Origin of the sequence: Clostridium sp. M62/1, assembly GCF_020736365.1 — a bacterium.
Taxonomy (GTDB): Bacteria; Bacillota; Clostridia; order Lachnospirales; family Lachnospiraceae; genus Otoolea; species Otoolea saccharolyticum_A.
The window spans coordinates 2,938,368-2,996,038 of record NZ_CP085988.1 but is presented as its reverse complement, the minus strand read 5'-3'; the positions used below and the strand labels follow the sequence as shown (position 1 = coordinate 2,996,038).

The following is a 57,671-nucleotide window of genomic DNA, read 5'->3' as shown; positions in this document are numbered from 1 at the left end:
ACAGCAGCTCCCTTGCATGGAGATTCCTCGCCTGCCTGGCAGAAGAAAATACAGTGTTTGCGTAAAATGTTAAAAATATTCTGTATAATAAAACAAATATAAAAAATTATATTAAATAATTTTAAATTCTAACCATTTAATTCTAAAATAAGGTTGAAATATCATCCAAAAAGTGATAATATAAACGTAACTTCCGAGAGTGTTCACTCTCGATTAGTTCCGGCCAGATCTGGCCTAAAATTCAGAGTATCGAAACAGATGTTTTCCAACAGAGACATGGAAGAGCGTAAAAAAATTCCGGCAAAATTCTGCCGGGAGGGAGTGCAGTCAGCTTTGAATCTGCCTGCAGGCGCTGAGAAGCTGTGCTGGAAAACGGAAAATGGAGCAGAGAAGAGAGAGGAGGAAGAGAAGGCGGACATGAAATGTTTAAAGCTGCTCTCTGCTTTGGGAGCAGCGGTGAAAAATGAAACAGGAGACGTGAGAGAAAAAGCGGCCAGGGCAGTAGGGTGCATTGGGCTGACAGTGGTTCTGGGATTCATATGGAGCCCTCCATCAGCCGCAGAGGCGTCCCAGGCCCCCAGGGAGACGGCTTTGCTGACAGCAGACCTGAAGACAGGTGAAATCAGTACAGCCAGTCCGCAGAATGCGCTTTTTCAGGAGGAACGGAACATGGGGCCGATGGAGGAAGGTGATGAGTTTTCGGAGTTTCTGAAAAAGGCGAGGCAGTGCGAAAGTCTTATTACAGGAGAGAAGGCAGAGTCTGTGCCGGACACCCGGTTTATCGTTTCCGGACAGGAGGAGAATGACAGCCGGGTTATCAGCATTGCAGCCCAGATCGACGAGGGGAAGGAGGCTGCCTTCTATGTATTCGGGAGAAATTTTTCGCCGAATGGAACAGCCCTGGCAGAATGGTTTGGAGAGGGCACGGTGTACTCGAACTGTGAGGAAGCAGAGCTGAGGATAGGCAAAGATGTGTGGCATATTGCCAGAATGAGCGTCTTGCGCGGGACGGACCGGGAAGATTCGGGAGGGGATAACTGGGAGCTGAGATGGAAAACAGAGGCGTCCTGTCTGTCCAGGGGAACTGCGCTGTACGTGGGACGGAGGACAGGGCAGGAGAGAAAAATTTATACCGCTCCTCTGGGCCACAGAGATGAAAATGGAGATTCTGTCTGCGACCGATGCAGGACAAGAGCCTTTTATCAGGAAGCAGGCTCAAAAATCAGGGTCAGCCTGGGAGGAAGGGAGCTGACCTTTACCTGTATTGATGAGGATTACAGGGAATATGTTCCGGAACTTAGAGATGGAGGAATGCTCTATCTGTCAGACCAGGCACTGGAGGCTGAATGGTTTGGAGGATATGGGGAAACGGAGTACAGAGACAGCCAGGTACGGAAGTATTTCAGGGACGGGATTCAGAATGGCATTTCCCTTCAGGGAAGTCTTGTGGGGATTGAGATACCGGAAAATGGAGAGACGGATTACGCTATGAGTCTGTCCAGAGAGGAATACCTGAAATACCGGGAGCGTATTTCAGGAGAAGCCTTTTTGCTGCGTGACAGCGGGGAGGGAAAAGTGTGGGGAGCTGGATTGGACGGTTCTCTAAAGCTTGTGGATCCCGATGGCAGTGATTATGGAATACGGCCCGCGATTGTGCTCAAAAAGCCGGATGCGGGGAGAACGGAAAGAATTCACTGGGAGACAGGAGACCTGCAGGAGTGTGAACTGCAGGGCGGGAAATATCTGTTCAGCTGCGTTGACCGAAATTATACAGGAGGACAGACGGGTGAGGCCGGAGCCCTGTTCTTATGCACAGCTGTAATTCCTGCCAATTATGGCTCAGATTACGTTCTGGAGGAACAGGCAGACGGAAGCCACGCATATGTATTCCAGCCGGGGCCGCTTGTAAATTTTGGGGACAGCAGTGATTACAAATATTCCAGAGTAAGAAAGTGGCTGGATGAGGCCGGACAGGAGCTCTATCTGGCAAAGACGGTTCAGGTGGGAAACGACACGGCGTATATGGGAGAAACACCGGAGGGCGAATTTGGAGATTTCCGGTCAAACAGTATTGCGCCCTATTCCATTGGAGATCAGAAGCTCTCGGGGAAGCTCTTCCTGCTCTCTGTAGACGAGGCGCTGAAATACAGGGATTTTCTGTGGAAATTTCAGGGAGAGAGCAGGGACAATCCGGAAAGTCAGATCTCGGCCTTTTCTAAGGGATACTGGCTCAGAAGCCCTATGGGGGATGGAAAAAATCCTGACACGGGCTTCGTCTATGGGGTGGATTTGGAACGGGGGAATATTCACCCTCAGAGGGTGAAGCCGGAGGGAGGAACCGGAGACGAGGAGCTGGATGTGACGGCGGCGTTCGGGGTGAGGCCTGCATTTGTCATGCCGCAGGATTAAAGGAAAGAAAGGGACAAAAGAGCAGGCAGCAGGAAGGACACAGAACAGGGAGAAGAGGAGGAATGAGAGATTGAGAAAACGATGGTTTGCAAAGAGAGGACTTGCCTGGATGCTTACGGCTGCCATGGCAGCAGGAATGGCAGTACCGGCACAGGCAGATGAAAACAGGAAAGAGGCTTCTGCGCTTATGCTGAACAGGGAGGAGGCTGGAGGAGGAGAAGTATTTTTGACAGCTTCGCCTTCTGATGCAGCGGATGAACAGATGAAGCAGAAACCACTGCCTGAGAGGGGGGAGGCGGAAACTGGCAAAAACCAGGAAGAGCGTGAGGATGCGTCGCCATCAGACGCGGAAAAAGATACAGAGAAAGAAGAGGAAACAGGGAAAGAGGGTGAGGAAGAGAGTGATCTGAAAGAGGAGGAAACTGACGGGCCAGAAACTATGCCCGAGATCGGAAGCCTGGACTTTGATAAATGGTTTGAGGAAAACTGTGAGGAAGAGGCACTCTGGCAGCAGATACTGGATATTCTAAAGAACAGTAAAGGGGAGGAGCAGGAGAGACAGAGGGAACAGCTTCTCCTATGGATCTCTGAGCATGAAGAGATGTTTCTTAAGGCCTGCAGCGAATTTTTCGGACAGGAATTTTCTCCTTCTCTGCTCAGCCTTGCCACAGGGGATCTCTGGGACGAGTGGATAGGGGCTGACATGGACTGGGAAGGCCTGGGGACAAAAGAAAATCCATTTATGATAAGGGATCTTTCCGGGCTTATGGGGCTGTCCGAGGCAGTGGCCCGGGGAAACAGTTTTTCCGGCGTTTATTTTGAACTGCAGGAGGATATTCATATCGAAAATTTAGAGCTGAACGGAGGAAGCTGGAATCCCATCGGATGGTTCAGGAGCCGTACAGAGCTGGGAGGAAAGCCGGGAACTGCCTTTATGGGAAACTTTGACGGGGCGGGACATACGATAACCGGGCTGAAATTTGCAAAGCCTGGTCAGGAATATTCCTATCTTGGGCTGTTCGGACGGATAGAGGACGCCCAGATCCGCAATCTGAATCTGGAAGCTGAGGAGATCTCCGGAGGCGATAATGTAGCAGTGCTTACAGGCTGCGCTGAGGGTCAGTCGGTGATCTGCAATGTTTCCGTGTCGGGCTCCGTCTATGCCGGCGGGGACGCCGGAGGAATAGCAGGTGAAGTAACGGGCAAAACGAAAAGGGCAGTGCTTGAAAACTGCAGAGCGGACAATGTGATCATCAATTCTGAAGGGAGGAACAGCTTTGTCGGAGGAATTGCCGGCAATGTCCAGAAGGCAGTGATAGCGGATTCAGAGGCCGTCACCCTTGACGGAGACAGCAGCCGGATTCAGGGAAAGGGATATGTGGGAGGAATCGCCGGAAGGCAGAACGATACGGATATCTACAATGTCTGTACAGCGGGAACCATAGGCGGAAGCGGGTCCAGGGCAGCAGGAGGCATGACAGGACTCTATGAATCAGGAAATCTGATCGGCGCCAGATTCGAGGGCGACATAGGGAGAACGGGAAACGGTGCTGCCTCCCATGAGGGAACCTTTATCGGAACCAGGGATCCAAAAAACGGTTTCCGGTATGGCACGGGACGCCAGGACAATGTGGCATTTCTCTTTGCCGGAACTCCGGCTCAGGCAAAGCATGTGATTGGCTCCTCCATTGCAGATGACAATTCCTGGACAATGGATGCCCATATCGGATACTTTACAGACTATCAGAGGAGGTACTGTCTGGTAGCCGGAACCAGGGAGGAGGACGGAAAGGATCGCTTCTTTTACGAGGAGCTGGAGGATGCGGTTCAGCATATTATCACACAGAAGCTGGGGGAGAGCCTGGATGAATTCTGGAAGGACAGAGCCTTTAACCTGGATCACTATGCACCGGGAAACAGCGGAGAGCCGGTGAGGGGCTATCTCGTCTCCATTCCCAGAATAGATGCCCGAAATGCCAATGGAACGTATGACAGTGATGTGGCAGTTATGACGGCCATCTCCTCCACGAACAACAGCTATTACAGGCAGATAGACAAGGAGCACCCGTCCGCCGTGGCGCCCGGATGTACGGTGACCGTTGCCACAGCAGCCAAAAACCAGGCCGGGAACAGGTACCAGATGGTATACGATGAGAATGAGCCGGGAAAGGTTAAGCCCCCTACCTACACAGACGAAAACGGGAAGAGACAGCCTATGACCTACATAAACGGCGGCTCCTACTCCTTTGAGATGCCAGAAGCCAATACGGAGCTGAATGCAGAGTACGTTAAGGTGACGACACAGCTGGCCATGACGCCGAAGGAGACAGAGATCTCCATCAGACAGATCCGTTCCGGCGACAGGAAGAATCCGGATATTACGACAGAGGTAAGAAACCAGGAGGGCACGCTGATAGCAAAATACATAAACGGCAGTGATATTTCTCAGGTGCAGGTAATTCCTGTGTCAGTCCATGCAGAGCACAATGGACAGGGCTCTTCGGCTGATCGGACGGTGCTGTGGTCGATTGACAACACGGATCTGGTTAAGTTTGCTGACGGGTGGGAAGGCGGATACACCGAAGAGGACGCCAGAGTGCTTCCGAATATGGACTCTGACTTTATTGAAACCATTCTGGCCAGAGAGACGAAGGCCCAGGCAGACAGCGGCTACCGGGAGCCGATCAGAAATACCATATACACAGACTCAGCCGTTGTGACGGCGTCCACAAACCCGGCAACGAGCGCTGACAACCAGGCAGTGACGGGAACCTGCCGGATAAAGGTTTCTTTCCAGATTTCCGATCAGACTACACTTCGGGTGGAAGGGCTGACGCTGAACCAGACCAGCCTGACCCTCGATATAACCAGAAGGCTGACGGGAGATCGAAAAAATCCCACGGAAACCTATGTGGCTGATTCGCCGTATGTTCTGGATGCTAGTCTGAACCCACCGCAGCCGTTTTACCAAAATGTGACATGGAAGACCAGAGAAGGAGAAAAAATACTTTCTCTTACCCCTCAGGGGCAGAATGGGCAGAGCTGTGAGGTGACGGCAGTTTTCGATTCAGAGGGAAAGAACCACCCGGCCTGGATTCAGAACATTGTCAATGAAGACAATGGAAGGAAGGCTGCAGACGGAGGATATCTGAAGCTGTCTGGAAGCGGAGCCGTGACAGAAACGGTCACGGCAATCTCAGAGGATCAGACTCATGGGGTGGTAACTGACGACTGTCAGGTGACAGTCCGGTTCAAAACAGATGATCAGACAGTAATTCACCCGGAGGGAATCAGTCTCGACCGGACACAGCTGGATTATCCCCTCTCCTATGCGTTTGAAGGGGATATCCGTTCCGGAATACGCGAAAAGTCGGGATTCGGGGTAAGAGATACGCTGAGAGCTTCTGTACTTCCTGAGCTTGCGGCAGGCGGGAAGCATGAGCCGTATAACAAAACCGTCCTGTGGACTTCCAGCGATCCGGAAGCGGTATCTGTGAAAGACGGAACACTGACTGTCAATGAGGATGCCGGTTGGATCAAGGAAGCGCTGGAGAAGGCTCCATACCGGGCAGAAAAAACAGTGACAGTCACGGCAGAGACAGAGGACGAAAAAAAGGCTGCAGTCTGCCAGGTAGCGCTCCATTTTCAGGCAGAGGCCGTAGAAGCAGATCGGGAGAAGGAAGATTTTGAGATTATTCTGACCAGGAAAGGACGCCGGTCCAATCCTGTGCTGACCTGGAGCGGGACGGAGGGAAAACAGGTTGCAGCCGCAGTCTACACGGCACAGGGACAGAAAAAGCCCGTATGGACCAGCAGTGATCCTTCAATTCTGACTGTGACAGAGGGAGGGATGGCAGTTCCTGCCGCTGTAAATGAAGATGGTTCAGTGAGTGCAGAATGGATCAGGGAAGCTCTGAAAAAATACCCGCCGGCAGCGGAGACAAGCGCGGAGATTATCGCCTCAAGCCCGGATGGGACAATGGCCGATCGGATCGGCGTAAAGCTGACATTCCGCGTAGATGATCAGACGTATTCCTCAGGCAGTTCCTCATCTGGAGGAAGTTCCTCCTCCGGTAAAGGAGGCTCATCGTCCGGAGGCGGTTCATCATCCGGACCCTCTGGTTTGGGAGATATTTCGGGTCTTCCGGCAGACTCTGCATCCGGGCCGGCTGCTGCGGCGGAAGGTATTTCGGGAAGCTGGGAGTATACGGAAGACGGATACTGGACATTTGCATCAGGAAACCGCAGCTTCAGAAACGAGTGGGCCTATATCTATAATCCCTATGCGGCTCCGGGGCAGAGCACAGTGGATTGGTTTCGGTTTGATGAGGCAGGACATATGATGACGGGCTGGTTTAAAGATACAGATGGGGGCGTCTACTACCTCTGGCCCTATTCAGATGGAAGCAGAGGCCGCATGGTGACCGGCTGGCAGTGGATCGATCGGGATGGAGACAGAAGAGAGGAATGTTATTTCTTCCATACCGAGTCCGATGGCACGAAAGGGCGGATGGCAGAAGGGACAGTGACGCCGGATGGATACGAGGTAAATCAGGACGGCGCATGGACAGCAGGCGGGATCATTCAGACAAGAGAAAAGAAGGCGGAGCCGGCAGGTGAAGAAAGGGAAAGATAGGGACAAGATAAGATAAAACAAGAAAAAATAAGAAAAAGATAAGAAGGTGGAGAAGGAAAAGGGGGAAGGATTTCAGATGGGAAAGAGATAGAGGAGGAGCCAGGAGAAACTTGAAAACGGAACAGACAGAGCCAGAACAGCACAGGCGGCAAAAGAGAGAAGGGAGAGCGGATACGTGAGCTGGACCGTCAGCCGGCGTAATGAAGAGAGCGCCGGCTGCGGTTTTCTGGTACAAAGAAGGAGGGGTGTAGTGGGAACGTTTCATTTGGATTTTTTCAGAGGAAAAAATAAAAAAACAATATCACTGCTTTTGTCGGCTGTACTGGCGCTTATGGTTTTCTTGCCATATTTGCCGCCTTTGCAGTTGGAAGCAGCAGAAAATGATAATCTGGTAACTCTGACGACCGCCCATGGCGATTTCGGAGGGGATCATAGGCTCTACTGCATCGATAAGGGCGGGCTTGCGATCTGGGGCATAGCAGATGACGGAGATCAATACCAAAAGCATTCTGTGAGCAGCATGAGAATTTCACTGTCAGAGAAAGAGCAGGAGTATATATTCTGGGGAATTCTGACGCTTCAGGCATCGCTGGGGATTCCTGAAGCCGCTTCTGCCGTTAAAAATATAAATGCAGAGGCCTTGAAACAGGGGAAAGAGGGGATCAGCAATTTAATTACGGAAGAGGATTTAAAAGCCCTCATCTATCGTTCTGACGTCCGGGCAAAGTACCCCTGGCTGGATACTGCGGCGGCAAATACAGAGGACTATCTGAAAATGGCAGGCCTGATTGGAGGCGGAAGAGGAACAACCCAGAGCGGAAAAAAGATTCCCGATGTGATTGCAGGCAGCACTTCCGAGTCATCTGCTTACCAGATCAGCCGTTCTGATTTTACCATCCATTTCGATGAGAGCGGGGCAGATGCAGATTTTATTGCGTCAGTTCCCATTCAGTTTTCCAGTGACAGTGGCGCAACCTTTACAGATGTACCTCCGGATGGATGGACCTACAGTAAGACAGATACAGGCATTACCTTTTATAATCCAAATCCCAGGCCGCCAAAGGTGCTGATCAAGTTTGCAGTAAGCGGAACAGATTATGCCGCAACTGGTGGGGGATATGCATCAGAGAGGGAGTTATTCGAACACTGCCTCCAGCTCTGGGAGTGTGTCAGATGTTCTGGAACCCATACAGGCGGCACGCCGGCAGTCAGCCCGACGGAGATCCACCAGCGCATGGTCTGGCTGGATTTGGATATGCCTCAAACGGAGTTTTACGCGGTTTTGGGAAGTGATCCGGTTCCCTCCCAGGGAGGGGCAGATCTGACATTTAACGTGTTCCGTCACGCCGAGGATTTTACATCCACCTATAATGTCCAGATGTATAAATACGATCATGAAACCGGGAAGCCTTTGGAGGGAGCCCGCTTTGTTCTGTATGAACGCTTTGACGATCTGGGCAAGATTGACAGGGAAAAGGATGGTCCGGTGCATATCTATGAGGGAGGGGAGCCATATGCCAGCTTCCACATGGATGATCCGGTGATCTGGGATGGATTCCGGCAGATTGGAACCATTGTAACCGGGGAGGACGGTTATGCGGCAAAGACAGTCACCCACGGCTATCACTATGACAAGACCTTCTGCGACGGACACCCGGCTCCTTCATTTGCGGCGGTGCCGGAGCCGGAGGAAGATGAGGAATCAGGGGAAACACTTAATTCAGAGGCCATTGCTGCAGCGAAGGCCGCCAACCAGGCTGCGGCGAAAAAGTGGCTTGACACCGTGGCCGACTGTGAGGAAAAGGCAGGAGGCGATTTCGAGGGAGTTCATTTCCACTGGCTTACAGAGGAAGTCAGCCGGGAGGAAATCGAGAATATTGCAGGTTCCGGAGGAGAGGAGGGAACCACACCGGACGGCGGCTCTTCAGAGGAGCCGTCTGCGGATACGGCCTATGAGAAATCCGGCTGCTATCAGGACATGCTGGATACCTATGAGAAGTTTATTTCTCTGAAATACAGCTATGCACTGACTGAGTTCCAGGCAAAGGACGGCTATATTCGCCATGACATTCACTCAGATGATCTGCCCATTGAGATTATTACAACGGACGCTTCGGAAAATGGAGCCAATGCGTCTTTTTCCGGGGAATACAGCGATCATGAAGCGCTGGAGTCTGAGTCTGCCCGCGGCAGTGCTGCCCTGCCGGAAAAAGCGGTGAAGGGGCAGCAGAAAGGGCAGTCAGTAAATACAGGCGGGGAAGAGACTGGCGGGGAAACCGAAGAGCAGCCCGTTTTATTCCAGAAAATCAAAGAAATCAGCCAGGAGATCCTTTCCTATTTCTTTTCAGAGGAAGACGAGCAGGAGGAGACAGAAGAAATGGAAGAGGAGGAAGAAACAAAAGAACAGACGCCTGAAAAGGAAAAATCAGAAGCAGAAGCAGAAGGACAGCTGTCTGAAGAGGCAGAAGAGGAAAAGGGAGAACAGGAGAACGGCTATTCTGAACAGGAGAAACAGGAGGATTCGGCAGAGCCGGAAACAGAGGAAGAGAAGTCAGAGGAGCCTGAAAAGGAAACAGAGGAAAATTCCAAAGCGGAGATTTCCTCCCGCCCTCCGCTTCTCGTTCAGGCAGGTTTCCGTCTGGCGACACCGTCCGGGGCAGATTGCACAGACCGGTCAGAATCGGAAGACGGGGATAAAAAAGAGATAAGACAGAAAAAGCGTACATACCCGGCAACCACATCGAATGCAGTTTTCCGGTGGAGCAGGCACAACTCTGCCTTCCGGTCTCCTCTTGACAGAGAAGAGGGGGAAACAGGAAGGGAGGGCGTCAGCCTCTTCCCGTCTGCCTATGAGGAGGCTCTGACCTCAGACAGCATAGGTTCCCAGGCGGAGCCGGGGCCGGATGACAACTACAGTCACTGCAGCGATAAGGACGGAGAGGGCAATGCCTGGCGGATTTACGACCACCGGACGGAGGCAGAATTTCACATCAACAAAAAAGACCTGGATCTGGCCGCCGGAGAGTCTGAGGCTTTTGACGCCTATGGCGAGACCCAGGGAGACACCACACTGGAAGGAGCCATATACGGTCTGTTTGCAGCAGAGGATATCGTTCATCCGGACGGAAAGACGGGAACCGTCTACAGGGCTAATAACCTGGTGGCTGTGGCAGCCACGGATCGAAATGGCGATGCCTCTTTTCTGGTCAATACGGAGGCACCGGGCCGCACTTACGATTATGAAACAGGAAGGATCGCGGAGACTTCGGACGGATGGGCCAATGAGGCACCGGAAAACCTGTACGTGGCCGATATATCCTGCGATGACTACAGAGAAGATGGAGTCTATGAGCGCGTATACCGGGACAATGAGACAAAAAACGGGAATTGCTGGATCGGCCGTCCCCTTCTTCTGGGAGACTACTATATTAAAGAGCTGTCCCGTTCTGAGGGCTATGAGCTGTCTGTGGGAAATAAGAGCCATAATCTGACGAACCGGGGGCAGGATCTGAGAGCAGAGGCGCCGGAGGGAGGGAAAGGCTGGGCGGTGATTTCTGAGCCAATGTATGCAGAGGAGCAGACCTCCGGGGACGGGGAAGGAGCCGGGCCAAACGAGCTGTATTTCTCTGCCCGCTCCAGAGATACAGAAAATCAGAGGTATGACCTGCTCCTGTCTAATCTCCCGGAAGGGGTTCAGATATACAGGAAAGAGATTGGCACAAAGCAGGTGGAGGTTACGGTGGGAACCGGAGACTATGAGAAGATACTCTTAACGAATCCAGATGGAACCCCCAGGTACCTGACTGCTGAGCACGATTACCAGTATCTGAAATATAATGAGGACGGAAGCCTTATGACAAGGGAGGTTCCAATGAACGTCGAAGCCCATGACATCCGCCAGGTTTCTGTGCGGAGGCTGGAGGAAGGGGCGGCAGACGAAGCCATCCGTCAGGCAGAGGAGGGCATGACAGAGGAAGAGATCCAGGCAGAGTTGGCAAAACCTTTTAAAACAGCCGCTCTTCCGTTCGTTAAGGGGAAGGTGGAAAAGGCTCTCAGAAGGAACGGGAAGTCCACACCCCGGAGCCGGCTTAAAGGAGGCAGGTACGGCTACTCCAGTATCCGGGAGGGTGTGTTTGACAGGGGTGTCAGAGAGGGAGAGACTGACAGCTTCGGTCTGTCCGGCGTGGAGCCGGGAAACCCTGCGGCCTATACAGTTTACGGTTCGCCGGTACAGACGCTTCTGATAGAAAAGACGAAGGAGGACGGAACTGCTCTGACTGTGGGGGATGCCATTCTCTCGGTGCTAGACTATTACGACAGCCATCCGTACTACAGCTACGGAGGAATTGACGCTGTGGAGGAGGACAGGGAACACTACCGGTTTACCGTCTATGCCAGTGTGGACGGAAATCCGGATCACTTTATGGTGCTGGGAAGCGACGCCGTAACAGACAGTATCATCTGCCGCGCTGTGGATTATCTGCCGGCAGACACTTCCAGGCCGCCCCGCCGGATCTATGCAGTCTATTCCAACAATCCGGATTATGGGGCCTTTGGAACTTATGAGGATTACTCAGAGCAGGCTGCAGGTTCTTCCGTTCTGGCATCGGCTACCCTGGTGACAGATGCGGTCGCTGACGCAGAGGGGAATCTTAGGTCAAGGACGAGGCAGGAAAATGTCTATTATAAGACCGGGGAGCTGGTGAGGGATCCTAATGGAAACCTGATCCAGGCCTGCGAGTACCGGGAGATTATGAAAACAGAAATCCAGGAAGCAGAAGAGGTGAAATGGCAGAAGATTCCGTCTGAGCGCCGTGAGGATGGAACGTATATCATTCCGGTGGAGGCGGCCTATACCGACGCCTTTGGAGTGTCCCATACCAATGACGGAATAGATCAGACCATCTCCTTCAAGGCAGTACTGAAGGAAACACAGGTGATTCTCTCAGAGGAGGATGCAAAGAAGCTAAACCATGAGCTGATGGGCGGTTTTTCGGCGGGTTCTCCTATGGGCAGCGCCAGCTACTATATCCATGCAAAGAAGGCCAGAGCCAAGGCATATCTGGACTGCCGAAACCAGAAACTGACAGGGGAGGATGCATATACGATTCCAGTCTCCCTGACATATCCTGGGCAGAAGCAGATATATGCGGACGGAGGGACAAGAAGTCTCCCGGCCCAGGTCTATGAACGCCCCATCCGCCAGCGCATCAAAGTGGTGAAGGATATCCACACCAATCGGGACGGAAGCTATGGGAACAATACCTATGACTATCCAGAAACTGCCAGGGAGAAAAATTTCCGCTTCAAGGCATATCTGAAGAGTAACCTGGAGCGGCTTTACCGGGCAGAGGACGGAACGGTTGTGTGGATGGATCGGAATGGAAATGAGATTTCCTATGAGGAACTGCTTGACTTTGCATACCCGGAAACTCTGCTTCAGGAATCAGAAAACAGGCGGCGGGAAAATGGGAAAAACGGGCAGAACCCTATAAAAATCAACGTGCCGAAGCTGTTTACAAAGGCTCTTCACGACACCGCCTCCACCCTGACCAGCATCAGCGGAAACAATATTCTCTCCTCCTATCAGGATCCGGAAACGGCAGATCAAAACGCGGCCCGGAGAATTCCCTTTGATACTTCTATTGCCCCGGGAGGCATCGGTGTTCTGGTCAATGCTTCCCTTTACAGCTACCGGGGCCAAAATATCAACACCGGGAAAACTCCTCAGATCCGCAGAGAAGCCAACAAAGGGTATACCCGGCTTCTGGAGACAGAGGAACGGCAGGAAAAGAGCGGGAAGGAGCCGGTGACCATCCAGGTCTACAACTATGACAAGTTCTTTGACGCTGTCCGGGTGGCCAATACGGACAAATGGGATGAGAAGCATCAGACCTACACCTCATGGAAGCCTCTTGGAAATGCAGCAAAACGGACAGAGTATGCAGAAAATAACGCCAGAGCCTCTGACATGGTGCGTCAGTTTGCCATTACCTGGTATCTGGACGATGAAGCGGCAAAGCTGTTAAAGGACAACGGGGAAGAGGAGGATGAAGCAAAGAAGGAAGAAGCAGAAAACCTTTCTTCAGAAATGCTCTATGACGAAGCCCTGAACGCAGCCCTTTCTAAAGCATACGACTACCTTAAACCCTTCTTCCTGTATGATCTGGATGAGCTGTACGCTGTTTGCTGGGACGGAGAGGAAGGCGGAGGGGAGGACAAAGATCCCACAACAGTATGCGCAGACAGGGAGGCAGAGGGGAATGGAGCAGAATACTGCTATGGCCTGTCCGCCTATCTTCCCTACGGGACTTATGTGATCGCGGAGCAGCAGCCGACGAAAGAACTGGCAAATAAACACTACCAGATGGATGGGCCAAAGGAGATCCAGGTCCCCAGTGTCTATGAGCCGGGAACCAGCCATGAACCGGCGGCTGAACTAAGCCATGCATACCGGTATGATGCGGATCAGTCTCTGGACGCTCAGGCTGCTGAAGAAAATTATCTGATCCGGTTTGGGGAGGAGTGGGATAAGAACGCTTCCGACCAGAGGGAGTATGTAATCCACGCCCACAGCCACGATGGGGATTTCGAGGTGTATAAGTATGGTTTGGAGCCGGATAAGCTGACAGGAGCGATTTCCTATGGCGGAGAAAGTTATGAGTATAAAGGCTTTTCCATCACCCAGGAGGAATACGATCCCCTGAAGGACTACTATCATCCGGTTCATAAAGCAGGAGGGAGAAATCTGACAAAAGAGGAGGGGGCCAATGAAAACAGCCACTATTTTGCAGACGACGGAAATAAAGGTCAGACGGCAGAGAATGGAAAACCGTATGAAGATGATGCAATAGAAGCCCGATACAGCTACGGCTCCATCTCAGAGCAGGCCGGAAAAGCTGGCAGCATCCGGTTTGAGCATGAGGCCGGGAGCACGGAAGAAAACGGGGCAGGGGCTGTCTACCGTAGCGCCCGGGCCATGCAGGGTGTGCAGACAGCCTACGACGGTCTGTATGCTCCCATGCTGGTTCCCTACTCTGTGCTGGAGCCGGAACCGGAAGGAGCCTATGACCCTGTTTCCTTCAAAGGATATGCTGACGGGAAATTCCGGAATACTTTCTACTCTGCCAGACTGAGGATTGATAAACTGGACAGTGAAACCCATGAAAATCTGCTTCACGACGGGGCTCTGTTTATGATTTACAAAGCGTCCCGGGATAAAAAAACAGGGGAGGTGAAGTTTTACGAGGAGGATACGGTTCTGACGGGAAGCGAGGAGTTTCTAAAAGCTATGGGAGCTTCCGGCATCCAGCCGCTTCACAGAAAAAAGACAGACAAACCCTCATCAGACAGTGAGGAGGCCGGACCGGGAACTCTGTATTCCGGCACTGTAAAGGCCGGAACCCCTGTCTGCAAAGAGCAGGACCAGATTGTCCTGTCTGATTCTCAGGGAAATTTGGTGGGACAGTTTAAGGCCTTTTCTACTGTGAGCGATGTGTCCATGAAACAGGAGGATACGAACCAGGCGCCAGACGAATACCGTCTTCAGACTGTCGGTTATCTCACCACTCCGCAGCCTCTGGGAGCCGGAACCTACGTACTGGCGGAGGTGCCGCCCAGAGGATATGTGCGCACGGCGCCTGTTGCCATAGAGATATACTCCGACAAGGTCACGTACTATAAGGAGGGGAAACAGGAGCAGCGTGTCCGCGCTGCCATCTATGAGGAAAGGACGGAGGGAGGAAGCGGAAATGGAAACACTCCCCGGAACCTGGCGGATATTGCTCACGTTTATGTGGAGAACATTCCCATTAAGCTTCAGGTGGAGAAGCTGAAGCCCAGGGGAACCGTTACATTCCGGATTGGGGAGCGGATCGAGGGAGGCCTGACAGAAATAGGAGGAAACCCGGCGCTCCAATACGCCTATGATGACAATGGAATATATTTGGGCTATGCCTATCCCAAGGGGACCCTGGAACGCCTGGCAGCCCTCAGGGAAGCCGGCGAGCAGGTGGAGATTGTCTACGACGGCAGCCATTTCGCAGGCTATGGCTATGTGACGAAAAGACGCGAAACAGATGACGATGAAAACCCCTATGTGGCCGGGGCAAGGCTGACCTTATTTGATGCCATAGAACTGATTCCTTCCGGAGACAGTGAGGATCTGGCTTTTGAGGGACTTTCCGTTGAGCGGAATCTGTCAAACAGCGTAATAAACATGACGGTTAAGCAGGGCTTTGCCGGAGAAAAGACGGAACTTGTAAGGGAGGAAGATGAGAACGGAGAACCGATTCTGACCGACTATGTTACGGGGCTCGATGAAGAGGGAAACCCTGTTGCGGAAAAAGGCTATGTCTGGAAGGAAGGGACCGTGGAGCGGCCGGATACAGAGATTCTGTACTACCCTCTAGACGGCCTGTCCTTAACCTGGACAGAGCAGCTCCATGGAAGGAGGGTGCTGTATGGATGGGATAAAAACCATCAGAAAGTATCCGTATCTCAGCTCCAGGCAGACCAGACAAGCCAGGGAAAAGCGAATAATGAGCTTTCCCTCTATGCCTTTAAAGGCGGACAGCCTTATCTGGAGCTTGTGGGAGGAGATCTGACGAAGCTCTCCTATGATACCGTCAGCAAGATCCTGAAGGGAGATTTCGCGTCCCTTCAATTTGTGACCGCCAACCGTGAATGGAAGATGGGAGAGGGAACTGCAGTGTACCACCTGGATCGGGACGGAAACCGTGATGCAAGGGTAGATCCCTACACAGGGATGGCCTATGTGCTGGAGCCCAAATTCAGCGATGAGGGAGTGCATGTGGCAGACCGTGTGCTGGTATGGCCGGTGGAGACAGCCAGGGATGCAGACGGAGCCGTGACAGCCAGAGATAAAATTGCCACCTCACGGATTGCCACTGTCGGGGAAAACCAGGACGGCTATGGGGAGGAGGAAGTGCTGGAGCCTAACAATCAGACGGATCAGAAACTTTCCGATTCAGAAAAGCCGTCTTATTCCCACCAGGAGTCCGGATATATCAGCGGAACCTGGCAGTCAGAGAAAGGGGAGGAGAGCCACAGAGAAGAGACCGTCAGACAAAATCAATTCGGCCAGAACATGAATCAGGAGGTCCTGGCAGACATTAATAACGGTACTTTTTTAAATTATATGAGTCCTGTCTACGATGAGCATGGTCTGGTGCTGTACTATCAGAGAAGCAATGAAACCTACGATAAGGGGAGTGAGCTGTATGATCGGAACGGGGATTTTGTCAGATATAAAAACTCTGATAACCTGGAGGAGTACAACGACGGGGCCTACGCGCTGGATGATCATGAGGTTTTGTACGATGGGGATGCCGGGAAAGAGCATCAGACACAGGATCGCCTGTATCATAGGCGCGGCGAGAACTATATTCTGGAGAACACCTGGCTTACCTCTGACAAAACGCCGAACGATCCATTTTCCACAGAGGAACTGGCCGGGCAGGCAGATGTAATTAAGCGTCTGCCGGCAGGAACCTATATTTTAGAGGAGATTTCTGCTCCGGAGGGGGAGGGCTATACGAAATCCTTCCCCCAGGGGGTTACTGTGGAGGAAGATGCCAGGATGAAAAACATTCAGGTGTATGATGACACGACGAAAGGATACTTTGAAAAGATAGACGGTGTGGAGAGCGGAAGAGAGACGGCTGCCAACTATACCAACCGCCAGCTCCCCGGCGCAGGGATTGCCCTCTATCCGGCCAGATATGTGGCTGATCCGGCATCCCCTGAGGGCTACCGGCTGGAGAAAACCTCCGACACCCCCTACCGTCTGGAAACAACAAACAGCCGGGCCGGAGCAGAGGAGTATCAGGAGATGGCCTGGACAACTGAAGAAACACCGTTTTACGTGGAGGGTCTTCCTGCCGGCTGGTATATTTTGGAGGAGCTGACTGCTCCGCCAGGTTTTTTAAAGGCAGCTCCCATGAATATCCAGGTGGACAGCACCGGGGAAATTCAGAACTTCCGGCTGTACAACGACCACACAAAGGTGGCTTTCAGAAAGTATACGAAGCAGGAGGGGGAAAAACCAATCCTTCCAGGTGCAGAGTTTACTTTGTATGAGGCAAAAACAGATGAAGAGGGACAGGTCATATATGATGAAAACGGACTTCCCCGGTACAAAGAGGAACGCCCGGTGGAGTCCTGGATTTCTGACGATGCCGCCGACTATACGGAAAGCATTGATTTGAGAAATTACCCGAATCTGGGTGATATGAAGGGGAAAACCGGATTCACCCTGGACTTTGAAGCGATGTACGAGGAATACGGTATTCACGGTACGGGCTTTACCTGGTATGCAGAGCGGACGGCTGTGCGGGATTCCCGGGATTCAAAGGTGTGGAGGCTTCAGGATGGGAGCCGCGTGCTGATTGGAACTGACGGGGAGACGGGAGAGGAGACTGTCACCTTCCCGCCGCAGATGAAAAAGGAGGACCGGGAGGGCTTTAAGGCCGCTTATGCCGCCATGCTGGGGAAGAAGCGAACTTTAAAGTGGGCTGTTCCCCGCACCGCAGCGGTAACGGATGCAGCCGTCTGGGATGCGTCCTTAGCAGGAGGGGCATCCGCAGAATATCCGGATGTGGCGAAGGTGACGCTGACGGTTCAGGAAACCGGAAAAACTGTGCTGGCTGATGTCCGGTACAACGGAAGCGGTTTTGAGTATTCTTACAAGTTTGACTATCATCAGCTTCCTCAGATAAACAGCTATACGAATGCCTGGCTGACAGGGGACGGAAGCCGCCGGATAGATTATCTTCCGGCGGGTGCCGCCTATGTACTGGTGGAAACGAAGGCTCCGGAGGGCTTTGCAGCTATGGATCCCCTCCTGGTTACGGTGGGGGAAGAAAAGGAACTGCAGCTTCATGAGATCTTAAATGAGAGAAAGGCTTTGGCTCTCTCAAAAGCTTCCTCCGCCACCGGAAAGGAACTGCCGGGAGCAGAGCTTGCCCTCTACCGGGCCGACGAAGCAGGAGAATTAAGCCAGACAGAGGAATACCTGGTGGCCTCCTGGATCACTGGAACCGACGGCGTATACACAGAAACGGACAGAATTAACGGACGGATTTTGGAGGGTTTTGAGGAGGGAGATTTAAAGCCTCATTTCCTCTATGACCTGCCGGATGGAACCTATTATCTTTCAGAAATAAAAGCGCCGGATTATTACCGGACGGCAGAGCCGCTGAAATTTGAGTATACAGGGACACAGAACGAAGCCGTGCAGATTGAGCGGATGATCGATGAGCCCTTTACCGGCGAACTGCTTATCCATAAGACAGATGAAAAGGGAGGCTCCCTGTCCGGAGTGGTGTTTGAACTTTCCGCCTGTGAGAAAAACGGAACTTTGGTTGCAGGATTTCCGAAGAAAATTTCCGATATCAACGGAACCGTCCATGTGGAAGGACTGCCGACAGGCAGGATAAACCCTGAGGACGGAAGCGTGGAGCCATACACCTATCGGCTGAAGGAGCTGGTTCCTCCAGAAGGCTTTGCTGTAAACCCGCAGATTCACTCCTTCCAGTTTGACGAAACAGAAGGCGAACCTGCGGAAACGATCATTCATGAGATGGAGGTGGAGAATGAGGCTACCAGGATCTATCTGGAGAAAAAGGAGCTTTCTGACCTTGGGGATGCAGGGACTGACGGGGCCTTTGTGGAAGGGGCCAGGATGGCCGTCTACCGGGTATCAGAGCTGGATGAAGAAGGCGGCTATACCTGGGCGGAGGAAGATTTGGCCGAAGAGTGGACGACTGCTAAAACGGAGGGACGGCATCTGCTGGAAGGCCTGACGGCGGGACGGGCATATGTGCTGGTGGAGCGGGAGGCGCCGGAGGGCTATACCCTGATGAGACCGGTATTCTTTACGGTGAAAAGGGACGGCCGGGGCATTGACTCCATCTCCAATAACCTTTCTGCCATTTCTGTACACTACAGAGAAGAAAACGGGGATCCCTCCTGTGCAGACAGCAATTCCATTGACAGCATTACTTTTAAGGGAAGAACCATTGTAAAAGCAGAAACGGCGATTCTGAATGAGAAGGGGGAGGAGCTTCTGCGCTTTGTGGAAACCGGGGAGGAACATGTCTTTCACAGGGAGGACGGCCTTCGGGAAAATGGCCTGTACACCTTCGAGGAGCACACGATTTACTCTGATGGAAGCGATGTGATCACGAAGAGAAGCACCCGGCGTGTTCATTTTGATAAGGACGGCGTGTTCAGGTATGCCGGGCGGGCTGCCGCCGGACTTGCGCTTTTGCTGACAGACAATGAGGGAGCGGCCATCACGGAGTTCCAACCAGAGGAAGGAGCCCTGGAAACTACGGTGACAAATAGAGTGAATCCGGAAAATCCGAAGGCAGTCATCAGAAGCCGGACAGGTCAGGAAGGAGAACCTCTTGAGAGAGGACAGGCAGTCATCAGCACTATTCACTGGTATAACCCGAAACATACACCGCAGGATCTTACGATCCGGGTGACGGTGAAGGAGGGGATGGAGGTGATCGATCCCTTCGACGGAACCCTGGAAAGGGATCGGGAAGCAGAAAAAGAGGAGACTGTTGTGTGGACGGTTTCACAGGCAGCGCCTCTCAGCCAGGGAAGTGTCTCCTTCGCCTCGGAGCTGACAAAGGAGGCGGAGGCGGCCGCCCTGTCTGTCACCGTTGAAAACTCAAATAAAGAAAGCTTCTCCTCAGAAAAGAGAGTTCCCGTCAGACAGGAAAACCGTCTGACTGTCTACAGTGAACTGACTGGCTCCGGAAAGGAGCAGCATAAGGGAGAAACTTCCCGTTTTACTATCAGACTCTGGAATCGAAACGGGGATGAACTGGCCGGAACTTATGCCTACACCGGAAGCTGTGACGGAACCATGAGAAGCGGCGATACCATAGAGCTTTCGGAAAATGAATTTATCACCATCGATCCAGTGCTCACCGGCTGCACCTATGAGGTAAGCAGGGAGGAAAACGGGATGGAGTCAGAAGCTCACCAGCTCAAAGGCCGGATTTCAGAGGAGGGAGCGGCCGCCTGGTTTACCAGGGAGGTGGAAGATCCCACAGAGAGGGCAGTTTTTGTCAGGGGAAATACCTATTATCTCACAGAAACCACATTCTTTTCCGATAATACAGAAGAAATAAGCGGCCGCCTGTCCTTTACCATTGATGCTCACGCCGGGATTTCCATTATTGGAGGCTACGATAAAGAAACGAAAACTATCGTAGAAAAGGCAGATCTGCTGACAGGAGAGCCGGTAGTGGGAGCCAGGCTGCAGCTTTACGAGCTGCCGGAGCTTCCAGACGGGGAGGAGACACTGACTGCGGAATGGACAACCGGGGAGGAAACATTTTCAGTGAGCGGACTGAAGCCGGGAAGAAGCTACCGCCTTAAAGAGGCTGCAGCGCCGGACGGCTACGGCTATGCCTCCGACATAACTTTTACAGTCAATGAAGACGGGGCGGCCGAAGAGATCAGAATGGAGGATCGGCCCACTCACCTGATTGTCTCCAAACAGGACATCACAAACGGAGAGGAACTGCCGGGAGCGCATCTGCAGCTCCTGGATTCGGAGGGAAAGGTGACGGATGAATGGGTTTCCGGGGAAACGCCCCATGAGATCAGAGGAAAGCTCCGGGCAGACGAAACTTATACTCTGCGGGAGACTATCCCTGCAGACGGCTTTGTCATTGCCGATGATATTGCTTTTACCGTAAACCATGACGGCAGCATCAATTATGTGGAAATGAAGGATGATACGACAAAGGTAAGAATCTATAAAAACAGGTATGTGGAGACAGAAGAGGACAAAAGGCCAGGAACCCCATCCAATGCTTTCATGGAAACCCCATCTGATACGGTACATGCAGAGGAAGCTGGGGCAGTTGCCGTGAAAGGAGCTGTTCTTCAGATTTTAAATGAGGATAAAACACCTGCCCTGTACCAGGGAAAGGAGATGATTTTTACCACCGGAGAAACCTTTACCCTGCTTGAAAAGCAGCTGACAGCAGGAAATACCTACTGGCTTCATGAAATAAAACCGGCTCCCGGATACGGATTTTCCGAGGATGTGAAATTCACTGTCAGCACTGACGGCCGGACTGATGTGGTGGTGATGGAAGATCGACAGACAAAGGCTGTTCTGTCTAAAAAGGCGATCACCGGAGAGGAGGAGCTTTCCGGCTGTAAGATGCAGCTGGTGGATGAAAAAGGAATTATTATTGACCAGTGGATCTCCCGGGAAACATCCCATGAGATCACGGGAATCCTGGAGGCGGGTCATACCTACCGCCTTATCGAGATAAAGCCTGCCCCCGGTTATGCCTACGCAGAGGAAGCTGTCTTTACCGTCAACCGCGACGGAACAGTCAACCAGGTGGAAATGCGCGACGATGTGACAAAGGTGGAGATTCTGAAACTGGATGCCGGAACCGGAAAGCCCCTTGCAGGAGCCAGATTTGAGATCCTTGACCAGAACGGGAAGGTCCGGGAAGCGTGGACTTCCACCGGGGAACCCCATCGGATTTATGGAAAACTGACAGCAGGGGAACACTATATCCTTCGTGAGATATCAGCTCCGGCCGGTTACCGGTCAATGGAGGATACAGAGTTTACGGTCAACGACTATGCAGATGTTCTCACCATCGTGGTGGAGAATATGAAAAAAGGCGGAGGAGGGGAAACAGACTATACGGTCCGTCTGAAAAAAGTGGACGAGGACGGGAAGCCCCTGCCTGGAGCAGGATTTACCGTGAAGGATCAGAATGGCCGCCTGCTGACCTTAGAAGAGGAACAGGGAGGAACGGTATTTAAGTTAACTTTAAAGACGCCTCAGACCATTACCGTGGAGGAAGCCCATGCGCCGGACGGATATGAAAAACTGGACGGAAGCTATCAGATACGGATTCCCAGATCCGGGGATGCAGAGATCTTAAACGGAGATTTGGCTTTTTACCAGGATACTGAAAACAGCTATGTATTCTTTGTGGTGAACAAGAAGGCTCCAGAGGTGCCGGAAACCACGAAACAGCCGGAACTGAAAGGAAAAATAACAGCAGAATATGATGAGTCTCTGTATGGAGAAGGAAGCATAAAGAAACAAAAAGACAGGCTGGAAATCCCATTCACCAAGACGGGGGACACATTTCCGGTAGAGCTGGCAGCAGGGATATTTGTTGTCTCTGCAGCAGGGCTTCTGGGACTGTGGATGGCCGGACGCAGAAAGAAGAAAAAAGGAGGCGGTAAGAAATAAAAGGTAGAGAAAAACATGGCAGGCAAAACCCTGGCACAGAGGCTGAAGGAGAAAAATTCAGTTTCGAAGAAGAGAGAATCCGTACAAAGAATGGCTGTCTGAAGTCTGTGAGGGAAGGAGGGAAAAAAGTCAAAAGGTTCATGTATGCCGGGATAGTGCTCCTTCTTGCAGTTTCAGTGTCTGCCGTCACCGGAGATGCTGCCGGAAGAGATTCCGGCAGCCTGCAGGCCGGTCTGCCATTTGCCAGGGAGCGGCAGACCAGTCAGGAAGGTTTTTCTGAATATCTCTCCAGAGAAGTTATTTATACGGCAGAGGACAGCCAAAAAGAGTTTCCTTTTCCGGAAACGATTGAGGAGGATGGATCGGTATACTTTCTTGACGCTGTTCATTACGAAACGATTTCCGTGAAGAAAAATCCCAGGCAGTCTGAGAACCTGAGAATTGTGATGTCAGATTGCTTCGAAGATACAGGAGAAAACCATATCCCGGAACGGGAGATTACGGAAAACGGAAAAACGTATTATCTGAAGTCCTGGAAAACAGTGACAGCAGAAGGCGCTGCAGAGAAAAGATATGGTGAAGAATCTGAACCGGGGGAAAAATCAGTTCAGGCGATCTATTCAGACCGTCCCCCTGGGGAGAAAGAAAAACAGGGGAGATTAAAGGGGGAACCATTCAGTTCTGACAGTGAAGGACAGGGGGATAGTACATATACAATCAAGGCTGCAGCCAGATATATTTCAAATACAGAACCGCTGAAGAGGAAATCTGCAGGGGCAAGAGTGTGGGAATGGCTGAAAAGGAGAGAAGCTGTGCTCATATCTGCCGGGGCAGGAATGATAATTATGCCGGTCATGCTGATTCTGGTCAGAAAATGCTTCAGGCGGAAATGAATGTATTTAAAGCCTGCATACCCCTGCTTTCCGGGATGCCGAAAAAAGAGAAAAAGGAGGAATCATAAAGCGTGTGAAATTTACATTAATTAAAAAATCTACCGGAAGGACCATGGGCACAGTTATTCGCTGGGGAATGGGGGCTGCGGCAATTATCCTGTTTTTGAGTCTGCTGCTCAGCGGTTCCCTGCTCTGGTATAAATACCATGATGACTGTGCAGGAAAAAAAGAATATCAGCTTATCTGCAAAATAGCAGAGACACAGACGGCGGGGGATTTCTCCCGCCTCTGCTTTCTGCCAGAGACTTCCAATCTTCCGGTTTCGGCTTTTACCTGTCCGGAAAGCAGAAAACTTCTGTTTCTTCCGAGAATCGACGAACCGTCCCTTCGCGCACTGAACCGGGACTATGCTGCATGGCTGTACATTCCGGATACGGCAGTTAATTATCCGGTTGTATATCCGAAATCGAACAGCGATTACCTGGGAAAGACCTTTAAAAAAGAAAGCCATTCCTGTGGATGTCTGTTTTTTGAATCTTCATTTCTCCCGTTTTCCCAACCCAATACGGTGATTTACGGCCACAATATGAGGTCCGGGGAGATGTTTGGAAAACTGAAGGAGTACCTCAATGACGAATATCTGGAACAGCACAGAAAGATCTATATCTGCCGCAGCAGTATCTGGAGAGAATACAGAATCAGGGAGGTCTTCCTGACAAAAAATTCCGATATGTCCCCCTATCAGCCAGACATCGGAGCCGGGGAGACTCGTGGGGAGAACGGCACTGTTTTTCCGGTACATTCCCATATACTGACACTCTCCACCTGTCATGGAAAAAACCAGAAATTGATCCTGCAGGCAGAGCTGACTGAAGTGCTCCCTCCCCTGCTATACGGAAAAAGACGGAATCCATGCTGTGAAAGAGGGGGATTTATGGTATAATGACTGCAAAGCAGTCATTATACCTGCGCATACCGGTTTCAGCATTCACTGCTGAAAGCCGGGCGCTAAGTTCCGCCGGAGGCTGCCGTATCCGAAGGATAGGGTATAATGAAAAAACCCTGACGATGTCTGATGAAACGCATCAAAAAAGTCGGGATGTATTTGGAAGGAGGAAAAGAGATGAAGCAGTATATGAAGACCTTTTTTCTGGGAATCTGTCTGGCAGCCGTTCTTCTTACAGGATGTGCACCAGAGAAGACAGGAGAAAAGGCAGGAGTCGACTACTCCCTTGAAGAAAACTGGGCATACTGTGAGAATGGAGAAGATGAGAGGGAAGCTGACGTCTTTTTTATCTGTCCCACCGTGTTCGGAGGAACAGATGAAGAGAAAAACATGGCCATGGACGATGAGGAGACAAAAGCAAATTTTCTCGGGGCCACCAATATGGAAAAGGGAATATATGACGGAGAATGCCGCTTTTTTGCCCCCTATTACCGCCAGATCGGCCTGAATGTCTATGAGCTGCCGGCAGCAGACAGGGAGGAATACCTGGAACTGGCCTATGAGGATGTACAGGACGCGTTTGAGTATTACTGTGAGGAATGGAACGATGGAAGACCGATTGTGCTGGCCGGTTTCTCCCAGGGAGCAGACATGTGCCTGAGACTGATGAAAGACTGCTTTGACGACGAAGCGCTTCAGGATCAGCTGGTAGCCTGCTATGCCATAGGCTGGAGTATTACGGAGGAGGAGCTGGAGGAAAATCCTCATATGAAAGCAGCGCAGGGAGAGGCGGACACAGGAGTGATCATCTCTTTCAACAGTGAGGCGGAGAGCATCACAGATTCTCTGATGATTCCTTCAGGGACAAAGGCTGTATCCATCAATCCCCTTAACTGGAAAACAGATGGAACAAAGGCAGATAAGAACCAGAATCTGGGAGCCTGCTTTACAGATTATGACGGAAACATTGTCAACGAGATACCGGAACTGACAGGAGCCTACATAGACAGTACCCGGGGCGCGCTGAAGGTAACGGATGTGACCCCGGAGGAGTACCCGGCGTCCTTATATATATTTGAGGACGGAATTTATCATCTGTATGACTATCAGTTCTTTTACCGGAACCTGCAGGAGAACGTAAAGACCAGGGTGGAGAGCTATATGAAGGCAGCGCAGGAAAGCTGATACAGAAGGAAAATTTTTGCAGAGAGTTTTTTATGCAGAATTCAGGACGTCAAAATTTTTTCTTCGCCAGTTGACATGTCATTTTAAAATTGATATACTAAATTACTAACATAATCACGTTATTAATTAAACTTATTAATAAAACGAATACGAAAGTGAGGAAAAATTAATGGGTACAATTATTGGCGACGGCATTACATTTGACGATGTCCTTCTGGTGCCGGCCTATTCGGAAGTGATTCCGAACCAGGTTGATTTAAGCACTTACCTGACCAAAAAGATTAAGCTCAATATTCCGCTGATGAGTGCCGGAATGGATACTGTTACAGAGCACAGGATGGCGATTGCCATGGCCAGACAGGGCGGTATCGGCATCATTCACAAAAACATGTCCATTAAGGAGCAGGCAGAAGAGGTAGACAAGGTAAAACGCTCGGAAAATGGCGTCATCACAGATCCATTCTATTTATCCCCAGAGCATACATTAAAGGATGCGGATGAGCTGATGGGCAAGTTCCGCATTTCCGGTGTCCCGATCACAGAAGGCAGGAAATTAGTGGGAATTATCACAAACCGCGACCTGAAGTTTGAGGAGGACTATTCCAAGAAGATTAAGGAATGCATGACATCCGAGAATCTTGTGACAGCCAAGGAAGGCATTACCATGCTGGAGGCGAAGAAAATCCTTGCCAAGGCCAGAGTTGAAAAGCTTCCTATCGTGGACGACGATTTCAACCTGAAGGGACTTATCACAATCAAGGACATTGAAAAGCAGATTAAATATCCGCTTTCCGCAAAGGATGAACAGGGAAGACTCTTATGCGGAGCCGCTGTGGGAATTACGGCCAACGTGCTGGAGCGTGTGGAAGCTCTGGTCAATGCAAAGGTTGACGTGATTGTGCTGGATTCCGCTCACGGACACTCTGCAAACGTAATCCGCTGTGTGAAAATGATTAAGGAGGCATATCCTGAAGTTCAGGTAGTCGCCGGAAACGTAGCGACGGGAGAGGCTACAAGAGCTTTAATCGAAGCAGGCGTTGACGCTGTCAAGGTTGGAATCGGACCGGGTTCCATCTGTACTACCCGTGTGGTTGCAGGAATCGGCGTTCCGCAGATTTCCGCGATTATGGACTGCTATGCAGTGGCCAAGGAGTACGGTATTCCGATTATCGCAGACGGCGGTATCAAGTATTCTGGAGATATTACAAAGGCAATCGCGGCCGGCGGAAGCGTGTGCATGATGGGTTCCCTGTTTGCAGGCTGTGATGAGAGCCCGGGAACTTTTGAATTATACCAGGGAAGAAAATATAAGGTTTACCGCGGTATGGGATCCATCGCTGCCATGGAAAACGGAAGCAAGGATCGCTATTTCCAGACAGACGCGAAGAAGCTGGTTCCGGAAGGCGTTGAGGGCCGGGTTGCTTACAAGGGTCTGGTTGAGGATACGGTATTCCAGCTTCTCGGAGGACTGCGTGCCGGTATGGGATACTGCGGCGCTGCAGATATTCCAACTCTCCAGGAGACAGGAAAGTTTGTGAAGATTTCGGCTGCATCTCTGAAAGAGAGCCATCCCCACGACATTCATATTACAAAAGAGGCCCCGAACTACAGCATTGAGTAGTGATCAGACTGTAGGAAAACAGAATACGGCAGCGCGTGGAGACATGACATGCAGCTGCATAGAGGAGATGAAAACAGGTGGTACCTTTTTTGGTATCACCTGTTTTTTAGAGGGTAAAAGGGGAAGGATAAGAATAGCTGTATGAGTTTGGAAGGAGAGAGAAAATGATGGAGAAAAACAGTGTAAGGGGGATGCTGAGGGATGTCAGTCTTCTGCTGATTGGCTCTCTCATTTACGGTATCGGAATCTATATGTTTGTTGTGCCGGCGAATATTGCGCCGGGCGGAGCCTCCGGCATCGCACTTATGGTCAATTTTGTGACAGGGCTTCCGGTAGGAACACTGACGCTTGTACTGAATGTGCCGCTGTTAATTTTGGCATGGTTTTATCTGAGCAAAAAATTTGCAGTGTCTACGGCAATCACCACAGCTGTCTGTTCCTTCGTGCTGGATTTTGTAGTTCCGCTTTTTATACCGGTCTACGCCGGAGATAGGCTTTTGTGCAGCCTTTACGGAGGCGTACTGGTGGGTGCCGGAATGGCTCTTATTTTCATAGCGGGGAGCACTACAGGAGGAACGGATATTCTGGGATATATACTTCAGAAAAAGAGGCCTCATATGTCCATTGGCCGCGCCCTGATGATTGTTGACGGGATTATTCTGGCCGCCTCCATCTTTGTGTTTGGAAATATTGAGGCCGCTTTGTTCGGTCTCATTTCCCTTTATGTACAGACAAAGGTAATTGACGCGATTATCTATGGCGGGGAAGTGGGCAGCATGGCTACCATTGTCACTTCTAATCCTGATGAAATCACAGAAAAGGTTATCTCCGAGCTGGACAGGACGGCAACCCTTCTGCCCGCCAAGGGGGCATACAGCAGAAAGGATACCAATGTGCTTCTCTGCACAGTCAGAAAATCACAGTTTAGCCGTCTGAAGAAGATCGTCTACGATGCAGATCCTAATGCGTTTGTTATGGTGACAGACACATCTGAGGTATTTGGCCTTGGATTCAAGGACTTTACAGAGTAAGAACGCAGAGTTCCTGCAGTGCCGGCATTCTGAGAGACGTCTGCTGTGAGGATTGTGAATGGCACCGGGCATAACTGTAGAATAACAGACAGGCGGAGGCAGGCAGTTCTGACGTTTCATTATCAGTGAATGAGGCGGAGGAATGTCTGCTTTTTTGCGCTGTGGGGAAGACCTGTTGCGTTAAAGGATATAAAAGTCGGCCCTGTAGGGCAAAAAAATGTTCCGCTGTGGTTGCGCACCTCTCATATGGGAACTGCTGCTCCGAAGCCGTGTTCGGCGGCTGGGCAGAGTCAGGATTAGAATCATTAAAAAAACTTATGCTTAAATAAAAAAAGATAAAATTGTTAAATAATTATACCTGCGCCGAGCCGCTGGCGCCCGAAGGGAGCCAAAACACCTATGCGGAGAGTGTGCCTCCCCACGGAGAGGCGGCATATCGGGAGGATATGACAGACCGATGAAAATGGAAGGTGGGGAATGAGAGAATGAATCTGAAGGAACAGACCTATGTCTGTGTGCTGGCGGAATGCGGAAATATTACAAGAGCAGCAGAGAGGCTTTTTATTTCACAGCCGGCTCTGAGTATCTACATCAGCAGCCTGGAAAAAAGTCTGGGAATCCGCCTGTTCGAGCGTGTTGGGAAAAAGTTTGTCCTGACCTGTGCGGGAGAACTGTATGTGGAAAAGGCGAGAAAAATGCTGGCCCTGAAGGCAGAGTTTGACGAGGCGCTTTCTGAGATTGCAGGGGGAAAGAGAGGGAGACTGCGGATCGGCGTTCAGCTTCGCAGGGAAACCTGGCTGATTCCTCCGGTGCTCGCAAGGTTTAAACGGGAATATCCCGATATCGAAGTGATGATACGGGAAGGGAACCATGGAGAGCTGATGCAGATGTTTGAGGCCTATGAGCTGGATCTGGTGCTGATGAACGGAGCGGACATTAAAAGCGGCATGCAGTCCCAGGAACTGTTCAGTGAGGAGCTTCTGGTGGCAGTTCCTCCCCTGAGTCCGCTCAACGAAAAAGCAGTGTGGGTGGAGGGCTCCCGCTACAGACGCCTGGAGCTGAAGTGGCTGAACGGGCAGGACATCATTCTCCCCTATCCGGGGCAGAGCCTTCGGGCGGAGGCGGAAGCGGCCTTCAGGAGGGCAGGTGTGACGCCCGGCAGAATTGAGAACATCCGCAATATTGAGATGGCAATGCAGATGGTTGCCGAGGGGCTGGGGGTGGGATTTAACAGAGAATACTACGCCATGAATATGAAATACAGAAAACGTGTCAATTATTATACAGTCGGGGACGCGGCATCAAAGTCAGCATTTGTGGCCGGATACAGGCGGGATCTTCATGTGCCGGAGCCTATGCAGAGGTTTATCGCCCTGTGCCGGGAACAGGCCTTTACGGAATGGGAAAACGGAGGCAGGTAATACGAAAGATAAAACAGGAGAGGAAAAGAGGAGAAGTCCCCAGGCAGGCTGGAAAAGGATATAACAGCGATCCATAAAAAAAGCAAATACTAACAGTAAGATTTTTGAATTATACAGAAACCTTCTCTGTCGGATATACTTTCATCAGACAGCGGCAGGCGGCCCAAAGCCGCAGCGGCAGAACGGAAAGCATTTGGACAGAGGAGGTATTTTTTTATCTATGGACAAGAAACAGTTGTATGCCTGTATCGACGGCATGGCTGCTGAGATGGCAGCTATGGCTGACGACATTTTTGATCACCCGGAGCTGGGGATGGAGGAGTTTCATGCTCTGGATCTCCTGACAGGTTGGCTTGAGCGGGAGGGCTTTCAGGTGGAGAGGGGAGTGGGAGGCCTTAAGACAGCCTTTCGGGCAGTATGGAACCACGGGGAGGGGGGACCGAATATCGGTCTTCTCTGTGAGTATGATGCCCTGGAAGGGATCGGACATGCCTGTGCCCATCATCTGCAGGGGCCGTCAGTTCTGGCTGCGGCAGCAGCACTCAAGCGGGCAGAATTTGCAGAAAACTATAGCGTTACCATTTATGGAACCCCGGCAGAGGAAAGTGTGAGCGGGAAAATTCTGATGCTCAAAAACGGCGTATCGTTTGAGGAGCTGGATGTGGCTCTGATGATGCATGGAAACGGATGTACCCAGGTTGATGTGAAGTCCCTTGCGCTCTCCAGATATAAGGTGATTTATCACGGGGTCAGCGCACATGCAGCTGTAAAGCCGGAGAATGGGCGGAGTGCTCTGGATGGACTGCTTCTGGCGTTTCAGGGGACGGAATTTCTGCGAGAGCATGTGGCGGAGGACGTGAAGATCCATTATACCGTGGTGAGCTGCGGCGGTACTCCGGCTAACATTGTCCCTGCACAGGCAGAGGGCAGTTTCTACATCCGCTCATACAGCAGAGCCTGTCTGGATACAGTGGCAGAACGGTTTAAGAAGGTGCTGAAAGGGGCGGCCATGATGACAGAGACCGAGGTTGAGATTATAGAGGAAAAAGCCATCGACAGTAAAATTCCCTGCATCGGCCTTAATGATCTGCTGATGAAGAATGCCGAGGAGGCGGGAGCACCCAGAATCCGGGCACCCAGGGAAAAGACAGGTTCCACGGATTTCGGAAACATCATGCACAGAATACCAGGCTCCTGCATTCGCGTTGCATTTGTGGAGGAAGGCACAGCTTCACACTCGGAACAGTTTTTAAAGGCTGGAAAGACAGAGGAGGCCCACAGCGCTGTCGTTTACGGAGCCAGGATTCTGGCGGGAACTGCTGCTGATTTAATTGAAAATCCTGATTATCTGAAAAAGATAAAGGAGGAATTCAGGGAGAAGCTCCGGCAGGAGAGGGAGGTCTCCGTCCTGCAGAAGGAAATACAGGAGCAGAGAATGCGCAGTTTAAATGATTGAATGTACAGCCCTTTTTTCATAGAGCTGCAAAAGAGAGGACAACACATATGAGCGAAAAAACGAAGAAACCATTTAAGATGCCCCATACATTTGTGATCATTTTCACCATTATTCTGGCGGCAGTTGCTCTGACCTGGATCATTCCGGCCGGGGAGTATGCAAGATTTGAGAATGCAGAGGGGATTAAGGTCATTGATCCGAGCCAGTTTTCCTATATTGCCAGGACACCTGTAAATCCGCTTCTGATACCGCTGTATATTGTCAAGGCATTCATCAAGCAGATCGACCTGATGCTGGTGATTCTGTTTGCGGGAGGAGCCTTCCATATGGTGACACAGACCGGGGCGCTTCACGCGGTTGTGGCAAAGCTGGCTAAAACCTTTTCCGGCAGGCTCTATATTTTTATCCCCCTTCTGACACTGGTATTCGGTCTGATCTGCACCACCCAGGGGGTTAACCTGTTTATCGCCTTTGCGCCGATTATGGTAATGCTTGCCATGGCGATGGGGCTTGATTCCATCACAGGCGCATCCATTATTCTGCTGGGAGGAGCTGTGGGATTTTCCACAGGTCCGTTAAACATCAATACCACCATCGTGGCACAGAAGATTGCGGAGCTGCCGCTGTACTCAGGTTTTGGATACCGGTTTGTCTGTTTCGGCGTGTTCTACGTGGTCACGAATGTGTATCTGATCCGATATGCCATGAGGATTCACAAAAATCCGGAATTAAGCCCCATGTACGATCTGGACAGACAGAGTGATTTTAAGGATCGCGCAGATCTGGAATCCTTTGGAAGCATGAACCTTCGGAAAGCTTTGATTATGGCAGCCTTCTTTGCAGCTCTCATAGCAATTGTATACGGGGGAGTGAAGCTTGACTGGGATATGGAGGAAACAGCCGCCATGTTCCTGGGGCTTGCCATCGCTGCCGGTGCGATTGCCGGATTTGGCCCGTCCAGAATTTCAAAGGACTTCCTGGACGGCTGCAAAAAAATGCTGAGCGCGGCATTTATTATCGGAATGGCAACGGCAATCGGAAGCATTCTGACTGCGGGGAATATTATTGACACAGTGGTTCATGCACTGGCAGGCGGCCTTTCCAGCGTCCCGTCCGTTCTTCAGGCTCCGGCTATGCTTTTGGCCAATACGATTATCAATGTATTTCTCACATCGGGAAGCGGGCAGGCGGCAGCGGTGATGCCGATTATGACGCCGCTTTCCGATCTGCTGGGCGTGACCAGGCAGACGGCGGTTCTGGCCTTTAACTTCGGGGATGGCTTCTGCAACTATGTACTGCCCACCTCCACCGCTCTGATGGGCATTATCAGCGCGGCGAATATTCCATATGACAGATGGATGAAATTTATGTGGAAGCTGTTTCTCATCTGGCTTCTGGTGGGAGCTGTGCTTTTGATTATCGCGCAGGCAATTCATTTCGGGCCCATGTAGCCGGCCGCGGGCGATCCAGCATAAGACATACCGCTGCCACAAAAATTTCCGTGACAGGAAAAGTAAACCAGACAAAGGTCAGCCCCTTATAGTGGAACAGCCAGGCCAGGGGGACCAGGAGAACGACCTGGCGAAGCACAGTCACCAGCAGGCTGGTTCTCCCTCGCCCGGCGCTCTGAAAATATACGGTATACATCATTCCCAGGGCGGCGAACGGGAAACTGAGGGAGATGATCCGAAGCCCGATGCAGCCGATGGAGAGGACAGCCAGTTCGGCTGTGAAGATGGAAAGAAGGCCTTCGGGGGCGATCATAAATGCACCCAGGGCGGTGAGCATGACAGCCAGGGAGAGTTTTATGGAGCAGCCAAGCACCTGCCGCTCCCGCTGGGGCTGTTCTGCTCCGTGGTAAAAACTGATTAAAGGCAGGATAACCTGCTGAAGCCCCATGAGGGGAATGAAGAAAAAGGTCTGAAGCTTGTAGTAGATGCCCAGAACTAAAACTGCGCTCTCAGAAAACTGCTTCAGGACCAGATTGAGTCCGACAATATAGAGAGTGTTGAGGGACTGCATGGCGATAGCCGGAAGCCCTGCCCGGTAAACTCTAATGCAGTCAGCAGGCAGCACACGTCCGCTGAACACGGGAAAACGCCGGAAAACAGGGAGGATCACGATGAACATGGCCAGCCACTGCCCGAGAACGGTGGCGACAGCAGCTCCACGTATTCCCATGGCGGGAAGTCCGAAGAGGCCATAGATCAGAATGGGATCCAGGAGGATATTCAAAACGGCTCCGGCAATCTGGGCAAGCATGGGCAGAACGGTGTTTCCTTTTGCCTGAAGGAGCTTGGTGGCATTAGCCTCTGCAAACAGGCCAAAGGAAAACAGGAATACGATATGGGCATACTGAAGTCCGCTTTCCCTGACGGCCTGCTGACTGGAGGAAATGGAAAAGTATCCGCAGATTCCCCACATGGCTGTCAGGGTAAAGATGAGATAGTTGAAAATCCCGAGAAAAAGGCCGCTGGCAATCAGAGAATGTTTCTCTCTGATCATTTCAGAGGAGCCCCCTGCTTTTTGTCCGTCCATGTGAGATACCAGAAGACCGAGTCCGCTTCCGGTACCTGTGGCGAGAGCTGTCATAAAGAGCTGAATCGGATAAATCAGGGAAAGGGCTGCCAGTCCGTCAGAAGAATACCGGGCGACAAAATAGCTGTCAGCGATATTGTAGATGGACTGAATCAGGAGCGAAAACATGACAGGTAGCGATAGCTTGATGAGGCGGTTCCATATAGATGGCTGCTGCATAGTCAATTCTCCTTTCTTTTGGTGGATATCATAAAGTATGGAGTAACTACACAGTCAAGATAAAATTTTAGTGGAAGGAAAATTTCCGGAGGCGAGATTCAGACGGCGGAGTACTCTTTTGGGGACGGATTCTGATCCTTCAGTTCTTTTTTACCAGGTGAGCCTTCACCTCGCAGTAGTAATCCTTTATGTAATCGAAAAGCTGCATTCCCAGCTCATCAGCGTACACGGCATCTGTTTCCCAGCCATTTTCATCAAGCCATCTGAGAAATGGCCCGAAGTCAGCCTGATCATCCATAATATGCAGAATAAAAACAGCATACTTTCCGGCCGGTATTGTATAGAGTGTGTCCGGGTTTTCAAGAGGGAGAGGAACGCCGTCTGGCTTGATGTATTCCCGGAATTTATAAAACTGTCCCTGACACATAAACTGCGGATCAATCATGTAGCCGTATTTGCGCCGGATAGATCCGGCCCTTTGCAGCCCGGTACTCACAGCCTCCTGAAGATTCGCATGGTAGGAGGTTTCGTCGCGCTTCATCACTCCGGCAATTACCGTCTCGGCCGGAAGGGTTTTGAGGCGGATTTCGGAAATGCCGTGATCCAGAGAACGGGCAGCCTCATCAATTTTTTCATTCTCAGCCTCATACCAGGAGATGTCGTCCGCTACCTGTCTGTAAAAATCGCTGAGCCGCAGTGCCTCACTTCTGTATTCCATTAAAAGCTCTGTAACCTTCTTATTGTCATGGGAGCCCAGAATCTGGCGAATCCGTTTCAGAGGAATATTCAGTTTCCGGCAGGTGGTAATAATATCCAGCTGCCAGAGATTGAAACGGGAATAATACCGGTACTGGTTGGACTCATCGGTGTAATCTGGCACGAGAAGCCCCGTCTTGCTGTAAAAATGCGGGGTATCCCTGGAAATACCCGTAATTTTGCTTACTTCCCCTATGAGATAGCGTCCCTGATTCATTCTGTACCCTTCCCTTTCCGGCTGAGCATGAGGACTGCTGTGACAATCAGTGCAAGCCCGGCAATGTCCACAGTCGTGAAGCTGGTGTGCAGCCAGAGCGCGGAAATCACAGTGGCGGAAACAGGTTCAATACAGGCCAGCATGCTGGCCTTTACGGAGCCTATATCGCTGACCCCCTGAAGATAGAGCGTAAAGGCCAGAGCTGTTCCCAGAACGACAATAGCTGCCACACCCATCACCATGGCAGGGGAAAAGGATATGCGGTAATTCCAGTATCCGGTCAGAAAGAAGAGGAAGATCCCTCCGATGAGCATCCCATAGCCAGTGACAACGGTGCTTCCCCAGCGGGCGATGAGACTGCCCGGAAGCATGGTATAGAGTACGAGGGCAACGGCAGAGGAAAGTCCCCAGGAAAGCCCTTCTGGAGAGATGACCAGAGAATCTGGCTTACCGTGGGTTGCCAGCAGAAAGGTGCCTGAGACGGCCAGAACAATGGCAAATACCTCCTTCCCTGAAGGCAGCCGCCTTGCCAGAAAACAGGAGACGACCATGATCAGGGCAGGCCCCAGGTACTGAAGAACTGTGGCGGTACCAGCATTTGAATAGGAGATGGCAGTCAGGTAGGTAAGCTGGCAGGTCGTAAGACCGAGGACAGAAAAGAGAAGCAGTCTGATCAGGCTGCTTTTTTCTGTCAGGATTCCTTTCATGGCAGTGCGGTGGCCGGGAAAGGATACAGCTAACAGGACGATTCCGGCGAAAAGCATTCTCGTGACGGTGAGCCATGAGGGGTCGACGGCTTCAAAGGAAAAGAGGAACTGTCCGCAGGTTCCTGAAAATCCCCAGAGGATGCCGCCTGCCAGGGCAGACAGGATGCCTCGGAGCGTGTTTGGTTGAGTCATAGTTATATCTCCATTTCTGTGTTTCATATTTGCCGCTGGGCAGACAGCAGGCTGCTTCAATGTGCCTCGGGGAACATCTTTGGGCCTGTCCGTTTTTTCTCCCGCCGCTTTTTTTTGCCTCCGGTTCTGACAGGAAAAAGAGACAGAGAGCAAGCCTTTCAAGCGACGGCTCTATTATAAGGGAAAACTCCGCCTGGGGTAAAGAAAAAACAGAAAGAAAAAGTGACTTTCACAGAAATTGATGGTATGATGAAAAAGATTGACAGACAAAAACAGCAAAATCAGGAAATGGGGAGAATGGATTGAATCGGAAAATGCCACTGACAGAGACGGTAAGGCTGGGGAAGACAGCCAGAGAGGAGAAAAGACTGGTTCTGGGAGATGGGGGGAACGGTCAGGATCTGCTGTACCTTCAGGTATATGAGTACTACAGGGAGCTGATCCGCTCAGGCATGCTGCGGCCGGGAACGAAACTGCCGTCCATCCGGAAATGTTCCGTACAGCTTGAGCTTTCAAGGACAACGGTGGAAACGGCCTATATGATGCTGGCTGCGGAGGGATATATTGTGTCAAGGCCTCAAAGCGGCTACTATGTGACAGAATTTGCCAAGGCCCAAAAAGAGGAGTGGGAGAACCGAAAGCAGGAGAGAGAGGCAGAGCTTCCCTTTGACTTCTCTTCTTCCCGTGTCGATCGGGAAAGTTTCCGGTTCGAGGTGTGGAGGCGGTATGTAAAGAGCGCCCTCAGGCAGGATGAAAGGCTGCTTTCCTACGGCGAACCTCAGGGAGAGGCTGAATTGAGGGAGGAACTCTGCCGCTATCTGAACCGCCACAGAAATGTGATCTGTACGCCGGAGCAGATTGTGGTGGGAGCAGGCGTGCAGAGTCTTTTGAATATCCTCTGCCCCATGGTAAAGGAGAGGAGACAGGTGATCATGCATAACCCGGGATTCCATCAGGGCCGCACGATTTTCGAGGATCACGGCTTTCATGTCACCGGAATGCCCGCAGAGGGGAAAATGCCTGCTCCCGGCAGCATCTATTATCTGACGCCGTCACAGCTGACAAGCTGGGGAGATGTGATGGGGATGAGAGAGCGGATGGAACTTATAAGGGAGGCCAGGAAGCGGGATGTCCTTATCATTGAGGATGACTATAACAGTGAGTTCTGCTATTACAGCCGTCCTGTCTCATCCCTTCAGGGGCTTTCGGGAGGGCGCGGGGTAGTCTATATGGGGACATTTTCCAGGCTTCTTCTGCCGTCCATCCGTCTGAGTTTTATGGTGCTTGCGCCTGAACTCCTGGACGTATATAAAAATAGAGGAAAATTTTATAACCAGACAGCGTCAAAGGCAGAACAGATTGCTCTCTGTCAGTTTATCCGGGACGGCCACCTGGAAGGGCAGATAAGAAAATCCAGAAGGCTGTACAGCCAGAAGGCAAAGCTCCTTGGAGCTGAAATTGAGAAAGTGTTCGGGGATAAGGCGAAGGCCTGTCTGGGAGAGGCAGGATTTCTTGTGCTGATGGAGCTTAAGACGAAACTTTCACACAGGGAGATCAGGGAGCGCGCCAAGGCGTCGGGAGTGGGAATCCGCACAGTGGAACAGGGAGAGCAGTGCGGGGAGGAGGCAGGAGTAAAACGGCTTCTGCTCTCCTGCGCATCCCTACCCTCCAGCCAGTATGAGGAGGCTCTGCTGCGGCTGAAGGCCGCTCTTGAGTGAAAAAGAAGAAACGAAGAAACGACGGAATTTAATTTCTTGTGTGTGGCAGCCTTGTCCGGACGATTCTTTTTTTCAGTTCAGAAAAGCTGAAGGGGATCAGCGGGTAAATATAGCTCTTTCCTGCGATTGTCCTGTTAAAGATGAGGGCGGCAAGGCAGAAAACAGTTCCTGCAATGAAGCCCCACAGGTTAAAGACAGAGGTCAGAATCAGCAGAAGCACCCGCATAAATTTGAGGGCATATCCCAGCTCATAGCTGGACTGGGAGTAGTTGGCGATTGTCACAAAGGCCATGTAGAGCATGGTCTCACTGTTAAACCAGCCGGATTTAACGGAGTATTCACCCAGCACGATTCCGGCGATCACGCTCAGGGGAGTTGTCAGCATGCTGGGGGTGTTTACTGCCGCCAGCCGCAGTCCGTCTATGGCAAATTCCAGAATCAGCAGCTGGAAAATCAGCGCCACATGGATCTCGTCAGAGAGGCGGATAAATTCCAGCCAGTGGGGAATCCACTGGGGATTCTGCATAAACAGCAGCCACACAGGCGTCAGAAACAGGGTGAGGAAGGAGATCACCAGTCTGGAAAGGCGCAGATAAGTTCCTGTAAAAGGCGGAAAATAGTAATCGTCCGCCTCCTCCACAATGTCGAAAATTGAGGACGGCAGGATCATGGCAGCCGGCGAATTATCCACCAGAATCACAAGACTGCCCTCCAGAATAGAGGCTGCCGCCGTGTCAGGCCTTTCGGAAAAACGGAATTTTGGGAAAGGATTGTACCATTTGTAGGGATAAATGCACTCGGCAAGACTCTCCTGGTTCATAGTCAGAGCGTCCACCTGCAGGTTTTCAATCCTGCCTTTGATCCGGGAGAGAAGCTCTTTATCAACCCTTCCATCCATATAGCAGAGGGCGATGTCTGTGTGAGATTTATCGCCTGCCTGCATGATCTCAATGGTCATCTGTGGATCGCGGATGCGCCGCCGGATCAGGGCCGTGTTGAACACAAGCGTCTCCACAAAGCCGTCCCGGGATCCGCGCAGAACCTTGTCCTTGTCAGGCTCTGCCACTCCTCTGGCCGGATAAGTACGGCAGTCGATGGCAAAGCATTTGTCATAGCCGTCGATAAAAAGACAGGGCACGCCGGATAAGATCTGCACCGCTATCTGCTCATCGTCCGTCAGGAGCCCCACCTCACAGTAGGGGATATAGAGTTTGGAGAAATCGTGGGCTGTTTTCGGCATTGTATCGGCTCTGACCGCGGAAAAGCCCTGAAGAATTCTCAAAAGTGTGTCATCTTTCACAAAGCCGTCCACGAAATAGACACAGGCGTCCCGATCCCCCACCCGAACCACGCGGTATACCACATCAAAATTTTCATTTACCCGCAGGAGCTGATGAAAATGACGCAGATTTACCTCCAGTTTATTAGAAATTTCCATGAAAAAACTCCTCTCATAGGGCTGCAGCGAAAAAAGATGGCCGACAGTCTGGGACAGACGTTCGGGCCGCAGCGTTTTTATGTTGGAAAGTATGCTCAGGTTTGCACTGAAATATGAGAGCCCCAGAACAAAAATTTTACAATGTGAAAAAATGATACATTTATATGTTAAGAAATGATAAAATTGGTAACAGTTCAGCCATATATCTTCTTGCCCGCTTGAAGCGGACAAGAAGCGTCTGGCGTCCGCCCTATGAAGATTAGGACAGGAAAACTCTTATGAAAGCACGCTTTCAACGCATTTTCCTGTCCTAATCTTCGCATGGCTGAACTGTTACTAAAATTGTGCAAAATGACAGAAAATGCATTGACAGATTTGTTTTAAAATGTTATATTGAACAAAGCAAAACTATTCAATGTATCGGTCTGCAGAACGTGACCAAAAGAGCCGTTTTCTAGGGGGAGAAACGGTTCTTTTTCATTTTGCGGGGCTGTTAGCCGGCGCGGGCTGCAGCTGTGCTTTTATTGCGGCAAGTTTTCAGGAATTCTGGGAAAGATATCTGTAATGTATAGTGAAAAAGCCGGAGCGCACCGGCAGGCGGAGGAAAGTAAAATGGGAGTATTTCAGGTTGCAGCAAATATAAAGGAGATGGGAAAGAAAAAGAAGGTGAGGAATGCAGTGACCCTGGCAGCGGTGGTGCTGTCTGCTCTTCTGCAGTCCTTTGTGATCCAGGTATTTATCCGGCCGGCAGGACTTCTGTCAGGGGGCTTTACGGGGATCGCCATCCTGATCGATATGGTGACCTCTCTCTTTGGCCACAGCTTTTCCACCTCGCTGGGCATGCTGGCTCTCAATATACCGGTTGCCCTGCTGTGCAGCCGGAGCATCAGCCTCAGGTTTACCGTATTTTCACTGATTCAGGTTGCCTGCTCCAGCCTCTTTCTTCAGATATTTCACTTTACCCCGATGTTTGACGACATCATGCTCAATGTTATTTTCGGCGGCTTCTTACTGGGCACGTCCATCGTGATTGCTCTTAAGGGAAATGCCTCCACAGGGGGGACGGACTTTATCGCCCTCTATGTGTCAAACAAGACAGGACAGTCTATCTGGACCTGGGTTTTTGTGGGAAATGTGGTGCTGTTCTGTATTTTTGGACTGATCTTCGGATGGATGGGAGCCGGTTACTCTATCATCTTCCAGTTCATCAGCACAAAGACCATCTCCTCCTTCCATCACAGGTACGAGAGGGTGACGCTCCAGATCACGACGGAAAAGGCAGAGCAGGTGATGAAGGTCTATGTGGGACAGTACCGTCATGGAATATCCTGTGTGGAGGCTGTAGGCGGCTACAGCGGGCGGAAGATGTACGTCCTCCATACCGTTGTGTCTGCCTATGAGGCGGCTGACATAGTAGCTCTGATGAGAGAGGCGGATCCTCACGTTATCGTTAACCAGTTTAAAACCACCCAGTTTTACGGAAAATTTTATCAGGCGCCGATGGAGTAGCAGGTCTTCACGGGATAGGTGCCGGATAATTTCCGCCGGGCGGATCCTGGCAAAAAGGCTTGACGAAAACAGCAATAGCATTAATAATAGTCACGGAAAGAGGCAGCTTTCCGCACACAGGCTGCCGGCCAGGAGGTTCTGAAGGCTGCGAGAGCCAGAGCCTGCAGGAAGGGCTGCACAATCATAAAACAACAAGGAGGAAGAGGGATGCCTGCCGCATCCCTCTGTTTTAGCTATGCATACAGAAAAAATGGAAGAATTTGAGAGGGCCGGGATGCTCCTTGGGACAGAGGGGCTGAGCCGTCTGGGGGAGAGTACGGTAGCCGTATTCGGCGTGGGGGGAGTGGGCTCCCACTGTATAGAGGCCCTGGCCAGAGGAGGCGTCGGACGGCTGGTGCTGGCAGACAGCGATGTGGTCTCGAGGAGCAATATAAACCGCCAGAGTGTGGCCTTTCAGAGCACCATAGGGAAATTTAAGACAAAGGTGATGGAGAATATCATCCACGAGATCTGCCCGGATACGGAGGTTATCACAATCGAGGCCTTCGTGCTTCCGGAAAATCTCGAGGAGCTGCTCTGCGGGGTGACAGAGAAGCTGGATTATATTGTGGACGCCATCGATACGGTGGCGGCAAAGATCGCTTTGGCAGAATTTGCAAAGAAGCATGGGATTCCTCTGATCGCATCCATGGGAACCGGCAATAAGCTGCACCCGGAGCTGTTTAAAATTGCGGATATTACGGAAACCTCTGTGTGCCCTCTGTGCAGGGTAATGAGGAGAGAGCTGAAAAAAAGAGGAATCGAGTCGCTTAAGGTTTTGTATTCCACAGAGCCGCCGTTAAAGCCGGTTCCCCCCTCTGCTCAGACGGAAGAGCAGGAGCCTGCCGGAGATGTTCCCAAAGACGGTCTGGAAAAAGGGCATCCCCAGGAAGACGCGCAGGCTCCCAGAAAGCGGGCCATTCCCGGCAGTGTGTCCTTTGTCCCGCCGGCAGCCGGAATCATGATCGCCGGCCAGGTAATCAGGGATCTGACAGGAATACATTAAGTACAGGCAGATGATCTTTTCCCCAACCAGTTCCTTTTTATCAGAAACATGTGTATAATGAAAAATAACTGAGCGTGAGGGAGGGGTTAAATGAAAAAACAAAAGAAGAACAGCGTCCTGATGACGGAGGGGGTAATATGGAAGCAGCTCATTGCCTTTTCCATCCCTCTGCTGATCGGAAATCTGTTCCAGCAGCTCTACAATACAGTGGATTCTGTGGTGGTGGGACAGTTTATCGGCAGCGAGGCCCTGGCGGCTGTGGGTTCCAGCAACTCGCTGATCAACCTGATTATCGGAATGTTCATGGGAATTTCCGTTGGAGCAGGAGTGATTATTTCCCAGTATTACGGGGCCAAAAGTGCAGAAAAGATGAGCTGGGCAGTCCACACGTCCATGGCCCTGAGCCTGGTGGGAGGCGTGGTGCTGACCGTCATCGGTGTAGCGTTTTCCCCGGTCATCCTGCGGTGGATGAAAACACCGGAGGAGGTGCTTGCAAACTCCAATCTGTATTTCAGGATCTATTTTCTGGGGGCCACCTTCAATCTGGTCTACAATATGGGAGCGGGAATTCTGCGGGCAGTGGGAGATTCTATGAGGCCTCTCTACTATCTGTGTGTGTCATCGGTAGTAAACATTGTCCTGGATCTCTTCTTTGTAAGCCAGCTTCACATGGGAGTGGACGGTGTGGCATGGGCTACAATTATTTCCCAGCTTATCTCAGCCGTGCTGACGGTGTGGGCGCTGATGACCTCAGACGATATCTACCGGCTGGAGCTTAAAAAACTGAAGATTGATTTCCGGATGATGAAGCGCATTCTGAATATGGGAATTCCGAGCGGCATACAGCAGTCGATCATCTCCCTTTCCAATGTGATTGTCCAGGCCAATGTAAATGTGTACGGCGCCATGGCCATGGCCGGCTTCGGGGCCTACAATAAGGTGGACGGCTTTGTGGTCCTGCCTATGCAGAGCTTCTGTATGGCCGCCACGACCTTTACAGGACAGAACATCGGAGCCAGGAGGATGGATCGGGTAAAGAAGGGGCTGTTCCAGGGAATGGCTATCTGTTCCATTTACACGGTAGGCGTATCTGTGCTTCTGTTTTTTAAAGCCCACTCGGTTCTGGAGATCTTTTCTTCGGAGCCCGGGGTTATCTCCTATGGAATTAAGACCATGATTGTTATGGTTCCGTTTTATCTCCTGCTTTCAGCCCACCAGATTCTGATGGGAACCATGAGAGGAGCGGGAAAATCCATGCAGACCATGCTGATTTCCGTGGGAAACATGTGCGTGCTGCGGGTGATTTACATTAATCTGTTTGTCCCTCTGTTTCCCAGCTTTGATGCGGTCATGTGGTGCTATCCCATAACCTGGGCGACGACGGTTCTCATGGATCTGGCCTATATGAAATGGGGCCGGTGGCTGGGACAGGCAGGAGACAGGAAGAAAAAAGGACATTAGAAGAAACGACATTAGAAGAAACGATGCCGCAGAGGCAGGCGGATCTGCCGGACGGCAGCTCTGCGAAAAGAAGTAAACAAGGAGATTACACAATGAGAGATGGATTTTTACGGGTGGCTGCGGCCACTCCTGAGGTAAAGGTAGCCGATGTGCAGTTTAACAGGGAGGAGATCTGCCGGCTGATCGGAGAGGGAAGGGAAAAGAAGGCCAAAATCATGGTATTCCCGGAGCTCTGTCTGACTGCCTACACCTGCGGGGATCTGTTTATCCAGAAGCCTCTTCTGACGGCTGTAAAGAGGGAGCTGAAGGCTCTTGCGGCCTTTACTGCCGGAAGCGATATGCTGGTTTTTGTGGGACTTCCGTGGGAGTATAACAATAAGCTCTACAATGTGGCGGCAGCCATCCAGAACGGCTGTATCCTGGGCCTTGTGCCGAAAATCTGGATTCCAAACTACTCTGAGTTCTACGAGAGGCGCCATTTTAATCCATGGGAGTTCGGCACAGTGACAGTGGAGTTTGACGGGCAGAAGATTCCCCTCGGAACGAAGATTATTTTTTCCTGCAAAAATGTGGAAAACCTGGCAGTGGGAGCTGAGATCTGTGAGGACGTCTGGGTTCTGAACCCGCCGAGTATTGCCCATGCGGCGGCAGGGGCCACGGTGATCGTGAACTGTTCTGCCAGCGATGAGACCACGGGAAAGGCTGATTACAGGAGAAGCCTGATTTCCGGTCAGTCTGCAAGGCTTCTGTGTGCCTATGTCTATGCCAATGCAGGGGAAGGAGAGTCCACCCAGGATCTGGTGTTCGGCGGACAGAATATTATTGCGGAAAATGGAAATATCCTGCGGGAGTCCAGGCGGTTTGAGAACGAGACCATCTACGCGGACATTGATCTGGAGAGGCTGGAATGCGAGCGCAGGAGGATGACGACCTACCAGACAGAGGGCAGGGAGGATTATCTCTTCGTGGAGTTCGAGCTGGATCTCGATGAGGAAAAAACATGGGGGGAGGAAAATGGGCAGGAAGCGAAAAACTCCGGCTATGACAGCCTGGAGCGCTTTGTCGATCCATCCCCCTTCGTGCCGGGCAATGAGGCCGACAGGGCAAGAAGATGCGAGGAAATTCTGATGATTCAGGCCATGGGCCTGAAAAAGCGCCTGGTTCACACCCACTGCCAAAATGCCGTGGTGGGAATATCAGGAGGGCTTGATTCCACTCTGGCCTTGTTAGTGACCGTGAAGGCCTTTGACATGGCAGGGATTCCCAGGAGCCAGATTTACTCTGTGACCATGCCCTGCTTCGGCACCACAGACCGCACCTACAATAATGCCTGCCTTCTGACGAGAAAGCTGGGGGCGACGCTGATGGAGGTGGACATCCGCGATGCAGTCAATACCCACTTCCGGGATATCAACCACGATCCTTCCGTCCACGATGTGACCTATGAAAACTCCCAGGCCAGAGAGAGGACGCAGGTTCTCATGGATATTGCAAACCAGGCCGGAGGAATGGTTATCGGCACAGGAGACATGTCGGAGCTGGCGCTGGGCTGGGCCACCTACAACGGGGATCATATGTCCATGTACGGCGTCAACGCCTCCGTGCCGAAGACACTGGTGCGCCATCTGGTAAGGTACTTTGCTGACACCTGCGGGGAGGAGGAGCTTAAAAACGTGCTTCTCGACATTCTCGACACTCCGGTGAGTCCGGAGCTGCTTCCGCCGGAGGACAACGGAACCATTGCCCAGAAGACAGAGGATCTGGTAGGGCCCTATGAGCTTCACGACTTCTTCCTCTACTACATTCTCAGATACGGATACCATCCCGGCAAGATTTTCCGACTGGCCGTCTTTGCTTTTGACGGAGCCTATGACAGAAAAACCATTCTCAAATGGCTCAAGGTATTTTACAGGAGATTTTTCAATCAGCAGTTTAAGCGTTCCTGCCTGCCGGACGGCCCTAAGGTAGGCTCCGCGGCAGTATCGCCACGCGGAGATCTGAGGATGCCCAGCGATGCGGTGAGCCGCCTGTGGCTGGAAGAGGTCGAGGCGCTTGAGAGCAGGGAGGAGCACGCTTCGGAGGTGCGCTCATGATAACCAGCACGTCAAATTCACAGGTGAAGCAGGTATCGGCGATTGCCAAAAAGGCGAAAGCCAGAAGAGAGAGCGGGCTGTTTATCGTAGAGGGCGAGAAGATGTTCTCGGAGCTCCCGAAAGAGAGGCTTCACCGCACTTATGTGACAGAGAGTTTTTTAAGGCAGCAGGGCGAGGAGGCAGACCGCCTGCTTGCCGGCTGCCGCTATGAGACGGTGACCGGCGAGGTAATGAAGGCAATGGCCGATACCCAGACGCCCCAGGGCATTCTGGCACTGTGCAGGCAGTTTTCCTATGAGCTCTCAGATATTTTGGGAGAGAGGAAGGAGGGAGACGAACATACACAGGAGAAGGCTCCGGCTCAGCTTGTGATTCTGGAAACCCTCCAGGATCCCGGAAATCTGGGAACAATTCTGCGGGCCGGGGAGGGGGCCGGGATTACAGGCGTGATCATGAACAGCACCACAGCAGATATCTATAATCCCAAGGTAATCCGCTCTACGATGGGCTCTGTATACCGGGTTCCCTTCGTCTATGTGGAGGATCTGGCCGACGCCGTCAGGAGAGTTAAGCAGGCCGGTGTCCGCCTGTACGCGGCTCATCTGAAGGGAGAGAAAAATTATGACCAGCAGGATTATACAGGGAGTACGGGCTTTCTGATTGGAAACGAGGCCAACGGGCTGAGCGACGAGACGGCAGAGCTGGCCGATGCATATATTAAAATTCCCATGCTGGGAAAGGTGGAGTCTCTGAACGCGGCTGTAGCGGCCTCCATCCTCATGTACGAAACGGCGAGACAGAGGAGAAACGGGAAGGGGCAGAAGATAGATTAATTATGTCAAATATTGACAATTTTCTTAAATATTCCTGACAAAGCTTGAAAAAAGTCTGAAAACAGGGTATACTAGCTCATACATACAGTGAGAACCTGGTTCATAAGATCAGCCAGAGAGGAGTGAGAATTTATGGAATGGGTTGTATGGCTGGCAGCTTTTGTAATACTGATAGGAATTGAGGCGGCGACGCTGAATCTCTGCACGATCTGGTTTGCCATAGGAGCGCTCGTTTCGTTTTTTCTGACCTTTACAGGAATGGAGAGATACGGGCAGGTGGCTGTGTTCTTTATCGTTTCCTGTGTGCTCCTTATTTTTACCAGGCCTTTGGCCGTGAGATATATCAATAAGAATACGGTAAAGACGAATGTGGAAGGGCTCATCGGAAAGAAGGCCAGGATCACAGAGGCCGTGGACAATGACAGCGCCTCGGGGGCAGCTGTGGTGGAGGGCCAGGAGTGGACGGCCCGCTCCTCAGACGGAAGCCCCATTGAGGAGGGCGCTCTGGTTGAGATCACAGAGGTTCAGGGAGTCAAACTGATGGTGAGGAAAGTCAAGGAGGGACAGTAGTATGCCATTTATTGCTTTTATTATTCTTGTGGTCATCGTGCTATTGATACTTTTTTCCTGTATCAAAATCGTACCGCAGGCTCAGGCCCTTGTGGTGGAGAGATTGGGAGCCTATCTGGCAACCTGGTCCGTGGGCGTGCATTTCAGAGTGCCGTTTATCGACCATGTGGCAAAGAGAGTGATTTTGAAAGAACAGGTAGTGGATTTCGCACCGCAGCCGGTTATTACGAAGGATAACGTAACCATGAAGATTGACACGGTCGTATTCTTCCAGATCACCGATCCGAAGCTGTTCGCCTACGGTGTGGAAAATCCTATTATGGCGATTGAAAATCTGACTGCCACGACGCTCAGAAACATTATCGGAGATCTGGAGCTTGACCAGACGCTCACCTCCAGAGAAACGATCAACACAAAGATGAGGGCAGCTCTCGACGTGGCCACAGATCCGTGGGGAATCAAGGTAAACCGCGTAGAGTTAAAGAATATTATTCCGCCGGCAGCCATTCAGGATGCCATGGAAAAGCAGATGAAGGCGGAGAGGGAAAGGCGAGAGGCTATCCTCAGGGCAGAGGGTGAGAAGAAATCCACCATCCTTGTGGCAGAGGGACAGAAGGAATCCGCCATCCTGGAGGCAGAGGCTGAGAAGGAGGCTGCCATCCTGCGCGCCGAGGCTGAAAAGCAGAAGATGATCAAGGAGGCAGAGGGACGTGCCGAGGCTATCTTGAAGGTACAGCAGGCGAATGCAGACGGTATCCGTTTCATCAAGGAAGCCGGCGCAGACAATGCGGTGCTTCAGTTAAAGAGTCTGGAGGCATTTGCCAAGGCCGCTGACGGAAAGGCCACCAAGATTATCATTCCGTCTGAGATTCAGGGAATCGCCGGTCTTGTGAAATCTCTGGCAGAGGTTGGGGCAAAGGACGAGAATCCGTAAGAGTAAGAGTCAGGAAAAGGCAGACAGAGCTAGAGAGATATGAAAGGCGGAGGCTTAAAACAAGTCTCCGCCTTTGTTTGATCGCAGGATTGCCCGTTTCGGCCTACCGCTCAATGGTCACTAACGTCCACCGGCTGTTCTGCTCCATAATGAAGCAGGGGCGCTTCATCTTATACCGGTAGTAGGCCTCTGCCGCATTCTGGACAATTCTGTATCTCATGATGGCTCCGAAAACTGGATGAATAATCATAAAATCCCCCCTGAAAAATTTGGCAGGCAGCTTCTGCAGGCTGCGCACTCATGTGACATATAAAAATATATGCCCCAAGGACAGGCAGTATGACAGGGTTTGGAATCTAAGAACTTTTGACAATCGCCAAACATTCAGGTAGAATAGAGAAGAGTTTGAAAATTTGGTGCCGCTGAGGCGATAATGGCTGTGACGTTAGGAGTGTAATATGCTTATGACAGAAAGGCAGAAGGAAAAGAGGAGATCCACATTTGGAAGGGAAATGACAGATATTGGAGTGGGAATTGCCATCGTGATTCTCTCTGTCCTTGTATTTTTGAATCCGGATGCAAACAGAGCGGTTTTTCCGGTTATTTTTCTGCTGGGAGCCGGACTTTGCCTTTCCAATGCCCTCAGCAGAACAGACAGACAGGCAGCAGGAGGGGAATGGCGTGTTCCGGAAATCCTGCTTTTTATCGCGTCCGCAGCTCTCTTTCTGATGGCAGTGATGAGTGCGGCATCCATCCTTTGGGGGTAGACAGTAATGAAGACAGAGATTCTCAGATATTTAAAAGAGGCAGACGGCTATATTTCCGGACAGGAGCTGTGCGAGAGGTTTCAGGTATCCCGGACAGCAGTCTGGAAGGTAGTAAGACAGCTTGAGGCGGAGGGATATGAGATTGAGGCCGTCAGAAACAGAGGCTACAGGCTGAAAACGGCAGGAGATATATTAAGCCAGGCAGAGATACTGAGCAGCATACGCGGCTCCTGGGCTGGGAGGGAAATCCTCTATCTGGACGAGGTGGATTCCACCAACACGGCTGCCAAGAAGGCGGCTGAAAACGGGGCAGTGCATGGAACCCTGGTGGTTTCAGAAAGACAGACAGGAGGCAAGGGCAGAAGAGGAAGAGCCTGGGATTCCCCGCGGGGAACAGGTATTTTTATGACCCTGATTTTACGGCCGAACATGGCCCCTGTCCATGCATCCATGCTGACGCTGGTGGCGGCCCTGGCGGTAGCCGATGGAATCAGAGAGTGCACGGGAGCGGAGTCTCTGATCAAATGGCCCAACGACATTGTGATGAGCGGGAAGAAGATCTGCGGAATTCTGACAGAGATGAGTGCAGATCCCGACTGCATCAACTATGTGGCAGTGGGAATTGGAATTAATGTAAATATGGAAGAATTTCCGGAGGAGATCCGGGGAGTGGCTGCCTCTATTTTTACGGAGACGGGAAAAAAGACGAAGAGGAGCCTTCTGATCAGCGCAGTGATGGCGGCCTTTGAGAGATATTACGAGGTGTTCATGAAAACCACAGATATGAGCGGGCTTCTGGAAGACTACAACGGAAAGCTGGCAAACTGCGGGAGGACGGTGCGCGTGCTGGATCCGGCAGGCGAATACAGCGGAACGGCTATCGGCATTGACAGGGAGGGCGAGCTCCTGGTTGAGATGGAGGACACGACGGTAAGACGGGTGCTCTCCGGAGAGGTTTCTGTCAGAGGAATTTACGGCTATGTCTAGGACTGTGCCATACAGCAGATATAAATGAAGGATTGGGGATGTGCAGTCATTATACGGCATCCCTTCTTTTATGAGGAATGACAGTAAGTATGAGGCAGGGAAGTAAGCTATGAGGCAGACGGTAAGCTATGAGGCAGGACAGTAGGCCGGCAGGCAGGAGGAAGAATGGAAAATCAGTATGTAAAGCGCCTGTATGACAGGCTTGTGACTGTGGAGAGAGAGGGATACCCCATGAGCCGGCGGGAGCGCCTGACGGCCGTGAGGGAGCCCCTCCTTTTATGGTACTATGAAAACCGCCGGGTGCTTCCGTGGAGGGAGGAACCGGAGCCTTACCGCGTCTGGATCTCGGAGATCATGCTTCAGCAGACAAGGGTGGAGGCTGTGAAACCGTACTTTGCCCGTTTTATGGAGGCTCTGCCGGATGTGAGGGCATTGGCGCAGGTGGAGGAGGAAACTCTCTTAAAGCTCTGGGAAGGACTGGGATATTATAACAGAGCCAGAAATCTGAAGAAGGCGGCCCAGATCTGCGTGGAGCAGTACGGGGGCAGACTGCCTGCTTCCTATGAAGCGCTTTTGAAGCTTCCGGGGATCGGGAGCTATACGGCGGGGGCGATTGCATCGATTGCATTCCAGATGGCAGAGCCGGCCGTGGACGGAAATGTGCTCCGGGTCATTTCAAGGCTGCTTGAGAGCCGGGAGGATATTGGAAAACAGTCTGTAAAAAAGCAGATGGAAAAGGAGATAAGGGAGATCATTCCAGAGAAAAGGCCGGGAGATTTTAACCAGGCCCTCATTGAGCTGGGAGCGATTGTCTGTACTCCGGCAGGGGAACCCCTGTGCAGCCGGTGCCCGTTTGAAACCCTCTGCCTGGCAAGGCGAAATGGGACGATCCGCGAAATTCCGGTAAAGTCGGGAAAAAAGGAGAGGCGCAGGGAGGAAAAAACGGTATTTCTCATTGAATATGAGGGCAAAGCTGCCATCAGGAAGCGAAGCTCCAGAGGCCTTCTGGCATCCCTCTATGAGTTCCCGAATCTGCCGGGCCATCTGAAGGAGCAGGAAATCCCGGAGGCTCTCGGAATTGACCGGGAGGATATCAGCTCCATTGAGCCTCTGGCAGAATCCGTCCATATATTTTCTCATGTGGAGTGGCATATGACAGGGTTCCGTGTTATGATAAAAAGAGAACTGCCGGAGCTCTATCCCATGGAGCAGATGGAGGACATTCTCGAAAAATATCCCCTGCCCAATGCATTTCAGGCGTATACCAAGGTTCTGACGAGGAATACTGAGAAGCAGGAAATAGAAAATAGAAAAGAGACGAAAAAAAAGCAAAGTACAAAGGCGCAGGGGGCAGGCCGCCAGACTGCTCTTACTGAAACGGGGGACATCCGGAACAGTAGATGAAGGAGTTCTGAATTATGAAAAAAATGCTGTTTATTATGAATCCCAGATCCGGGCGTGAGAAGCTCAGAACAAGGCTGATGGATATTCTCGATTTGTTTGTCAGAGTCGGTTATGAAGTTACGGTTCATGTAACTCAGGCTCAGGGAGATGCAAAAAAGAAGGCGGGAAACAGCGGAGACAGTGTGGCTCTTCTTGTCTGCAGCGGCGGAGATGGAACCCTCAATGAGGTTGTCTCCGGACTCATGACTCTGGACAGAGAAAAAAGGCCGGTGATAGGATACATTCCGTCAGGCTCTACTAATGACTATGCAGCCAGCCTGAAAATTTCGAAAAATATGATGAAGGCAGCCGAGGAGGCCGTGAACGGAAGCCCCTTTGCTGTGGACATAGGAAGATTCGGGGCTGACAGATATTTTGTCTATGTGGCCGCGTTTGGAGCATTTACAGAGGTTTCCTATAAAACATCCCAGGAGACAAAAAATGTGTTGGGGCATCAGGCGTATATGCTGGAGGCTGTGAGACGGATTGCGGGGCTTAAATCCTACCGCCTGAAATTTCACTGGAACGGCCAGACGCTGGAGGAGGAGTTTATTCTGGGAATGGTGACAAACACCATGAGCATCGGAGGCTTTAAAAGCCTGGTGCCCCCGGGAGTGGCCCTCAATGACGGTGAGTTTGAGGTGATGCTTGTGCGCACGCCGAGAACACCTAAGGACATTCAGAGCATTGTTGCCTACCTGATCAACAAAGAGGGGGAAAATGACTGCGTCTACAGGTTCAAGACATCGAGGCTTGTGATAGAGAGCGAGGAGGCGGTGGACTGGACTCTGGATGGAGAATACGGCGGAGCAGTGACAGAGGTCTGCATCGAAAACCTGAGGGAAGAGATAAGGGTGATGAGGCACGAAGAGTGAAAGAACATTTCAGAGACAGCTTCTTAGTATGGCGCTTCCTATAATCATGCAGAATCTGCTCTCAGCGGCGGTAAACTCGGCAGACACGCTTATGCTCAGCTTTACAGGGCAGAACGAGATGGTGGCGGCAACGCCCGATAAAAGGAAGGACAGCAGGAGAGCTGCAGCCGCGGGAGTTTCAGGTTTGAATGTGTGTCCATGGTAAGAAAAAATATGTTGAAAAATGTAGAGGGTTAGTTTATAATATAAAGTCGGTAAACTTTTACAAAAGCTTCTGATAGCGAAAGGACGTTAACTCGTGGAGAAAGAGAAAGACAATTTTTTAGAAAAGTTAAGAAAACTTGTCGATCTGGCAAAAACGAAGCAGAATGCTCTGGACATTGCGGAGATTAATGACTTTTTTGCCGCCGACAACCTGTCAACAGAACAGATGGAGCAGATTTACAGCTATCTGGAACAGAACAACATCGACGTGATTCCAGAAGTGATTGATGAGACTTCACTCAATGATGAACTGCTGCTTCTCGATGATGTGGACGATGACTTTATGAAAAATGGGGAAGAGGAAGACATCGATCTGGATGCCATTGACCTTTTAGAGGGAATCGGCACAGAGGATCCGGTGCGCATGTACTTAAAGGAGATCGGTACGGTTCCGCTTCTCAGCGCTGAGGAAGAACTGCGCCTTGCCAAGAGAAAGGCAGAGGGCGATGTGTCTGCGAAGGAACGCTTAATTGAGGCCAATTTAAGGCTTGTTGTCAGCATCGCGAAGCGTTATACCGGAAGAGGCATGAGCTTTCTTGACCTGGTTCAGGAGGGAAACCTGGGCCTGATCAAAGGAGTAGAAAAGTTTGACTACACAAAAGGATATAAGCTGAGTACATATGCCACCTGGTGGATCCGCCAGTCTGTGACGAGAGCGCTTGCCGATCAGGCAAGGACGATCCGAGTGCCGGTGCATATGGTTGAAACGATCAACAAGATGTCCAAGATGCAGAGGAAGCTGACTCTGGAGCTGGGCTATGAGCCATCAGTGGCTGAACTTTCAGCAGCTCTCGATATGTCGGAGGATAAGGTAATGGAGATCATGCAGATCGCCAGAGAACCGGCTTCCCTGGAAACGCCGATCGGTGAGGAGGATGACTCCAACCTGGGCGATTTCGTTGCGGACGGAAATGTGGTGACTCCTGAGGGCAACGTGGAATCCGTGATGCTCCGGGAGCATATTGATGCTCTGCTTGGCGATCTGAAGGAGAGAGAGCGCCAGGTTATCGTTCTGCGCTTCGGCCTGGAGGACGGGCATCCGAGGACGCTTGAAGAGGTGGGCAAGGAGTTCAACGTGACGAGGGAGCGTATCAGGCAGATTGAGGCCAAGGCCCTCAGAAAACTCAGAAACCCTGTGAGAAGCAAGAGGATCAGGGACTTCCTGTAGTGGAGGCTTACTTCGCAGCTTCATGGCTGTTTCATGGAAGTTTGAGAATTGTGATTCCATAAAAACAAGAGATTAGGGCCTGGAAGATGTTAAAGGCCGTTTAGTTAGATATGTAAAGTTAGAATGGGACGGAGAAGACTGCTGAATAATTTTGGCAGTCTTTTTGCGTGGGGGAAAGCCGGCAGGACCTATGCCGAAGGAAGATGCAGTAAAGGAGGAGAGCATCGGGATGAATGGAAAGAACAGGAACTTTCAGAGAGAGATGGACAGACTGATTGAGAAAAACGAAGGGGAGGGAATTGTCCCCACCCTGTTTCTTCACAGCTGCTGCGCACCGTGCAGCAGCTATGTGCTGGAGTATCTGTCCCGGTATTTTAAAATCACAGTCTACTACTACAACCCAAATATCTATCCGCCCAGTGAGTACGAGGAGCGGACAGAGGAGGTGAAGCGGCTGATCCGGGAGCTTCCTGTGAAAAATGAGGTTTCCTTTGTGGCAGGAGAGTACAGGCCTGAACAGTTCTATGAGGCAGTCCGCGGCCACGAGGAGGATCCCGAGGGCGGGGATCGCTGCGGCATCTGCTTTGAGCTGCGCCTTAAGGAGGCCGCAAGACTTGCCGGGGAGGGCGGGTTTGACTACTTTGCCACAACCCTGACCATCAGTCCTCTGAAGGATGCGGCAAGGCTCAACCGGATAGGGGAGGAGCTGGGGGCAGAGTACGGGGTGAAATATCTGGCCTCAGACTTCAAGAAGAAAAACGGTTATAAACGCTCTACCGAGCTGTCGAGGGAGTACGGTCTGTACCGCCAGGACTACTGCGGGTGCGTGTTTTCCATGAGAGAGAGGGAAAGGGAGAGGGAAAAACAGTAATATATGAATAATTGCCGAAATGTTAAAAGGATTGAAAGTTTCCCTGTTTTATCATATGATATACAAGGCAAATTAGGAGTCAGAACCAGACAGAAGAAGGGAGAACGGCAATATGTACAAGCTCTGTATTTTTGATTTGGATGGAACCCTGTTAAACACGCTGACGGCGCTGACCTACGCGACGAACCTTACCCTGCGCTCCTTCGGGCTGGGGGAGATTACCATAGAGGATACCAAGCACATGGTGGGCGACGGCTACAAGACCCAGATGGAGCGGGCCCTCTGCCACTTTGGCCATGAAAATATGAAGTATTACGATCAGAGCCTTTCAGAATATATGAAGAACTTTTCGGCAAACTGTATGAGAGGCGTAAAGCCCTATGACGGAATCCTGCATCTCCTTTCCTTTATCCGTGAGAACCATATTAAAATGGCGGTATTTTCCAATAAGCCCCATGAGCAGGCGGTTGAAAATATTGAAACGGTTTTCGGGAAAAATACCTTTGATATGATTCTGGGACAGAGGGAGGGAATTGCCAAGAAGCCGTCACCGGAAGGAGCTCTTTTTATCTGTGAGAAGCTCCAGGTAAAGCCAGAGGAGTGCCTGTACCTGGGGGATACCAACACAGATATGAGGACAGGGATTGCCGCCGGGATGGACACGGTGGGAGTTACCTGGGGATTCAGGGACAGGGAGGAGCTTCTGGCCTTTCACCCAAGGTATATCGCAGATCATCCGTCTGATGTGGAGAAAATTCTGAAAAAGGAAAACACAGAGGCTCTGAAGAACTGAGAAACCTGCAGGGGAGAAAATCCTGCAGAAGGATGAGTGGCCTGCGGAAGAGGAAAAGCCGCCAAAGACCAGAACAGCGGAGGAATGAAATGATTAAAAAACAGATAAAGCACAGCGGCAGAAAGGCAGCCCGGATTCTTCTGGGGGCCGGTTTAACGGCGCTTCTGGCAGGCTGCGCGGGAAGAACCCCAAAACTGCCGGAAACGGAAGGCACCCTGAATCCGCAGGTTTCGGAAGAGGCGAACCCTTCCGCCTCCCAGGAGGAGCCTTTAAAAGAGGAGCCTTTAAAAGTCGTGACCACTGTATTTCCCTACTATGATTTCACGCGCCAGATTTCCGGCGGGCTTATCGAGTCGGGACAGGTGGAGCTGGAGCTGATCGTTCCGGCGGGGATGGACAGCCATTCCTTTGAGCCGACGCCTGCCGATATCATTAAAATCCAGGATGCTGACCTGATTATCTGCAACGGGGGAGCCATGGAACAGTGGTTTGAACGGGTATTGGACTCCCTCGATACGCAGAACCAGCAGGTTATCACAATGATGGACTACGTGGATACGGTGGAAGAGGAGATTGTAGAAGGGATGGAGGCGGAGGAGCACGATCACTCCCATGATCATGTCCACCCTGCAGGTGTGCCAAAGGAGGGTGAGGAAGGACACCTCTACGACGACGGCCACGAGCAGGAAATAGAGTATGATGAGCATATCTGGACATCTCCTGTAAATGCCATGACCCTCTCAGAGGTGATTGCCGGCACGCTCTGCGAGATGGACGAAAGCAATCAGGAGATTTACAGGGAGAACCTGGCAGAATATGAGGAAAAGCTCTCAGCTCTGGATCAGAAATTCAGGGATATCGCAGAGCATGGGAAAAGACGGCTGGTAGTGTTCGGGGACAAGTTTCCGCTCCGGTACTTTTTCGATGAGTATGGTCTGGAATACAGGGCCGCATTTTCCGGCTGCAGCACAGACACGGAGCCCAGTGCCAAGACGATAGCCTACCTGATCGACAAGGTAAGGGAGTTAGATATCCCGGCTGTCTATTATCTGGAGCTTTCCAGCCACAGAGTCGCTGAGATTATCGGGGAAGAAACGGGGGCGGAGCCTCTCCTGTTTCACTCCTGCCACAATGTGACAAGACGGGAATTTGACTCCGGCGTGACTTATTTGGAGTTAATGGAGCAAAATGCCGTAAATTTGAGTAAAGGATTGAATTGATGGGAACATTACTAAGGTGTGAACACGCAGACTTCGGGTATGAGAACCAGGATGCTGTGGTAGATGCAAATCTGGAGGTAAATACAGGGGACTATATCTGTATTGTGGGAGAAAACGGCTCAGGAAAGAGCACCCTGATGAAGGGAATCCTGGGACTTCTGAAGCCTACTTCGGGAAAGATCGTGGTTTCCGAGGAGCTGAGGCGTGCAGGAATCGGCTACCTTCCCCAGCAGACGGCGGCCCAGAAAGATTTTCCGGCAACCGTCTATGAGGTGGTGATTTCCGGCTGCCTGGGAAAAAGAGGAAACCGCCCGTTTTATTCCAGGAAGGAGAGGGCGCTGGCTGAGTACAATATGGAAAAGCTGGGCATTACAGACCTGAAGAAACAGTGCTACCGGGAGCTCTCAGGAGGGCAGCAGCAGAGGACGTTAATTGCGAGGGCTCTGTGCGCCACAGATAAGCTCCTGGTGCTGGACGAGCCGATCACCGGTCTCGATCCGTCTGCGATTCAGGATTTTTACCATATGATAAAGAAGCTAAACAGAGAGGAGCAGGTGGCTGTTCTGATGGTATCCCACGATATTCAGAACATTGTCCATCAGGCCAACAAGATCCTTCACCTGAAGAGGGAGGTTTTGTTTTACGGCTCTGTCTCCGATTATGTGAAAAGCCGTGTAGGGCAGGGATTTCTGGGAGGTGAGGACTGATGAGCGCGGTGATTGAAATGATATCGTACCCCTTTATGGTGAGGGCGCTCATCGGGGGAATTCTGGTTTCCCTCTGCGCATCCCTCCTGGGAGTGAGCCTGGTGCTGAAGCGCTATTCCATGATCGGAGACGGCCTTTCCCATGTATCCTTCGGTGCCCTTTCTGTGGCTCTGGCCATGGGCTGGTCGCCTCTCAGGGTTTCCATCCCCGTGGTGGTCCTTGCCGCCTTCTTTCTTCTGCATATTACAGAGAGAGGGAGGATCAAGAGCGATGCGGCCATTGCCATGATCTCGGCCAGCGCTCTGGCTATCGGAATTATCGTCACCTCCATGACCACAGGAATGACCACGGATGTGAGCAGCTACATGTTCGGAAGCATTCTGGCCATGAGCAGGGAGGATGTGAGGCTCTCCGCTCTGCTCTGCGTGGTAGTGCTGTTTTTATTCCTGTTCTGCTACAACAAGGTGTTTGCCGTGACCTTTGATGAAAACTTCGCCAAGGCCACCGGCGTCAGGGTGAGACTCTACAATGTGCTGATCGCGGTCCTGACAGCCGTGACCATCGTGCTGGGAATGCGCATGATGGGAGCCATGCTGATTTCAAGTCTGATCATCTTCCCGTCCCTGACTTCCATGCGGGTGTTTAAGAGCTTTCACGGGGTGGTGGTCTCCGCCGGCATTCTTTCTGTGATCTGCTTTTTTGCCGGTATGGTGCTGTCCTACGTCTATTCCACGCCGGCAGGAGCCAGCGTGGTGGTGGTCAACCTCTGCTTTTTCCTTGTATTTTCGGCAGTTCAGATGCTGCGGCAGTCAGGAAGGCGGTAGGCGGGGAACAAATTGTACGGCAGTCAGAAGAAAAGCCGGAGAAATTTGAAGGGAATTCAGACAGTAACCAGGTGAAATAAAATGTTACATTTTATTAACACACTAGTCGTATTTTGAATAAAATAACCATAAATGTTCATGAAAATTTAGAAGTTTTATCTAATTACTTTCACATGTGATTAGGCGTATAATAGTGGAAATCAGGAAAAAGACGGGAAAACAGTAGAAATGCTGTTTTTCTGTCTTTTTTCAAGAAATATCTGAAGACGATATTCAGACGTACTTCAGACAAATGAGAAAAGGAGGGATTAAAACGGAAGCTCTTTCTAGCGCCCTGATGGAGGAGCTGAACTGTAAAGTGGTATTTACGATCCCGATTTTCGGCGGGATACCGATTTACGAATCAGTTGCAGTTACATGGATCATCATGGCAGTATTAGTGCTTCTCTCCAAGCTCCTGGTAAGAAACCTGAGTGTGGAAAACCCTGGGAGGGTTCAGCTTTTTCTGGAAAGCTCCATTGGATTTCTGAGGGATTTCTTCGTGGATTTGGTAGGAGAAGAGGGAAAAGGTTATGTTCCCTATCTGATTTCGACAGCCATCTTTATTGGCGCCGCAAACCTGATAGGAATTGTCGGTTTTGTGCCTC

At 51.3% G+C, this 57,671-nt stretch carries 35 protein-coding genes (1 of these 35 only partly in view); 30 read left to right on the top strand and 5 right to left on the bottom strand.

The window, feature by feature from the left end; genetic code table 11:
* Positions 1-333 precede the first annotated feature (333 nt).
* The 11 genes from LK436_RS13950 (at position 334) to LK436_RS13900 (ending at position 32,326) form a co-directional block, all read left to right on the top strand.
* Positions 334-2,409: a hypothetical protein gene (locus LK436_RS13950; protein WP_227910080.1), complete on the top strand. Its 2,076-nt coding sequence runs from the start codon at positions 334-336 to the stop codon at positions 2,407-2,409.
* A 70-nt stretch (positions 2,410-2,479) separates the two neighbouring features.
* On the top strand, positions 2,480-7,045 hold the full coding sequence (locus LK436_RS13945) for a hypothetical protein (protein ID WP_147594707.1): 4,566 nt from the start codon (positions 2,480-2,482) through the stop codon (positions 7,043-7,045).
* Between the two features lie 250 nt (positions 7,046-7,295).
* Positions 7,296-22,322, top strand: coding sequence for a SpaA isopeptide-forming pilin-related protein (locus LK436_RS13940; RefSeq protein ID WP_049931730.1), 15,027 nt, complete (start codon positions 7,296-7,298; stop codon positions 22,320-22,322).
* 140 nt (positions 22,323-22,462) lie between these two features.
* Complete coding sequence (locus LK436_RS13935) at positions 22,463-23,215, top strand: hypothetical protein (RefSeq protein ID WP_044930318.1); 753 nt, start codon at positions 22,463-22,465, stop codon at positions 23,213-23,215.
* A 73-nt stretch (positions 23,216-23,288) separates the two neighbouring features.
* Positions 23,289-24,158, top strand: coding sequence for a class B sortase (locus tag LK436_RS13930; RefSeq protein ID WP_044930320.1), 870 nt, complete (start codon positions 23,289-23,291; stop codon positions 24,156-24,158).
* A gap of 180 nt (positions 24,159-24,338) precedes the next feature.
* A complete protein-coding gene (locus LK436_RS13925) occupies positions 24,339-25,346 on the top strand; it encodes a DUF3089 domain-containing protein (RefSeq protein WP_015573698.1) in 1,008 nt (335 codons plus the stop codon).
* A gap of 169 nt (positions 25,347-25,515) precedes the next feature.
* The gene (gene guaB, locus LK436_RS13920) at positions 25,516-26,967 is read left to right on the top strand and encodes an IMP dehydrogenase (RefSeq protein ID WP_008394948.1); all 1,452 of its coding nucleotides are present in this window, start codon (positions 25,516-25,518) and stop codon (positions 26,965-26,967) included.
* Between the two features lie 164 nt (positions 26,968-27,131).
* Positions 27,132-27,998: a YitT family protein gene (locus LK436_RS13915; protein WP_008394949.1), complete on the top strand. Its 867-nt coding sequence runs from the start codon at positions 27,132-27,134 to the stop codon at positions 27,996-27,998.
* 485 nt (positions 27,999-28,483) lie between these two features.
* A complete protein-coding gene (locus tag LK436_RS13910; RefSeq protein WP_008394951.1) occupies positions 28,484-29,419 on the top strand; it encodes a LysR family transcriptional regulator in 936 nt (311 codons plus the stop codon).
* A 220-nt stretch (positions 29,420-29,639) separates the two neighbouring features.
* The gene (locus tag LK436_RS13905; protein WP_008394952.1) at positions 29,640-30,875 is read left to right on the top strand and encodes a M20 family metallopeptidase; all 1,236 of its coding nucleotides are present in this window, start codon (positions 29,640-29,642) and stop codon (positions 30,873-30,875) included.
* 47 nt (positions 30,876-30,922) lie between these two features.
* Complete coding sequence (locus LK436_RS13900) at positions 30,923-32,326, top strand: YfcC family protein (RefSeq protein ID WP_008394953.1); 1,404 nt, start codon at positions 30,923-30,925, stop codon at positions 32,324-32,326.
* Here LK436_RS13900 and LK436_RS13895 read toward each other — a convergent pair.
* From LK436_RS13895 to LK436_RS13885, 3 genes are all read right to left on the bottom strand, one after another.
* Entirely contained in the window at positions 32,292-33,632 is a 1,341-nt protein-coding gene (locus tag LK436_RS13895; protein WP_008394954.1) for an MATE family efflux transporter, read from the bottom strand. The genes LK436_RS13900 and LK436_RS13895 overlap by 35 nt on opposite strands.
* 139 nt (positions 33,633-33,771) lie before the next feature.
* Positions 33,772-34,605, bottom strand: a complete 834-nt coding sequence (locus LK436_RS13890; protein WP_008394955.1) for a MerR family transcriptional regulator — start codon at positions 34,603-34,605, stop codon at positions 33,772-33,774.
* A complete protein-coding gene (locus LK436_RS13885; RefSeq protein WP_087382084.1) occupies positions 34,602-35,504 on the bottom strand; it encodes a DMT family transporter in 903 nt (300 codons plus the stop codon). The genes LK436_RS13890 and LK436_RS13885 overlap by 4 nt, the downstream gene beginning before the upstream one ends.
* Before the next feature lie 302 nt (positions 35,505-35,806).
* On the opposite strand from LK436_RS13885, the gene LK436_RS13880 reads away from it, so the two are divergent.
* Positions 35,807-37,222, top strand: coding sequence for a PLP-dependent aminotransferase family protein (locus LK436_RS13880; protein WP_227910079.1), 1,416 nt, complete (start codon positions 35,807-35,809; stop codon positions 37,220-37,222).
* A gap of 28 nt (positions 37,223-37,250) precedes the next feature.
* On the opposite strand, the gene LK436_RS13875 is transcribed toward LK436_RS13880, so the two are convergent.
* Entirely contained in the window at positions 37,251-38,660 is a 1,410-nt protein-coding gene (locus LK436_RS13875; protein WP_008394958.1) for a spore germination protein, read from the bottom strand.
* 612 nt (positions 38,661-39,272) lie between these two features.
* On the opposite strand from LK436_RS13875, the gene LK436_RS13870 reads away from it, so the two are divergent.
* From LK436_RS13870 to LK436_RS13840, 7 genes are all read left to right on the top strand, one after another.
* Entirely contained in the window at positions 39,273-40,169 is an 897-nt protein-coding gene (locus tag LK436_RS13870; protein ID WP_083794716.1) for a YitT family protein, read from the top strand.
* 250 nt (positions 40,170-40,419) lie between these two features.
* On the top strand, positions 40,420-41,214 hold the full coding sequence (locus tag LK436_RS13865) for a ThiF family adenylyltransferase (RefSeq protein WP_044930462.1): 795 nt from the start codon (positions 40,420-40,422) through the stop codon (positions 41,212-41,214).
* Positions 41,215-41,304: 90 nt separating this feature from the next.
* Entirely contained in the window at positions 41,305-42,675 is a 1,371-nt protein-coding gene (locus LK436_RS13860; RefSeq protein WP_008394962.1) for an MATE family efflux transporter, read from the top strand.
* Positions 42,676-42,767: 92 nt separating this feature from the next.
* Positions 42,768-44,768, top strand: a complete 2,001-nt coding sequence (locus LK436_RS13855; protein WP_021966900.1) for an NAD(+) synthase — start codon at positions 42,768-42,770, stop codon at positions 44,766-44,768.
* A complete protein-coding gene (locus tag LK436_RS13850; RefSeq protein ID WP_008394964.1) occupies positions 44,765-45,601 on the top strand; it encodes a TrmH family RNA methyltransferase in 837 nt (278 codons plus the stop codon). The genes LK436_RS13855 and LK436_RS13850 overlap by 4 nt, the downstream gene beginning before the upstream one ends.
* 132 nt (positions 45,602-45,733) lie before the next feature.
* Positions 45,734-46,171: an NfeD family protein gene (locus LK436_RS13845; RefSeq protein ID WP_008394965.1), complete on the top strand. Its 438-nt coding sequence runs from the start codon at positions 45,734-45,736 to the stop codon at positions 46,169-46,171.
* A gap of 1 nt (position 46,172) precedes the next feature.
* Positions 46,173-47,105, top strand: coding sequence for an SPFH domain-containing protein (locus LK436_RS13840; protein WP_008394966.1), 933 nt, complete (start codon positions 46,173-46,175; stop codon positions 47,103-47,105).
* Between the two features lie 103 nt (positions 47,106-47,208).
* Here LK436_RS13840 and LK436_RS13835 read toward each other — a convergent pair whose 3' ends face one another.
* Positions 47,209-47,355, bottom strand: coding sequence for a hypothetical protein (locus tag LK436_RS13835; RefSeq protein ID WP_015573710.1), 147 nt, complete (start codon positions 47,353-47,355; stop codon positions 47,209-47,211).
* Positions 47,356-47,563: 208 nt separating this feature from the next.
* Between LK436_RS13835 and LK436_RS13830 the strand changes: the two genes are divergently transcribed.
* From LK436_RS13830 to LK436_RS13780, 11 genes are all read left to right on the top strand, one after another.
* Complete coding sequence (locus LK436_RS13830; protein WP_008394968.1) at positions 47,564-47,872, top strand: DUF6637 family protein; 309 nt, start codon at positions 47,564-47,566, stop codon at positions 47,870-47,872.
* A 6-nt stretch (positions 47,873-47,878) separates the two neighbouring features.
* Positions 47,879-48,859 (top strand): biotin--[acetyl-CoA-carboxylase] ligase, encoded by a 981-nt coding sequence (locus LK436_RS13825; protein ID WP_008394969.1) that lies wholly within the window; start codon positions 47,879-47,881, stop codon positions 48,857-48,859.
* Between the two features lie 165 nt (positions 48,860-49,024).
* Positions 49,025-50,263 carry an A/G-specific adenine glycosylase gene (gene mutY, locus LK436_RS13820; RefSeq protein ID WP_008394970.1) on the top strand — a complete coding sequence of 413 codons (1,239 nt, stop codon included), beginning with the start codon at positions 49,025-49,027 and terminating at the stop codon, positions 50,261-50,263.
* 14 nt (positions 50,264-50,277) lie between these two features.
* Positions 50,278-51,177 (top strand): diacylglycerol/lipid kinase family protein, encoded by a 900-nt coding sequence (locus tag LK436_RS13815; RefSeq protein WP_008394971.1) that lies wholly within the window; start codon positions 50,278-50,280, stop codon positions 51,175-51,177.
* Between the two features lie 298 nt (positions 51,178-51,475).
* Positions 51,476-52,609 (top strand): RNA polymerase sigma factor RpoD, encoded by a 1,134-nt coding sequence (rpoD, locus tag LK436_RS13810; protein WP_008394973.1) that lies wholly within the window; start codon positions 51,476-51,478, stop codon positions 52,607-52,609.
* Between the two features lie 190 nt (positions 52,610-52,799).
* On the top strand, positions 52,800-53,480 hold the full coding sequence (locus tag LK436_RS13805; RefSeq protein ID WP_008394974.1) for an epoxyqueuosine reductase QueH: 681 nt from the start codon (positions 52,800-52,802) through the stop codon (positions 53,478-53,480).
* Positions 53,481-53,592: 112 nt separating this feature from the next.
* Positions 53,593-54,273 (top strand): HAD family hydrolase, encoded by a 681-nt coding sequence (locus LK436_RS13800; protein WP_008394976.1) that lies wholly within the window; start codon positions 53,593-53,595, stop codon positions 54,271-54,273.
* A gap of 89 nt (positions 54,274-54,362) precedes the next feature.
* The gene (locus tag LK436_RS13795; protein WP_044930327.1) at positions 54,363-55,493 is read left to right on the top strand and encodes a metal ABC transporter substrate-binding protein; all 1,131 of its coding nucleotides are present in this window, start codon (positions 54,363-54,365) and stop codon (positions 55,491-55,493) included.
* Positions 55,493-56,200, top strand: coding sequence for a metal ABC transporter ATP-binding protein (locus tag LK436_RS13790; RefSeq protein WP_008394978.1), 708 nt, complete (start codon positions 55,493-55,495; stop codon positions 56,198-56,200). Before LK436_RS13795 ends, LK436_RS13790 begins: the two co-directional genes overlap by 1 nt.
* On the top strand, positions 56,200-57,024 hold the full coding sequence (locus tag LK436_RS13785) for a metal ABC transporter permease (RefSeq protein ID WP_008394979.1): 825 nt from the start codon (positions 56,200-56,202) through the stop codon (positions 57,022-57,024). Before LK436_RS13790 ends, LK436_RS13785 begins: the two co-directional genes overlap by 1 nt.
* A 292-nt stretch (positions 57,025-57,316) precedes the next feature.
* Positions 57,317-57,671, top strand: partial view of a F0F1 ATP synthase subunit A gene (locus LK436_RS13780; RefSeq protein ID WP_008394980.1) — the 5' portion only. It continues 353 nt past the right edge of the window; 355 of the gene's 708 nt are visible here — the first part of the coding sequence; the start codon lies at positions 57,317-57,319; its stop codon lies off the right edge, out of view.

What these genes read in the sequence shown, in the direction of transcription:
- LK436_RS13935 (WP_044930318.1), top strand. Translation starts at nt 22,463, where the DNA reads ATGTATGCCGGGATAGTGCTCCTTCTTGCAGTTTCAGTGTCTGCCGTC.
- LK436_RS13925 (WP_015573698.1), top strand. Translation starts at nt 24,339, where the DNA reads ATGAAGCAGTATATGAAGACCTTTTTTCTGGGAATCTGTCTGGCAGCC.
- guaB (WP_008394948.1), top strand. Translation starts at nt 25,516, where the DNA reads ATGGGTACAATTATTGGCGACGGCATTACATTTGACGATGTCCTTCTG.
- LK436_RS13915 (WP_008394949.1), top strand. Translation starts at nt 27,132, where the DNA reads ATGATGGAGAAAAACAGTGTAAGGGGGATGCTGAGGGATGTCAGTCTT.
- LK436_RS13910 (WP_008394951.1), top strand. Translation starts at nt 28,484, where the DNA reads ATGAATCTGAAGGAACAGACCTATGTCTGTGTGCTGGCGGAATGCGGA.
- LK436_RS13905 (WP_008394952.1), top strand. Translation starts at nt 29,640, where the DNA reads ATGGACAAGAAACAGTTGTATGCCTGTATCGACGGCATGGCTGCTGAG.
- LK436_RS13900 (WP_008394953.1), top strand. Translation starts at nt 30,923, where the DNA reads ATGAGCGAAAAAACGAAGAAACCATTTAAGATGCCCCATACATTTGTG.
- LK436_RS13895 (WP_008394954.1), bottom strand. Translation starts at nt 33,632, where the DNA reads ATGCAGCAGCCATCTATATGGAACCGCCTCATCAAGCTATCGCTACCT.
- LK436_RS13890 (WP_008394955.1), bottom strand. Translation starts at nt 34,605, where the DNA reads ATGAATCAGGGACGCTATCTCATAGGGGAAGTAAGCAAAATTACGGGT.
- LK436_RS13885 (WP_087382084.1), bottom strand. Translation starts at nt 35,504, where the DNA reads ATGACTCAACCAAACACGCTCCGAGGCATCCTGTCTGCCCTGGCAGGC.
- LK436_RS13875 (WP_008394958.1), bottom strand. Translation starts at nt 38,660, where the DNA reads ATGGAAATTTCTAATAAACTGGAGGTAAATCTGCGTCATTTTCATCAG.
- LK436_RS13870 (WP_083794716.1), top strand. Translation starts at nt 39,273, where the DNA reads ATGGGAGTATTTCAGGTTGCAGCAAATATAAAGGAGATGGGAAAGAAA.
- LK436_RS13865 (WP_044930462.1), top strand. Translation starts at nt 40,420, where the DNA reads ATGGAAGAATTTGAGAGGGCCGGGATGCTCCTTGGGACAGAGGGGCTG.
- LK436_RS13860 (WP_008394962.1), top strand. Translation starts at nt 41,305, where the DNA reads ATGAAAAAACAAAAGAAGAACAGCGTCCTGATGACGGAGGGGGTAATA.
- LK436_RS13855 (WP_021966900.1), top strand. Translation starts at nt 42,768, where the DNA reads ATGAGAGATGGATTTTTACGGGTGGCTGCGGCCACTCCTGAGGTAAAG.
- LK436_RS13850 (WP_008394964.1), top strand. Translation starts at nt 44,765, where the DNA reads ATGATAACCAGCACGTCAAATTCACAGGTGAAGCAGGTATCGGCGATT.
- LK436_RS13845 (WP_008394965.1), top strand. Translation starts at nt 45,734, where the DNA reads ATGGAATGGGTTGTATGGCTGGCAGCTTTTGTAATACTGATAGGAATT.
- LK436_RS13840 (WP_008394966.1), top strand. Translation starts at nt 46,173, where the DNA reads ATGCCATTTATTGCTTTTATTATTCTTGTGGTCATCGTGCTATTGATA.
- LK436_RS13835 (WP_015573710.1), bottom strand. Translation starts at nt 47,355, where the DNA reads ATGATTATTCATCCAGTTTTCGGAGCCATCATGAGATACAGAATTGTC.
- LK436_RS13830 (WP_008394968.1), top strand. Translation starts at nt 47,564, where the DNA reads ATGCTTATGACAGAAAGGCAGAAGGAAAAGAGGAGATCCACATTTGGA.
- LK436_RS13825 (WP_008394969.1), top strand. Translation starts at nt 47,879, where the DNA reads ATGAAGACAGAGATTCTCAGATATTTAAAAGAGGCAGACGGCTATATT.
- mutY (WP_008394970.1), top strand. Translation starts at nt 49,025, where the DNA reads ATGGAAAATCAGTATGTAAAGCGCCTGTATGACAGGCTTGTGACTGTG.
- LK436_RS13815 (WP_008394971.1), top strand. Translation starts at nt 50,278, where the DNA reads ATGAAAAAAATGCTGTTTATTATGAATCCCAGATCCGGGCGTGAGAAG.
- LK436_RS13805 (WP_008394974.1), top strand. Translation starts at nt 52,800, where the DNA reads ATGCCGAAGGAAGATGCAGTAAAGGAGGAGAGCATCGGGATGAATGGA.
- LK436_RS13800 (WP_008394976.1), top strand. Translation starts at nt 53,593, where the DNA reads ATGTACAAGCTCTGTATTTTTGATTTGGATGGAACCCTGTTAAACACG.
- LK436_RS13795 (WP_044930327.1), top strand. Translation starts at nt 54,363, where the DNA reads ATGATTAAAAAACAGATAAAGCACAGCGGCAGAAAGGCAGCCCGGATT.
- LK436_RS13790 (WP_008394978.1), top strand. Translation starts at nt 55,493, where the DNA reads ATGGGAACATTACTAAGGTGTGAACACGCAGACTTCGGGTATGAGAAC.
- LK436_RS13785 (WP_008394979.1), top strand. Translation starts at nt 56,200, where the DNA reads ATGAGCGCGGTGATTGAAATGATATCGTACCCCTTTATGGTGAGGGCG.